The organism is Mycobacterium colombiense (assembly GCF_003284935.1).
Classification (GTDB): domain Bacteria; phylum Actinomycetota; class Actinomycetes; order Mycobacteriales; family Mycobacteriaceae; genus Mycobacterium; species Mycobacterium arosiense_A.
This window is the reverse complement of record NZ_QMEV01000039.1, coordinates 1-49,148: the sequence shown is the minus strand read 5'-3', so window position 1 is coordinate 49,148 and position 49,148 is coordinate 1. Positions and strand designations below refer to the sequence as shown.

General features: G+C 68.4%; 50 protein-coding genes and 2 tRNA genes. 23 read left to right on the top strand and 29 right to left on the bottom strand.

Features of this window, described 5'->3' with window-relative positions:
* Positions 1-532 precede the first annotated feature (532 nt).
* Entirely contained in the window at positions 533-1,390 is an 858-nt protein-coding gene (locus DQP57_RS17325) for an HAD-IB family hydrolase (protein WP_112634076.1), read from the top strand.
* Positions 1,391-1,816: 426 nt separating this feature from the next.
* Here the strand turns inward: DQP57_RS17325 and DQP57_RS17315 are convergent, their stop codons facing one another.
* From DQP57_RS17315 to DQP57_RS17295, 5 genes are read right to left on the bottom strand one after another with little or no spacing between them, the layout of a single operon-like run.
* On the bottom strand, positions 1,817-2,575 hold the full coding sequence (locus DQP57_RS17315; RefSeq protein WP_112634075.1) for an oxidoreductase: 759 nt from the start codon (positions 2,573-2,575) through the stop codon (positions 1,817-1,819).
* A gap of 26 nt (positions 2,576-2,601) precedes the next feature.
* Positions 2,602-4,197, bottom strand: a complete 1,596-nt coding sequence (locus tag DQP57_RS17310) for a dipeptide ABC transporter ATP-binding protein (protein WP_112634082.1) — start codon at positions 4,195-4,197, stop codon at positions 2,602-2,604.
* Entirely contained in the window at positions 4,194-5,057 is an 864-nt protein-coding gene (locus tag DQP57_RS17305; protein WP_112634074.1) for an ABC transporter permease, read from the bottom strand. Before DQP57_RS17305 ends, DQP57_RS17310 begins: the two co-directional genes overlap by 4 nt.
* The gene (locus tag DQP57_RS17300) at positions 5,050-5,976 is read right to left on the bottom strand and encodes an ABC transporter permease (protein WP_112634073.1); all 927 of its coding nucleotides are present in this window, start codon (positions 5,974-5,976) and stop codon (positions 5,050-5,052) included. Before DQP57_RS17300 ends, DQP57_RS17305 begins: the two co-directional genes overlap by 8 nt.
* Before the next feature lie 2 nt (positions 5,977-5,978).
* A complete protein-coding gene (locus DQP57_RS17295; protein WP_205869152.1) occupies positions 5,979-7,607 on the bottom strand; it encodes a peptide ABC transporter substrate-binding protein in 1,629 nt (542 codons plus the stop codon).
* Between the two features lie 83 nt (positions 7,608-7,690).
* On the opposite strand from DQP57_RS17295, the gene DQP57_RS17290 reads away from it, so the two are divergent.
* Entirely contained in the window at positions 7,691-8,482 is a 792-nt protein-coding gene (locus tag DQP57_RS17290; RefSeq protein WP_133259254.1) for a hypothetical protein, read from the top strand.
* Between the two features lie 7 nt (positions 8,483-8,489).
* Here the strand turns inward: DQP57_RS17290 and DQP57_RS17285 are convergent, their stop codons facing one another.
* Positions 8,490-9,032: a DUF4232 domain-containing protein gene (locus DQP57_RS17285; RefSeq protein ID WP_112634070.1), complete on the bottom strand. Its 543-nt coding sequence runs from the start codon at positions 9,030-9,032 to the stop codon at positions 8,490-8,492.
* A 152-nt stretch (positions 9,033-9,184) separates the two neighbouring features.
* Here DQP57_RS17285 and acs point away from each other — a divergent pair, with 152 nt between their 5' ends.
* A complete protein-coding gene (gene acs / locus DQP57_RS17280) occupies positions 9,185-11,137 on the top strand; it encodes an acetate--CoA ligase (RefSeq protein WP_112634069.1) in 1,953 nt (650 codons plus the stop codon).
* Between the two features lie 10 nt (positions 11,138-11,147).
* On the opposite strand, the gene DQP57_RS17275 is transcribed toward acs, so the two are convergent.
* A complete protein-coding gene (locus tag DQP57_RS17275) occupies positions 11,148-11,846 on the bottom strand; it encodes a S1 family peptidase (RefSeq protein WP_112634068.1) in 699 nt (232 codons plus the stop codon).
* Positions 11,847-12,109: 263 nt separating this feature from the next.
* Between DQP57_RS17275 and DQP57_RS17270 the strand changes: the two genes are divergently transcribed.
* Together DQP57_RS17270 and DQP57_RS17265 are read left to right on the top strand one after the other, a co-directional pair.
* A complete protein-coding gene (locus tag DQP57_RS17270; RefSeq protein WP_112634067.1) occupies positions 12,110-12,652 on the top strand; it encodes a phage holin family protein in 543 nt (180 codons plus the stop codon).
* On the top strand, positions 12,653-13,612 hold the full coding sequence (locus tag DQP57_RS17265) for an alpha/beta fold hydrolase (protein ID WP_112634066.1): 960 nt from the start codon (positions 12,653-12,655) through the stop codon (positions 13,610-13,612).
* 10 nt (positions 13,613-13,622) lie between these two features.
* On the opposite strand, the gene marP is transcribed toward DQP57_RS17265, so the two are convergent.
* Genes marP through nth form a run of 4 tightly spaced genes read right to left on the bottom strand, consistent with a single transcriptional unit; the run spans position 13,623 to position 17,046 of the window.
* The gene (gene marP / locus DQP57_RS17260) at positions 13,623-14,816 is read right to left on the bottom strand and encodes an acid resistance serine protease MarP (RefSeq protein WP_112634081.1); all 1,194 of its coding nucleotides are present in this window, start codon (positions 14,814-14,816) and stop codon (positions 13,623-13,625) included.
* A 5-nt stretch (positions 14,817-14,821) separates the two neighbouring features.
* The gene (locus DQP57_RS17255) at positions 14,822-15,637 is read right to left on the bottom strand and encodes an NUDIX hydrolase (protein WP_112634065.1); all 816 of its coding nucleotides are present in this window, start codon (positions 15,635-15,637) and stop codon (positions 14,822-14,824) included.
* A gap of 29 nt (positions 15,638-15,666) precedes the next feature.
* A complete protein-coding gene (locus DQP57_RS17250; protein WP_112634064.1) occupies positions 15,667-16,335 on the bottom strand; it encodes a TlpA family protein disulfide reductase in 669 nt (222 codons plus the stop codon).
* A 30-nt stretch (positions 16,336-16,365) separates the two neighbouring features.
* Positions 16,366-17,046, bottom strand: a complete 681-nt coding sequence (gene nth, locus DQP57_RS17245; protein ID WP_165821833.1) for an endonuclease III — start codon at positions 17,044-17,046, stop codon at positions 16,366-16,368.
* Between the two features lie 173 nt (positions 17,047-17,219).
* On the opposite strand from nth, the gene DQP57_RS17240 reads away from it, so the two are divergent.
* Positions 17,220-17,615, top strand: coding sequence for a hypothetical protein (locus DQP57_RS17240; RefSeq protein ID WP_240631797.1), 396 nt, complete (start codon positions 17,220-17,222; stop codon positions 17,613-17,615).
* Positions 17,616-17,719: 104 nt separating this feature from the next.
* Entirely contained in the window at positions 17,720-18,394 is a 675-nt protein-coding gene (gene crp, locus DQP57_RS17235; RefSeq protein ID WP_036465140.1) for a cAMP-activated global transcriptional regulator CRP, read from the top strand.
* Positions 18,395-18,620: 226 nt separating this feature from the next.
* On the opposite strand, the gene DQP57_RS17230 is transcribed toward crp, so the two are convergent.
* Genes DQP57_RS17230 through DQP57_RS17220 form a run of 3 tightly spaced genes read right to left on the bottom strand, consistent with a single transcriptional unit; the run spans position 18,621 to position 20,058 of the window.
* Positions 18,621-19,424 carry an MBL fold metallo-hydrolase gene (locus tag DQP57_RS17230; RefSeq protein WP_112634062.1) on the bottom strand — a complete coding sequence of 268 codons (804 nt, stop codon included), beginning with the start codon at positions 19,422-19,424 and terminating at the stop codon, positions 18,621-18,623.
* Positions 19,425-19,429: 5 nt separating this feature from the next.
* Entirely contained in the window at positions 19,430-19,885 is a 456-nt protein-coding gene (locus DQP57_RS17225) for a RidA family protein (RefSeq protein WP_112634060.1), read from the bottom strand.
* 11 nt (positions 19,886-19,896) lie between these two features.
* Positions 19,897-20,058, bottom strand: a complete 162-nt coding sequence (locus DQP57_RS17220; protein WP_007772224.1) for a DUF4177 domain-containing protein — start codon at positions 20,056-20,058, stop codon at positions 19,897-19,899.
* Between the two features lie 35 nt (positions 20,059-20,093).
* Between DQP57_RS17220 and DQP57_RS17215 the strand changes: the two genes are divergently transcribed.
* Both DQP57_RS17215 and DQP57_RS17210 read left to right on the top strand, forming a co-directional pair.
* The gene (locus DQP57_RS17215; protein ID WP_112634059.1) at positions 20,094-21,113 is read left to right on the top strand and encodes an ArsA family ATPase; all 1,020 of its coding nucleotides are present in this window, start codon (positions 20,094-20,096) and stop codon (positions 21,111-21,113) included.
* On the top strand, positions 21,110-22,267 hold the full coding sequence (locus tag DQP57_RS17210; RefSeq protein WP_112634057.1) for an ArsA family ATPase: 1,158 nt from the start codon (positions 21,110-21,112) through the stop codon (positions 22,265-22,267). The genes DQP57_RS17215 and DQP57_RS17210 overlap by 4 nt, the downstream gene beginning before the upstream one ends.
* A 117-nt stretch (positions 22,268-22,384) precedes the next feature.
* On the opposite strand, the gene DQP57_RS17205 is transcribed toward DQP57_RS17210, so the two are convergent.
* Positions 22,385-22,735 carry a WhiB family transcriptional regulator gene (locus tag DQP57_RS17205; RefSeq protein ID WP_065027012.1) on the bottom strand — a complete coding sequence of 117 codons (351 nt, stop codon included), beginning with the start codon at positions 22,733-22,735 and terminating at the stop codon, positions 22,385-22,387.
* Positions 22,736-23,088: 353 nt separating this feature from the next.
* Between DQP57_RS17205 and ponA2 the strand changes: the two genes are divergently transcribed.
* From ponA2 to DQP57_RS17180, 5 genes are all read left to right on the top strand, one after another.
* The gene (ponA2, locus tag DQP57_RS17200) at positions 23,089-25,515 is read left to right on the top strand and encodes a transglycosylase/D,D-transpeptidase PonA2 (RefSeq protein WP_112634056.1); all 2,427 of its coding nucleotides are present in this window, start codon (positions 23,089-23,091) and stop codon (positions 25,513-25,515) included.
* Between the two features lie 63 nt (positions 25,516-25,578).
* Entirely contained in the window at positions 25,579-26,598 is a 1,020-nt protein-coding gene (locus DQP57_RS17195; RefSeq protein ID WP_240631796.1) for a metallophosphoesterase, read from the top strand.
* Entirely contained in the window at positions 26,595-27,710 is a 1,116-nt protein-coding gene (locus DQP57_RS17190; protein WP_205869150.1) for a PLP-dependent cysteine synthase family protein, read from the top strand. Before DQP57_RS17195 ends, DQP57_RS17190 begins: the two co-directional genes overlap by 4 nt.
* A gap of 61 nt (positions 27,711-27,771) precedes the next feature.
* A tRNA-Pro gene (locus tag DQP57_RS17185) sits at positions 27,772-27,848 on the top strand.
* A 263-nt stretch (positions 27,849-28,111) separates the two neighbouring features.
* Positions 28,112-28,801 carry a GAF and ANTAR domain-containing protein gene (locus tag DQP57_RS17180; RefSeq protein ID WP_112634054.1) on the top strand — a complete coding sequence of 230 codons (690 nt, stop codon included), beginning with the start codon at positions 28,112-28,114 and terminating at the stop codon, positions 28,799-28,801.
* Between the two features lie 45 nt (positions 28,802-28,846).
* On the opposite strand, the gene DQP57_RS17175 is transcribed toward DQP57_RS17180, so the two are convergent.
* From DQP57_RS17175 to DQP57_RS17165, 3 genes are all read right to left on the bottom strand, one after another.
* On the bottom strand, positions 28,847-29,494 hold the full coding sequence (locus DQP57_RS17175; protein WP_112634053.1) for a restriction endonuclease: 648 nt from the start codon (positions 29,492-29,494) through the stop codon (positions 28,847-28,849).
* A 103-nt stretch (positions 29,495-29,597) separates the two neighbouring features.
* Positions 29,598-29,900, bottom strand: a complete 303-nt coding sequence (locus DQP57_RS17170) for a DUF4193 domain-containing protein (RefSeq protein ID WP_112634052.1) — start codon at positions 29,898-29,900, stop codon at positions 29,598-29,600.
* A 143-nt stretch (positions 29,901-30,043) separates the two neighbouring features.
* Positions 30,044-30,361: a hypothetical protein gene (locus DQP57_RS17165; RefSeq protein ID WP_112634050.1), complete on the bottom strand. Its 318-nt coding sequence runs from the start codon at positions 30,359-30,361 to the stop codon at positions 30,044-30,046.
* 240 nt (positions 30,362-30,601) lie between these two features.
* On the opposite strand from DQP57_RS17165, the gene DQP57_RS17160 reads away from it, so the two are divergent.
* A complete protein-coding gene (locus tag DQP57_RS17160) occupies positions 30,602-31,288 on the top strand; it encodes an HAD family hydrolase (protein WP_112634078.1) in 687 nt (228 codons plus the stop codon).
* Between the two features lie 14 nt (positions 31,289-31,302).
* On the opposite strand, the gene DQP57_RS17155 is transcribed toward DQP57_RS17160, so the two are convergent.
* The gene (locus DQP57_RS17155; RefSeq protein ID WP_112634048.1) at positions 31,303-31,803 is read right to left on the bottom strand and encodes a DUF6328 family protein; all 501 of its coding nucleotides are present in this window, start codon (positions 31,801-31,803) and stop codon (positions 31,303-31,305) included.
* A gap of 198 nt (positions 31,804-32,001) precedes the next feature.
* On the bottom strand, positions 32,002-32,370 hold the full coding sequence (locus DQP57_RS17150) for an STAS domain-containing protein (RefSeq protein ID WP_240631795.1): 369 nt from the start codon (positions 32,368-32,370) through the stop codon (positions 32,002-32,004).
* A 161-nt stretch (positions 32,371-32,531) separates the two neighbouring features.
* Here DQP57_RS17150 and DQP57_RS17145 point away from each other — a divergent pair, with 161 nt between their 5' ends.
* The 6 genes from DQP57_RS17145 to DQP57_RS17120 all read left to right on the top strand — a co-directional run bounded on the left by DQP57_RS17145 (position 32,532) and on the right by DQP57_RS17120 (position 38,189).
* Entirely contained in the window at positions 32,532-33,434 is a 903-nt protein-coding gene (locus DQP57_RS17145) for an STAS domain-containing protein (RefSeq protein WP_112634044.1), read from the top strand.
* A 22-nt stretch (positions 33,435-33,456) separates the two neighbouring features.
* The gene (locus DQP57_RS17140; protein ID WP_112634042.1) at positions 33,457-33,846 is read left to right on the top strand and encodes an STAS domain-containing protein; all 390 of its coding nucleotides are present in this window, start codon (positions 33,457-33,459) and stop codon (positions 33,844-33,846) included.
* Positions 33,836-34,246 carry an ATP-binding protein gene (locus DQP57_RS17135; protein WP_112634040.1) on the top strand — a complete coding sequence of 137 codons (411 nt, stop codon included), beginning with the start codon at positions 33,836-33,838 and terminating at the stop codon, positions 34,244-34,246. The genes DQP57_RS17140 and DQP57_RS17135 overlap by 11 nt, the downstream gene beginning before the upstream one ends.
* A complete protein-coding gene (locus DQP57_RS17130) occupies positions 34,239-34,865 on the top strand; it encodes a SpoIIE family protein phosphatase (protein ID WP_112634038.1) in 627 nt (208 codons plus the stop codon). The genes DQP57_RS17135 and DQP57_RS17130 overlap by 8 nt, the downstream gene beginning before the upstream one ends.
* Positions 34,862-37,078 (top strand): SpoIIE family protein phosphatase, encoded by a 2,217-nt coding sequence (locus DQP57_RS17125; RefSeq protein WP_112634037.1) that lies wholly within the window; start codon positions 34,862-34,864, stop codon positions 37,076-37,078. Before DQP57_RS17130 ends, DQP57_RS17125 begins: the two co-directional genes overlap by 4 nt.
* Before the next feature lie 88 nt (positions 37,079-37,166).
* On the top strand, positions 37,167-38,189 hold the full coding sequence (locus DQP57_RS17120; protein WP_112634035.1) for an iron-containing redox enzyme family protein: 1,023 nt from the start codon (positions 37,167-37,169) through the stop codon (positions 38,187-38,189).
* On the opposite strand, the gene DQP57_RS17115 is transcribed toward DQP57_RS17120, so the two are convergent.
* From DQP57_RS17115 to selD, 9 genes are all read right to left on the bottom strand, one after another.
* Positions 38,116-38,370, bottom strand: a complete 255-nt coding sequence (locus tag DQP57_RS17115) for a CDGSH iron-sulfur domain-containing protein (protein ID WP_112634034.1) — start codon at positions 38,368-38,370, stop codon at positions 38,116-38,118. The genes DQP57_RS17120 and DQP57_RS17115 overlap by 74 nt on opposite strands.
* Positions 38,367-39,056, bottom strand: coding sequence for a HemK2/MTQ2 family protein methyltransferase (locus tag DQP57_RS17110; RefSeq protein ID WP_112634032.1), 690 nt, complete (start codon positions 39,054-39,056; stop codon positions 38,367-38,369). Before DQP57_RS17110 ends, DQP57_RS17115 begins: the two co-directional genes overlap by 4 nt.
* 103 nt (positions 39,057-39,159) lie before the next feature.
* Positions 39,160-39,714, bottom strand: coding sequence for a type 1 glutamine amidotransferase domain-containing protein (locus DQP57_RS17105; RefSeq protein ID WP_112634031.1), 555 nt, complete (start codon positions 39,712-39,714; stop codon positions 39,160-39,162).
* A gap of 52 nt (positions 39,715-39,766) precedes the next feature.
* Entirely contained in the window at positions 39,767-40,168 is a 402-nt protein-coding gene (locus tag DQP57_RS17100; RefSeq protein WP_112634030.1) for a malate dehydrogenase, read from the bottom strand.
* A gap of 186 nt (positions 40,169-40,354) precedes the next feature.
* On the bottom strand, positions 40,355-41,341 hold the full coding sequence (locus DQP57_RS17095) for an LLM class F420-dependent oxidoreductase (protein ID WP_112634029.1): 987 nt from the start codon (positions 41,339-41,341) through the stop codon (positions 40,355-40,357).
* Positions 41,342-41,412: 71 nt separating this feature from the next.
* A complete protein-coding gene (gene nrfD, locus DQP57_RS17090) occupies positions 41,413-42,498 on the bottom strand; it encodes an NrfD/PsrC family molybdoenzyme membrane anchor subunit (protein ID WP_112634028.1) in 1,086 nt (361 codons plus the stop codon).
* Positions 42,495-43,478 (bottom strand): 4Fe-4S dicluster domain-containing protein, encoded by a 984-nt coding sequence (locus DQP57_RS17085; protein WP_112634027.1) that lies wholly within the window; start codon positions 43,476-43,478, stop codon positions 42,495-42,497. Before DQP57_RS17085 ends, nrfD begins: the two co-directional genes overlap by 4 nt.
* Complete coding sequence (gene fdh / locus DQP57_RS17080) at positions 43,453-46,764, bottom strand: formate dehydrogenase (RefSeq protein WP_240631794.1); 3,312 nt, start codon at positions 46,762-46,764, stop codon at positions 43,453-43,455. Before fdh ends, DQP57_RS17085 begins: the two co-directional genes overlap by 26 nt.
* Positions 46,765-46,956: 192 nt before the next feature.
* On the bottom strand, positions 46,957-47,958 hold the full coding sequence (gene selD, locus DQP57_RS17070; protein WP_430919527.1) for a selenide, water dikinase SelD: 1,002 nt from the start codon (positions 47,956-47,958) through the stop codon (positions 46,957-46,959).
* 45 nt (positions 47,959-48,003) lie between these two features.
* On the opposite strand from selD, the gene DQP57_RS17065 reads away from it, so the two are divergent.
* Positions 48,004-48,098: transfer RNA gene (locus DQP57_RS17065), tRNA-Sec, on the top strand.
* Between the two features lie 18 nt (positions 48,099-48,116).
* On the top strand, positions 48,117-49,148 hold a 1,032-nt coding region (gene selA, locus DQP57_RS17060), incomplete at its 3' end, for an L-seryl-tRNA(Sec) selenium transferase (protein ID WP_112634024.1).

Here is a 49,148-nt window from a genome sequence, read left to right as displayed (position 1 = left end):
ACCCGGTCCAACTCGGCGCGCAGATCGGGTTCGGCCAATGCCGCCAACACTCCCGCCGCACCCGCCGCATCGATCCCCGAGACGCTGGTCATCAGACCACTGTGCGAGGCCGTGACCTTGGCACAACAGTCCCAAATGCGGATTTGTGGATAGAGACGCGAGTGTGCACAAACGCACGGCGGAGCGACGCCGCCAGCGACGACGGGCGCGCTGTCCCGCAACGCACCGAGAGCCGGGCTCGGCGCCGCCACGCGCGGAAAACTAACCCTAGAAAAGGGACGACCCCCGCCAGGGGGGGAGGAGGCGAGGGTCGTCGTGCATCAGCCCCGGGGGGTCGGGCTGATACACCCTCGGCTCAAGGCCGAGTAATGCTTACTATACACATGACTAGCCGGAGTAACGCAAGAGATCATTTTCTGGAAAACCAGCTTGAGCCGCGTAAACGCCGCCCCGCCCGCCTCCCGAACCCCCTGAGCGGCCATTTTCGGTGCGGGATCGCGGCCTTGCCGGACCGCCGACCTATGCTGGGTCCGTGACCGTCTTCGACCCCACCGCGGAGCAGTCGGCCTCGGAACAATCGGCGTCAACCACCGCTTCCCATGCCCGCACGGCGGCGTTCTTCGACCTGGACAAGACGATCATCGCCAAGTCCAGCACCCTGGCCTTCAGCAAACCGTTTTTCAACCAGGGCCTGCTCAACCGGCGCGCCGTGCTCAAGTCCAGCTACGCCCAGTTCATCTATCTGCTCTCTGGTGCTGATCATGACCAGATGGATCGGATGCGCGCCCACATGACCAACATGTGCACCGGCTGGGACGTCGAACAGGTCAAGTCGATCGTCAACGAGACGCTGCACGACATCGTGACTCCGCTGGTGTTCGCCGAGGCCGCCGATCTGATCGCGGCCCACAAATTGTGCGGGCGCGACGTGGTGGTGGTGTCGGCCTCCGGGGAAGAAATCGTCGCCCCCATCGCTCGCGCGCTCGGCGCCACCCACGCGATGGCCACCCGGATGGTCGTCGAGGACGGTCGGTACACCGGCGAGATCGCCTTCTACTGCTACGGCGAGGGCAAGGTGCAGGCGATCCGCGAGCTGGCCGCGCGCGAGGGCTACCCGCTGGAACACTGCTACGCGTATTCCGACTCGATCACCGATCTGCCGATGCTCGAGGTCGTCGGCCATCCCAGCGTGGTCAATCCCGACCGCGGGCTGCGCAGGGAGGCCGTGGAGCGCGGTTGGCCCGTGATCTCGTTCTCCCGGCCGGTGTCGTTGCGCGACCGCATCCCCGCGCCCTCCGGCGCCGCGATCGCCACGACGGCCGCGGTCGGCATCAGCGCGCTGGCCGCCGGCGCGGTGACCTATTCGTTGTTGCGCCGCTACGCTTTCTAGCGGCTCCAGCAAAGACGCGCCTCGCGCGACGGGATTTCCTTCGCAATTGGGCCTTGCTGTGCTTGGGGTCTAGTAGTACAAAGGAACCACGGAAGCCCGGTGAGGCCAAGGTCGAGCCGGAAGAGAAGGTTCGTCCTCCCGACCCGGGCGCCCAGCACGGTGCTCGGCACCCACGCGGAGTCATAGCCGCGAAAATGGCAGAAGTGTTGCGGGCCTGCGAAATTGCGAAAATGCGGACGGTATCGACGGCCCTTTGGGTGGGGTTGCAACCATAAGTGTCGCAAGATCGCCGAGGCCAACCCACGCAGCCCCGAGATGCACGCTTGGTAACCGAGCCCCGTGCTAGCGGGCGGCGGACCGAACATTCGGAACGTCGCCCGCTCTACATTTTTGTGGCCCTTTTGCCGGTGTCGGCAACCGATTCAGCTACTTGTTAGACATCGAGTCGGCGATCGACAAAGCCTCCTGCGCACCGGCTTTCATCGCCCGGCAACACAGCACCAGCCAGGCCCCCACACCGTCGGGCGTGCCGCCGGCGAATCCTTGCGCGGCGTCGCGATACGCGGCCGGCTGACGCATCCAGCTGACCTCGGGCACCCCCAGCCCGTGCGGGTCCAGCCCGCTGGCGATGGTCACCAACCGCGACACCGCGCGGGCCACCACACCGTCAGAACTGCCGAACGGCTTCAGCGTCAGCAGTTCGCCGTGGGCGACGGCGGCCAGCACCGGTGCCGGCACCTGGGTTCGCCCGTTCACCAAGTCCGCCAACAATTCCAGTCGGGGCCCCACCCCGGCATCGGCGCGCGGGCGGCCCAGCCGCTCGTCGTCGACCTGCTCGGCCGCGGCCAGCACGTGCAGGCGGGCCAGCGCCTGCAGCGGTGCCCGGCGCCAGATGGCCACGACGGGCCCTTCGCCACCCTCGAGCGCCTGGGCCACCCGCAGCGCCCCCGCGAACACCGGGTCGCTGATCTGCCCGGCGTCGGCGAGGTCCTCCAGCCGAACTGGGCCGCCGTCCAGGACCGACGACACGCGCGCCGCCCGCAGCGCCGCCTCGGCGGCGGTCACGGGCCAACCGCGCAGGTTGGCGCGGTGCCGGTGGGCGCGGCCCAGCGCTTCGCGGGCGCGGTCACTGGCCTCGGCGACCCCGGGCAACTCCATCAGGGGGGCCAGCGGATCTGCTGTCACAACCTCACAACCTATCGTCGGCGGATTCACCGCAGGCGTGGGATGGCGTCCAGCAACTGCCGCGTGTATTCGTGTTGGGGGTCGGTGAACAGTTCCTCGGTCGGCGCGTGCTCCACCACGCGGCCGGCCCGCATCACCAGGACGTCGTCGGCGATCTGCCGGATCACCGCCAGGTCGTGGCTGATGAACAGATAGGCCAATCCCAGATCGGCCTGCAGCCCGGCCAGCAGGTCGAGTATCTGCGCCTGCACCAAGACGTCGAGCGCGGACACCGCCTCGTCGCACACCAGCACGTCGGGGCGCAGCGCCAGCGCCCGCGCGATGGCCACTCGTTGGCGTTGGCCGCCCGACAGCTCACGCGGCAACCGGCCGAGCACCGACGACGGCAGCGCCACCTGGTCGACGAGCTCGCGCACCGCCCGTTCGCGTTGCCTGCGGTCACCCACGCGGTGGATGCGCAGCGGCTCCTCGATCGCGCGAAACACCGAGTACATGGGATCCAGGCTGCTGTAAGGATTTTGGAATACCGGTTGTACGCGCCGGCGGAAGGCCAGCTCCCCGTCCCGGGACATGGCGTCGTCGATCCGGGTGCCGTCGAAATCGACGGTGCCCGAGGTGGGTTGGAGCAGGCCCAGCACCATGCGCGCCACCGTCGATTTCCCCGAGCCCGACTCACCGGCGATCGCCAGCGTCGTCGCGCGGCGCAGCCGGAACGACACCGCGTCGACCGCACGGAATTCGCCCCGCCGCCACGGGGCGCCACGGGACTCCCGGTAGACCTTGGTGAGATCGGAGGCGACGAGGATGTCGTCGGTCCGGGCGGGGGCCGGCCGGCTCCGGCGCGTCAGCGACGGCGCCGCGGCGACCAGCCGCCGGGTGTACTCGTGCTCCGGACTACGTAGGATCGATTGTGCCGCACCGGATTCCACCACGACGCCGCGGTGGACGACGACCACGGACTCGGCCCGTTCGGCGGCCAGTGCCAGGTCGTGGGTGATCAACAGCAGCGCGGTGCCCAGTTCGGCGGTGAGCCGTTGCAGATGGTCGAGGACCTGCCGCTGCACCGTGACGTCGAGCGCGGACGTCGGCTCGTCGGCGATCAGCAGCCGCGGCCGGCCCGCCAGCCCGATCGCGATCAGCGCGCGCTGGCACATGCCGCCGGACAGCTGATGGGGGTAGCGGGCCGCTTGCCGGGCCGGATCCGGCATGCCCGCCGCGGCGAGCAGGTCGATGGCCCGCTGCCGGGTCTGCCGATCGTTCGTGTTGGCGCGCAGGGCCTCCCGGATCTGGAACCCGACCTTCCACACCGGGTTGAGGTTGGTCATCGGGTCTTGCGGGATATAGCCGATGTCCCGCCCCCTGATCGAGCGAAGCGCTCGACGGTCGGCGGTCGAGATGTCCGTGCCGTCGAACATGATGTGCCCGCCCGTGATTCGACCCCCGGGAGGAAGCAGCCCGAGGATCGCCGCGGCGGTGGTGGACTTGCCCGATCCCGATTCGCCGACCACCGCGACGGTCTGACCGGCCAGCACGCTCAGGTCCAACCCGCACACGGCGGCGTGCTCACCGAACCTGACTTCCAGGCCCTCGACCGATAGCAGCGGCGACCCCGTGCCGCTCACGCCCGCCACGCCCTCGAGGCCGGATCCAGGGCGTCGCGCAGCGCGTCGCCCATCATCATGAATGCCAGCACGGTCATGGCCAGCGCGCCCGCGGGGTAGAACAGGATGGGTGAGCCCGCCCGCAGCCGGGTCTGGGCGAGGTTGATGTCGCCGCCCCAGGACACCACCGACGGCGGCAATCCGACACCGAGGTAGGACAACGTCGCCTCGGTGACGATGAACAGGCCGAGGGCGATCGTGGCCACCGCGATCACCGGCCCCAGCGCGTTGGGTAGCGCATGCCGCAGCAGGATCTGAAACCTGCTCATTCCCAACGCTTTAGCGGCGAGCACGTAGTCGCTGGCACGCACCGCGAGCACCGCACCCCGTGCGATCCTGGCCACCTGCGGCCAACCGAACAACGCGAGGATGACGATCACCGTCCACACCGTGCGATGGTGCAGGACCTGCATGAGGACGATGGCGGCCAGCAGCAGTGGCAGTCCGAAGAACACGTCGGTCAGGCGGGAGACCACCGCGTCGATCCAGCCGCCGTAGAAGCCGGCCAGCGCACCCAGCGCGCCACCGACGACGAAGACCAACAGCGTCGCGCCCAACCCGACGGTCACCGACGCCCGCGCCCCGTAGACGGTGCGCGCGTAGATGTCGTGGCCCTGCAGGTCGGTGCCGAACCAGTGCGCCGCCGACGGGCTGCGCAGACTTTGGTTCGGATCGGCATAGCTGGGGTCGGCATGAGCGAACAACGCGGGAAACAGCGCGACCAGAAGAATGAGGACGATCAGCGCGGCGGCAACGACGAACTTCGGACGCCGGTGCAGTTTGCGCCAGGTCTCGCCCCAGAAGCCGGAGTGCTCAGCCATAACGGATCCGAGGGTCCAGCGCCGCGTAGAGCAGGTCCACCATCAGGTTGGTGATCAGATAGATGAGCACCAGCACGGTGACGATCGAGACCACCGTGGGGGCCTCCTGGCGGGTGACGGCTTGATAGAGCACGCCGCCGACCCCGTGGATGTTGAAGATGCCCTCGGTCACGATGGCCCCGCCCATGAGCGCTCCCAGGTCCGCACCCAGGAAGGTCACCACCGGGATCAGCGAGTTGCGCAGGATGTGCACGGTCACCACGCGCGGCCGTGACAACCCCTTCGCGGTGGCGGTGCGGACGTGGTCGGCGTGCGCGTTGGCGGCCACCGCTGATCGGGTCAACCGCACCACGTAAGCGAATGAGACTGAGCCCAAGACGATTCCGGGTAACAACAGCCGCGCGAAGGTCGCCCGCTCCCCGACCGTCACCGGCGCGACGCCCAGCTTGACCCCGAACAGGAACTGGGCCAGAAAGCCCAGCACGAAGATGGGGACCGCGATGATGACCAGACCGGTGATCAGCACGCCCGCATCGAAAAGCCCGCCCTGGCGCAGTCCGGCGATCACGCCGAATCCGATGCCCAGCACCGCCTCGACGACCAGGGCGATCAGCGAGAGCCGCAGGGTGACCGGAAAGGCATGCGCGAGAACGTCGCTGACCGGTAGCCCGGAATAGGCGCGGCCCAGGTCGCCGTGCAGGACGCCGCCGAGGTAACGCAGGTACTGGACGATGAAAGGATCATCCAAGTGATAGCGCGCCCGCAGCGCCGCTGCCACGGCCGGCGTCAGCGGCCTGTCCCCGGCGATGGCGGCCAGCGGGTCACCGGGCAGCAGGAAGACCATGCCGTAGATCAGCAGGGTGGCGCCCAGGAAGACGGGCACCATGACGGCGATCCGGCGCGCGATGTACCAGCCCATGGTCAGGCCTTGACCAGATTCTCGTAGTCGGGCAGCCCGTTCCAGCTGACCTTGACGGCGCTGACCTGTGGCGACCATCCGAGCACGGCGATGTAGTACCACAGCGGCACGGCGGGCATGTCGTGCAACAGGATTCGCTGCGCGACGTTGACCAGCACGTCAGCCTGCCGCAGGTCGGGCGCCGCCTCGGCCGCGGCCAGTCCGGCGTCGAACTCGCGGCTGGAGTAGCCGACGTCATTGGATCCCGCGCCGGTGGCGTACAACGGGGCGAGGAACTCGATCATCGACGGGTAGTCGCCGATCCAGCCGGCCCGGAACGCAGTGTCGATCGTACGGTTGGTGATTTGGGTGCGGAAGCCGGCAAAGGTGGGCTGCGGGGCGCCGACGGCATCGATGCCCAGCACGTTCTTGATGCTGTTGGCCACCGCGTCCACCCACTCCTGATGTCCGCTGTCGGCGTTGTAGGCGATGGCGTACCGCCCGCTCCACGGCGAAATCGAATTGGCTTGGGCCCAGAGTTGGCGCGCCCGTTCGGGATTGAAGTCCAAAGCGTCGCTGCCGGGGATGTTAGGGTCGAATCCCGGCAACGAGCTGGCGGTGAAGTCGCGGGCCGGGCTGCGGGTGTTGTTGAAGATCTGCTGACAGATCTGCGGGCGGTTGATGGCCGCCGACAACGCCAACCGGCGCAGCCGTCCTTCCTCGCCGCCGAAGTGGGGCAGCCGCAACGGCGTGTCGAGCGATTGGCTGACGGCGACGGGCCCGCTGGCCGAGTTACCGCCCAGGTCGCGCTGGTAGATCGTCAACGCGCTGGACGGAATGGTGTCCAGGACATCGAGGTTGCCGGAGAGCAGGTCGGCGTAGGCGGTGTCCAGGTTGGCGTAGAACTCGAACCTCAGCCCCTTGTTGCGTGGCTTGCGGTTGCCGTGGTAATCGGGGTTGGGCCGCAAGTCAATTCGGACGTTGTGCTCCCATGCTGGCCCGTCGGCACCGTCGGCGAGTGCGTAGGGGCCGTTGCCGATCGGGTGCTGCCCGAAGGCGCTCATGTCCCGAAAGGCCGCCTGCGGCAAGGGGTAGAACGCGCTGTGTCCCAGCCGCAGCGTGAAGTCTATGGTGGGCGCCTTCAGCCGGACGGTGAACTCCCGGTCGTTGATGACCTTCAGGCCGGACATGGTGGTGACCGCCGGGTTCGGGTCACCGGCCGTCCCGGCGACGGCATCGAAGCCGTCGATGGGACTGAAAAAGCTTTGCTGCAGTTGGGCGTTGGTGCTCAACGCCCCGTAGTTCCATGCGTCGACGAACGAGTGGGCTGTGACCGGCGAGCCGTCGGTGAACGTCCAGCCGGACTTGAGGACGATGCGGTAGTTGATGTTGTCGGTGGTCTCGACGGATTGGGCGACCTCCGGCGAGGAGTTGCCGGCGGCGTCGTAGGACATCAGCCCGGCGAAGAGCCGATCGAGGATCCGGCCGCCCAGGCTGTCGTTGGTGCCGGTGGGAATCAGCGGGTTCGGCGGTTCCCCGCCGTTGACCACCACCAGCTCCGGGCTGAGCGCGCCGCCACCGCAACCGGCCAGCGAGGCGACCACGAGCATCGCGGCGACGACCGGGGCCAGCACGGCCGACGGGATCCGCATCGCACGCATGACACCCGACCCTAGGGCCTGAAGCCGCGCGACGGTGAAGTGCCCGGTGCGGCTCGCCAACTTAGAATCCCGTCGTGACTGTGCAGTATCTGGCCTCGCATGAATCGGGGGTGCGAGCAGGCTTCTTGATGTTCTCCCTCGGTTTGCCCGCAATCGGATTGGTCTGCCTGGTCATTGGACTGGTGGAACGCTCCCGCGCCCGCCGACGGGCTCCCGCCTACCCGCCGCCGCAATACCCGCCGGGCTTCCCCGTCCATCCCGGTTATCCCTACCCGCCGCCGGGCTATCCCGCTCCGCCCTATCCGGCTTATCCGGGCTACGCGCCGCGGCCACGGACGCCGAAGTCGGCCACCACCCTCATCACCATCGGCGCCGTGCTGTTGACGTTGGGAGGATTGGGCGTCCTTGGCAGGACGGCGCAAGTCCTGTCCGAGCGCCCCGAGGACGTCGCCCTGGCGGTGGGCGATTGCATTACCGAAAACGATTACGCGGCACACCATTTCGAGAAGCACCTGATCAGCGGCTGCATCGATCCAGCGAACACCTATGAACTCGCATTCAAGGGAGGCGCCTCCGAGAGCTGCCCCGACGGCAAGCGCGAACACTCGATTTACGAGCGCACCAGCAACCACTCGACGCTCCTGTGTTTCATGATCAATCTGCGGCAGGACCAGTGCTACCAGGTGACCCGCGACGGCGAGGCCGTAAGCATGAAACCGGACGACTGCAACCAATCAAGCCCGCTGCACGTGAGAGTCAGTCAGCGCATCGACGGCAGCGCGGACAAGACTCAATGCCCGCCCGACAGCAAGGGCATCGCCTACCCCGTTCCCGCACGGGTCTATTGCCTGGTCAGAGCAGACTGACGCCGCTTCAGACCGCGGTGATCGGATGCACCTGCAATTCGCAGGCGTCGATGGTGGCCGCGACCGTCAGCACCATTTCGGTGTCGGGCGGGTTGACGCGCAGGTCGGTGTAGGTGGGGCAGGCGGCACCACTGCCGTCGACGGCCATTCCCTCGACGACGGCCTGCCCCTGCGCCGAGATCGACAGCAGCACGGTGGGTGGCACGTCCGTGCCGGCGGGCAGCCCACCCAGGTAGCCGCGCAGCGTGGGTTGCGCGTGAATCGCTGGCCCGCCCGCGCCCGAATCCACCCAGGCGTACCCGGTGAGCGTGCACGGTTCGGCGCCCCCAGCGAGGGTGAACACCAACGTCACCGCGCGATGCCCCACCGCGCCTTCCGTCGGCGAGGCGGTCACGGCGATCTGCTCCGACCGGCACGGCGTGGCCTGGTCGCCGCTCTCCAGCGGCACGGCCGATGCGGGCCAACCCGGCACGGCGGCCGCCGCGTAAACCGTTGCGGCCGCGGCAAAGCGGGGGATTAGTCGGCGGATGCCCCGCCCATGACCCGGCACAGGAGGTGATTATCCGGCATGGGCCGCACTTTGACCGGCGAATTCGCGCACCGCTACCACTCGCACAGCTACGCCTCGCCCGGATAGGCTCGCAGGCGGCCACCAGCGCACGGCCGCCGAACGGCGCAGTCTCGACTACAGGAGAGAACTTAGTGACCGCCACCCATTCCGCAGGCCCGTCCTCCTATCCGCCGCCGGCGCAGTTCGCCGAGCAGGCCAACGCGGGCGAGGAACTGTACCGCGAAGCCGAGCAGGACCGGCTGGCCTTTTGGGCCAAGCAGGCCAACCGGCTGTCGTGGGCGACGCCGTTCACCGAGGTGCTGGACTGGTCGCAGGCGCCCTTCGCCAAGTGGTTCGCCGACGGCCAGCTCAACGTCGCCTACAACTGCGTGGATCGCCACGTCGAGGCCGGCAACGGTGATCGGGTCGCGATCCACTGGGAGGGCGAACCCGTCGGCGATCACCGCAGCCTGACCTACGCCGATCTGCAAACCAAGGTGTGCAAGGCCGCCAACGCGCTCACCGACCTCGGTCTGGTCGCCGGCGACCGGGTCGCGATCTACCTGCCGCTGATCCCCGAAGCGGTGATCGCGATGCTGGCCTGCGCGCGCCTGGGTTTGATGCACAGCGTGGTGTTCGCCGGCTTCACCGCCAAGGCGCTGCAGGCCCGGATCGCCGACGCGTCGGCCAAGCTGCTGATCACGAGCGACGGCCAGTTCCGCCGCGGCAAGCCGGCGCCGCTGAAGGACGCTGCCGACGAGGCCGTCAGCGGCGGCGACAGTCCCGTCGAGCACGTACTTGTGGTGCGGCGCACCGGAATTGACGTGTCCTGGAACGACGACCGCGACCTGTGGTGGCACGACGTCGTCGACTCCGCGTCCGCCGAGCACACCCCGGAGCCCTTCGACGCCGAGCAGCCCTTGTTCCTGCTGTACACCTCCGGAACCACCGGCAAGCCCAAGGGCATCGTGCACACCAGCGGCGGCTACCTGACCCACGCCGCCTACACGCACTACTACGTCTTCGACATCAAGGCCGACACCGACGTGTTCTGGTGTACCGCCGACATCGGCTGGGTCACCGGCCACACCTACGGCGTGTACGGCCCGCTGGCCAACGGAGTCACCGAGGTCCTGTACGAGGGGACGCCCGACTCGCCCAGCCAGCACCGGCATTTCGAGATCATCGAAAAGTACGGTGTCACAATCTATTACACCGCTCCCACGCTGATCCGCACGTTCATGAAGTGGGGACGCGAGATCCCCGACGCGCACGACCTGTCCAGCCTGCGGCTGCTGGGCTCGGTCGGCGAACCGATCAACCCCGAAGCGTGGCGCTGGTATCGCAAGGTGATCGGCGCCGACCGCCTTCCCATCGTCGACACCTGGTGGCAGACCGAGACCGGCGCCACGATGATCTCCCCGCTGCCCGGAGTCGCTGCGGCCAAACCGGGTTCGGCGATGAGGGCGCTGCCGGGCATCTCGGCCAAGATCGTCGACGACCACGGCGAGCAACTGGTCCCCGGCATCCACCAGGGTGAGCACGTCACCGGCTACCTGGTGCTGGACCAGCCGTGGCCATCCATGCTGCGCGGCATCTGGGGAGACCCCGAGCGGTACGTGGAGACCTACTGGTCCCGGTTCGGCGAGCAGGGCTGGTATTTCGCCGGTGACAGCGCCTATTACGACCGCGACGGCGCCATCTGGGTGGTGGGCCGCATCGACGACGTCATGAACGTCTCGGGGCACCGGCTGTCCACCGCGGAGGTGGAGTCGGCGCTGGTCGGTCACGCCTCGGTGGCCGAGGCTGCGGTGGTCGGGGCGACCGACGCCACCACCGGCCAGGCCATCTGCGCGTTCGTCGTCCTGCGCTCCGATCACCAGGTGCACGACGGGATCGTCGACGAATTGCGCGTCGAGGTGGCCCGGGAGATCTCACCGATCGCCCGCCCGCGCGAGGTCCACGTGGTGCCCGAGCTACCCAAGACGCGCAGCGGCAAGATCATGCGCAGGCTGTTGCGAGACATCGCCGAGAACCGCGAACTGGGCGACACCTCGACGTTGCTCGATCCCGGCGTGTTCGACGCGATCAGGGCGGCGAAGTAGTCGCCGCGGTTTAGCCGGGCAGCGGGCTGAACCCCGCGCCGGGCCGGTGCTTGGAGTTGATGTCGGCCAGGATCGCGTTGAACGACTGCACCACGGCCGGCGTGTGCAGCGGAATGTATTTGATGACGCAGGTCGGCAGGTTGTCGCTGAACGCCCCGTGGATCATGCCGACCAGCTGATTGTTGACGGTGACCGGCGCGCCGGAGTCGCCCGGCTGGCCGCAGACCTGCATGACGATGGTGCCTGGCGCCTGACCCATGCCCCAGGTGACGCCGCACGAATTGCCGGTCGTGCGGCCCTGTTTGCAGGCGATCTCACCGAAGGCGGGGTCCGGGCCGATGCCACTGATCAGGAAGCCGTTGAAGTTGGCCACCGGCGTCACCTTGGCCGGGTCGAACTTGATCACCGCGTAGTCGAGGTTGTCGTTACCGGCGACCATGGTGCCCAGCACGCCGGCGTTTTCCGCACCCTCGGCGGTGACTTGGGCCCCCGGGCCGCCGCAGTGCGCGGAGGTGAAACCGATCAGCTCGCCGGCGGCGTCGCCGCCGATGGTGGTCAGGGTGCACATGGTGTCGCCGTTGATGACGATGCCCGCCCCACCGCCGATCGGGATCCGGACGTCAGCGGCCGCGGCGCGGGCGTGCGAACCCATCACGGTCACGAGCAGGGCGACCATCGCCAGTAAGAAGCATCGGTGCGCCCTCCGCACGGCCCCACTCCCATCGGTCAGCCGGACATCGCGACCGGCTTGGCCGAGTGTAATCGGCCTCGATGTGATGTTCGCTCTGGAAAGCGCGTCGGCCGCGCGCGGCGTCGCCGACCGCCTTCTGTCCGAACCGAACTGGCCCAGGCGCGCTCCAACCCCGGCCGGCGGCGCCCAGCCGGCCTCGTGCGGCTTCGTCTATCCGGGCGCCACGTGGCAACATAAACCGCGACGACAGCGAGCCGGGCAACGACGAAAGAGGACCGTCTGTGAGCAAAGCCGATGGCAAGAACGGTGTGCCCAGCACCCTGACCACGATTCCGTTGACCGACCCGCATGCCAAATCCGCCGAGCCGTCGATCGGTGACCTGATCAAAGACGCGACGGCCCAGGTGTCCACGCTGGTGCGCGCCGAAGTCGAGCTGGCGCGCGCCGAAATTACCCGGGACGTCAAAAAGGGTTTGACCGGGAGCGTCTTCTTCATCGCCGCGCTGGTGGTGCTGTTCTATTCCACCTTCTTTTTCTTCTTCTTCATCGCCGAGCTGCTCGACACCTGGCTGTGGCGCTGGGCGGCATACCTGATCGTGTTCGGGGTCATGGTGGTCGTCGGCGCCTTCCTGGCGTTGCTGGGCTTCCTCAAGGTCCGCAGGATCCGGGGACCGCGCCAGACGATCGAATCGGTCAAGGAGACGCGCACGGCGCTCACGCCGGGCCACGACAAGGCCCCGGCCGGCGCCAGGGAGCTGCCCGAGTCGCGCGGCAAGCACGCGAAGCCCGCCAACGGCGCCACCGCCGATCCATCGGGTTGGTAAATGGCGCCGCCGGATCCGTCGGTAACCCGCATCGACGGGCCGTGGCGCCATCTCGATGTGCACGCCAACGGCATCCGCTTCCACGTCGTCGAGGCCTTAGGCGACGCCGACGGCCGGCCGGCGACGTCGCGCCCGCTGGTGATGCTGCTGCACGGGTTCGGGTCGTTCTGGTGGTCGTGGCGCCATCAGCTGCGCGGACTGCGCGGGGCGCGCGTGGTGGCCGTCGACCTGCGCGGCTACGGGGGCAGCGATAAGCCACCCCGCGGCTACGACGGCTGGACCATGGCCGGCGACGCGGCCGGACTCATCCGGGCGCTGGGGCACTCCTCGGCGACGTTGGTCGGCCACGCCGACGGCGGGCTGGGCTGCTGGGCCACCGCCTTGCTGCATCCGCGGCTGGTGACGGCGATCGCGCTGATCAGTTCGCCGCATCCGGCGGCGTTGCGGCGATCGACGTTGACGCGACGCGACCAGGGTTACGCCCTGCTGCCGACCCTGCTGCAATACCAAATACCGTTGTGGCCCGAGCGCCTGTTGACCCGGGACGACGCCGCCGAGATCGAGCGTCTGGTCCGCAGCCGCAGTTGTGGCAAATGGCTTGCCTCCGAAGACTTTTCCGAAACCATCGGCCATCTGCGCACGGCGATCCAGATCCCGGCCGCGGCGCACAGTGCACTGGAATACCAGCGCTGGGCCGCCCGCAGCCAGCTGCGCGACGAAGGCCGGCGCTTCATGAGGTCGATGAGCCAGCAGCTCAGCGTCCCGCTGTTACACCTGCGCGGCGACGCCGATCCCTACGTGCTGGCCGACCCCGTCGACCGAACGCAGCGCTACGCACCGCAGGGACGCTACGTATCCATTTCCGGCGCAGGGCATTTCAGCCACGAAGAGGCGCCCGAGGAAGTCAACAGGCACCTGACGAAGTTTCTCGACCAGGTGCACCTGACCCGGGCCAGGTGAGCGCTGCGGTTCAGCCGACGCAGGACCCGGTGCCCACCAGTTGGGTGTCACCGATCCTGGCCAGCTGACCGGCCACCTCGTCGGCGGTCAGCACGAAGCCGGTGTCGGGATCGTCGACCGCCGCGCCGAACACCACCCCGAGCACGTGGCCGTCGAGATCGATCAACGGCCCACCCGAATTGCCTTGCTCCACACTGGCTCTGATCGTGTAGACGTCACGGGTGACCGGCGCCGGATCGCGGTAGATGTCGGGACCGCTCAGCTTGATCAGCTCGCGGATCCTGGCCGGGGTCGCGGTGAAGTTGCCACCACCCGGATACCCCAGGACGACGACGCTGGCACCAGTTTTCGCGTCGGCCTGGGCAAAAGCCAGTGGCGGCGGGGGCAGGTTGGGCACGGCCAGGATCGCGATGTCGACCGCCGGATCGTAGGACACCACGGTGGCGTCCAGCGGATTGCCGCTGGCGTAGATCTGCACGCTGTTGGAGCCGGCCACCACGTGCGCATTGGTCATCACCCTGTCGGGTGCGATGACAAATCCGCTGCCCTCCAACACTTTCTGGCAGCTGGGCGCCAGGCTGCGCACCTTGACCACGCTGGGCGCGGTGGCCTGCACCACCGGGTTGCCGGCCAGCTCGGGATCGGGCGAGGCGACCGGGATGACGGGGGTGCGGCTGAACGGCTCCAGCACCGCGGGCAGGCCGGAGGTGTTCAGCAGCGCCGAAAGCCGCTTGGGCACCGTCTTGAGCCAGGGCGGCGCAACGTCGTTGACCTGAGCCAACACTCGCGAGCCGCGGACCGCCGCGGCCAGTTCCGGCTGATCCTTGGACTGGGTCAGCGGCGTGGCCAGCAACCACGCCGCGGTCAGCACCACGACCAGCTGGACCGCCACCCCGATGACCGAGTCGACCGTGCGGATGGAACGGCTGCGGATCGCGCTGCGAACGGCCCGCCCCAGCACCACACCGGCGACCTCACCGATGACCACCAGCGCAAGGATCAAGAACAGTGCGGCAAACAATTTGGCGCGCGGCGCCGCGATGTGGCTGACCAGATGGGGCGCCAGCAGTACCCCCGCGATGGCGCCCAGCAACACCCCCACAAACGACAGCAACGAGCCCAACGCGCCCGAGCGCCAGCCCGAGACCGCCGCGATGAACGCGACCGCCAGGACGGCGACATCCAGCCATTGCGACGGGGTCATCGAATTCATCGCAACCCGCCCCCCTCGCCGACCAGCGCCATCGCCGCGTCCAGCTCGCGCTCGTCGCCGATGTCCCAGGGCTGGGCCCAGCCCGCGACGTCGAGCAGCGCAGAGATCACCTGGCCAGTGAATCCCCAGACCAGCATCTCGTTGAGCAGAAACGCCGGGCCGGCCCACCGACGGCCGAGATCACCGCGGTACACCATCAGCCGGTTGGCCGGATTGATGAAGGCGCGCAACGGAACTCGCGCCACGATCGCCGTTTCGGCCTCGTTGACCACGGCCACCGGACCCGGATCCGGCGAGTACGCCAGCACCGGGACGACGTGGAATTGCGACGGCGCGATGAACATCTTCTCCATCGTCGCCAGGGGATAGAGCCTGCTGACGTCGATCCCGGTTTCCTCGCGGGCCTCGCGCAGCGCGGTGTCCACGGGGCCGTCGTCGGTGGGATCGGACGCGCCGCCGGGAAACGCGGCCTGGCCGGCGTGGTGACGCAGGGTCGACGCCCGCACGGTGACCAGCAGGTCGGCGTCGTCGGGAAAACCACCGTCGGGCGCCCCGGATTCCGAGCCGGAGAACAACACCAGCACGGCGGCTTCGCGGCCGCCGCCGCGCAGGGTCGCCACCGCCGACGCGGCCTTGCTGGTGATCATCGCCAGCACGTCTTCCGGCAAGCGGCGCCGGGCCGCATCGGGAACGTCATCGACGTGGTCGACCAGCGGACGCAGCCAGGACGGGCAGGCGTCAGGCCGCAGCGGAACGGCCCCGCGCGCGGGGGCGGGGTCCCCATTCCGCAGGGGCGAACCCCCAGCACTCACGGCCCCTCCAGTCGGTTCAATTTTTCCGCTTATCCCCTGTCATCACCGATCGCGGCCGCGATCTCATCGGCAGTGGTGAATGCTCGTGGCAGCGTCTGGGCAACGCTACCGTCCGCTCGCAGCACCACCGTCGCGGGCATCACATTTACCACGCGGAGTGCGGCCGCGACCCGGCGACGACCGTCCTGCAGCGCCGGCAGGCGCACCCCGAGCTCGGCCAGCCGCAGCAGGGCGGCCGTCTCGTTCTCGTCTTGATGCACCGTCACCACCGTCACGTCCGAACCGGCCCGACGTTGATACTCGGCCATCGCGGGCAGTTCGGCGGCGCACGGCGCGCACCAATACGCCCACAAGTTGAGGACCACGCGCCGCCCGGCCACCGCGCGTGCGACGTCGACAACCGAACCGTCGGCGGCGCACTCCGCCGTCACGCCGCGCAGCAACTCGGGGCCGGGACCGTTTCCGGCGCCGGGGCACGGCGGCAGGTCGGCGCGCTGCCGCGGTCCCGACAACGCCGCCGGCGTATCGGCGTCGCGATGTTCCCGGTCGGCCACGGTCCGGCCGCTCGCGGGGGTGGCGGTCGTGTCGGCGTCATCGCGCAGCTGGGCGACCAGCGCCGCGATCAGCGCCACCACCACCGCCAGGATGGCGATGTGCCAGCGGGCCTTCCGGGTCAAGGTCGGCTTGGGAAGAGGCATGCTGTGCCCGTGCGTCGGTCGCGAACCGGCTTACAGCCCGGCCAGGGCGAGCAGGTGCTCGGTTTCGGGGCCCTTCACCAAGGGGGCGGCCAGCGCCGCTTCGGTTGGTCCCAGGCCGAAGGAGGGGCAGTCCTTGGCGATCAGGCAGACGCCGCACGCCGGTTTGCGTGCGTGGCACACCCGACGACCGTGGAAGATCACCCGGTGGCTCAGCAGGGTCCACTCGCCGCGTTCGATGAGCTCACCCGCGGCGTGCTCGATCTTGACGGGGTCCTTCTCGGTGGTCCATCGCCACCGGTGCACCAGCCGCGCGAAGTGGGTGTCGACGGTGATGCCGGGGATCCCGAAGGCGTTGCCCAGGATGACGTTGGCGGTCTTGCGTCCCACCCCCGGCAGGGTGACCAGTTCGGCCATGGTCGACGGCACCTCACCGTCGAATCGTTCGACCAGGGCCTGCCCCAGACCGATCAGCGAGGAGGCCTTGTTGCGGAAGAAACCGGTCGGGCGGATCAGGTTTTCCAGTTCCGCCCGGTCGGCTTGCGCATAGTCCAGCGCCGAGGGGTACCGCTTGAACAGCGCCGGCGTCGTCAGGTTGACCCGCTTGTCGGTGCTCTGCGCCGATAGGATGGTCGCGACGGTCAGTTCCAGCGGCGTCGTGAAATCCAGCTCGCAGTGTGCGTCCGGAAAGGCTTGTGCCAGAGCGCGATTCATCCGGCGGGCCCGTCGCACCAGGGCGACCCGGGTTTCCTGCGACCACCGTCCGGCATCGGCGGCGCCGGACGGGGCCGGAGCCGATTTCGAACGCCCGGACGACTTTGCCGCTGTCACCTACGACAGAGTACTGATTTCGTGATCTGGCCGAGACCCCGTGTTGATTCAAGGCCATGTTTACTCTTCGTGTGTCGTGGTTGCTGGTGGCCGGCGTTCCGGTGCTGCTGATGCTGGCGGCGCTGGGTCTTGGACGGCTCGAATCGGAGCTCGCCCCCGCCGCCACGGCTGTGGCCGACGTCGACGAATTCCTCGAACTTGCCGGCGCCGTGGACATGCGCACGCTGGCGTCCGAAGGCATGCCGGAGGCGCTGGAATACCTGCATCGGCGCGAGCTTGCGCAGCTGCCCACGGCGGCGACGAACGGGCTGGGCGGCGGGCCGCGTCATGCCGCGCCGTCGTTTGCCGTCGGCTTCGTCGACCGCGACGAGATGACGTTACCCACGCGGATCCACGGTCAATCGCACGTCAATCCGCAGTTTAGGGCACCTCGACACGCCAATCGTGTGTAGCGTTGGCACGTTGGACACAACGGCCTACCTCTAGACTCGTCACGCGAGCAAGGGGTTAGCCTGCCCGTATCACATTAATTTTCTGGGAAAGTTGAAGAGGCAACGTGGACGAGATCCTGGCAAGGGCAGGAATCTTCCAAGGGGTTGAACCCGGCGCAGTCACAGCACTGACCAAGCAGCTGCAACCCGTCGACTTCCCCCGCGGACACACGGTCTTCGCCGAGGGGGAACCCGGCGATCGGCTGTACATCATCGTCTCGGGGAAGGTGAAGATCGGTCGCCGTTCGCCCGATGGACGCGAGAACCTGCTGACGATCATGGGCCCGTCGGACATGTTCGGCGAATTGTCGATCTTCGACCCGGGTCCCCGGACATCCAGCGCCACCACCATCACCGAGGTGCGGGCGGTGTCGATGGACCGCGACGCGCTGCGGGCCTGGATCGCCGACCGCCCCGAGATCGCCGAGCAGCTGCTGCGGGTGCTGGCCCGACGCCTGCGCCGCACCAACAACAACCTGGCCGACCTCATCTTCACCGACGTGCCCGGCCGGGTGGCCAAGCAGCTGCTGCAGCTGGCCCAGCGGTTCGGCACCCAGGAGGGCGGCGCGATGCGGGTCACCCACGACCTGACGCAGGAAGAGATCGCGCAGCTGGTCGGGGCCTCCCGCGAGACGGTGAACAAGGCGCTGGCCGACTTCGCCCACCGCGGCTGGATCCGCCTGGAGGGCAAGAGCGTGCTGATCTCGGACTCCGAGCGATTGGCCCGCCGAGCGAGGTAAGCGCGGGCGTAGCCCGGGCGCAACCGAGCGAGCATCAAACCCCGAGCGAGGTAAGCGCGGGCGGGAGGCGGCGCTGCGCCGTCATTAGGCACACCGGCCCCACGGGCACCTTCTCGGCACCATGAGGCGACTTCACAACGTGCTAGCGCCGGTGCTAGCGCTTTTCAGAAGAACTTTGTGCTCCCAGAGCCGAGACCGAGGGGCGGTAGTGTCTCGCTGGGTCGCCCTACGCCGTGGGCTCGGAGCGCAGATAGTTCAGCTGCACCTGCACGGACCACTCGGCGGCATCCCAGAGCTTCTCGTCGACATCGACATAGACGTGTTCGACGATCTGGCGGGCGCCGGCGTCCTCCCCCAGCTCCCGCAATGCCGCACGCACCTGGTCCAATCGCTCCCGTCGGTGCGCGAGATAGCCCTGGGTGACGCTCGCCAGGTCGGTGAGCTCAGGGCCGTGCCCGGGCAGCACCGCCCGTCGTCCCAGGCCGCGCAGGCGCCGCAGCGATTCCAGGTAGTCCGTCAGGCTGCCGTCCTCCTTGTCGAGGACGGCGGTGCCGCGGCCCAGCACGGTATCGGCGGTCAACACGGCATCGTCGAGCAGGAAGGACAGCGAATCGGCGGTGTGGCCGGGGGTCGCCATGACCTTGATTTTCAGCCCGGCGGCGTCGATCACCTCGCCGTCGGTCAGCTCGCCGCCGAGGCCGCGCAGAAAACCGCTGCCCGCCGAGCGCACGGTGGCGCCGGTCAGCTCGACCAGCTTGTCGATGCCGTCGGTGTGATCGCTGTGCCGGTGGCTGATCAGGACCAGGGCGATACGGCCCAGCGCGGCGACCCGCGCGATGTGGTCAGCGTCGTCGGGCCCGGGGTCCACGATGACGAGCTCGTCGCTGCGCGGGCCGCGCAACACCCAGGTGTTGGTGCCCTCGAGCGTCAGCAGACCGGGGTTGTCGGCCAGCAGGACCGACGCGGTCTCGGTGACCGCCCGCAACGTGGCGTAGGCGGGATGGGTGAGCGACTCGGCGGCCTTGGTCACGGACGTCAGCCGACCTCGACGATCAGCTCCACTTCCACCGGCGCGTCCAGTGGCAGCTCGGAGACGCCGACCGCGGAACGCGCGTGCGCGCCCCGCTCGCCGAACACCTCGCCGAGCAGCTCGGAGGCCCCGTTGATGACGCCGGGCTGGCCGTTGAACCCCGGCGCCGACGCGACGAACCCGACGACCTTGACCACCCGGGTCACCGCGTCGATGTCCACCAGCGAGTTGACGGCCGCCAGCGCGTTGAGCGCACAGATCCGCGCCAGCGCCTTGCCCTCGTCGGGGCTGACGCCGGCGCCGACCTTGCCGGTGCCCAACAGCTTTCCGGCCTGCATCGGCAGCTGGCCCGCCGTGTAGATCAGGTTGCCCGTGCGCACCGCCGGTACATAGGCGGCCAGCGGCGCAACCACCTCCGGAAGCTCGAGGCCGAGCTGCCCGAGCCTGGCCGAAGCACTCATCGCACCGACCTCTATTTGGGGCGCTTCAGGTACGCGACGTGCTGCTCGCCGGTCGGCCCTTGCAGCACCGACACCAACTCCCAGCCGTCGGCACCCCACTGGTCGAGGATCTGTTTGGTGGCATGCGTCAGCAGCGGGACCGTGACGTACTCCCATGCGGTCGGTTGGCTCATGCCGCGAGCTTATCGGGTCGGGCTAGCATGCGAAGGTGGCAACCACATCGAGCGGCGGAGCTGCCGTCGGCTGGCCTGCGCGCTTGACGAAGGCCCGTTTACATTTCGTCACCGGCAAAGGCGGCACGGGTAAGTCGACCATCGCGGCCGCGCTGGCTCTGACGCTGGCCGCCGGGGGCCGCAAGGTCTTGCTCGTGGAAGTCGAGGGGCGCCAAGGGATTGCGCAACTCTTCGACGTCCCGCCGCTGCCCTACCAGGAGGTGAAGATCGCGACCGCCGAGCGCGGCGGTCAGGTCAACGCCCTGGCGATCGACATCGAGGCCGCCTTCCTCGAATACCTCGAGATGTTCTACAACCTGGGCATTGCGGGTCGCGCGATGCGCCGCATCGGCGCCATCGAGTTCGCGACCACGATCGCGCCCGGACTGCGCGACGTGCTGCTGACCGGCAAGATCAAAGAGACCGTGATCCGCGTCGACAAGAATCGGCTGCCGGTTTACGACGCGATCGTCGTCGACGCCCCGCCGACCGGACGGATCGCGCGGTTCCTGGACGTCACCAAAGCCGTGTCCGATCTGGCCAAGGGCGGCCCCGTGCATTCGCAGGCCGACGGCGTGGTGAAGCTGCTGCACTCCGAGCAGACGGCCATTCACTTAGTCACCCTGCTGGAGGCGTTGCCGGTCCAGGAGACGCTGGAAGCCATCGAAGAACTCGCCGAGATGCAGCTGCCGATCGGCAGCGTGATCGTGAACCGCAACATCCCGTCTTATCTGCAGCCGGCCGATCTGGCGAAGGCCGCCGAGGGGCACGTCGATGCGGACTCGGTGCGGGCCGGATTGGAAAAATCCGGAATCAGCTTGAACGACAAGGACTTCGCGGGCCTGCTCACCGAGACCATCGAACATGCGACGGTCGTCGCTACGCGCGCCGAGATCGCCCAACAGCTCGATGAGTTGAAGGTGGCGCGACTGGAACTACCGGCCATTTCCGACGGGGTCGACCTCGGTAGCCTCTACGAGCTGTCGGAATCACTTGCGCAGCAGGGGGTTCGATGAGCGTCACGCCCAAACAACTTGATATGGCCGCCATCCTGGCCGACACCACCAACCGCGTGGTGGTGTGCTGCGGCGCGGGCGGGGTGGGCAAGACCACCACCGCGGCCGCCATCGCGCTGCGCGCCGCCGAATACGGGCGCAACGTCTGCGTTTTGACGATCGATCCGGCCAAGCGGCTGGCACAGGCTTTGGGGGTCAGCGACCTCGGCAACACGCCGCAACGCGTTCCGCTGGCGGCGGAGGTCCCCGGCGAGCTGCACGCGATGATGCTCGACATGCGCCGCACCTTCGACGAAATGGTGGTGCAGTACTCGGGACCCGGTCGCGCGCAGGCGATTTTGGACAACCAGTTCTATCAGACCGTCGCCAGTTCGCTTGCCGGCACGCAGGAATACATGGCGATGGAGAAGCTGGGACAGCTCCTGGCCGAGGATCGCTGGGACCTGGTGGTGGTCGATACCCCGCCGTCGCGCAACGCCTTGGACTTCCTAGACGCGCCGAAACGACTGGGCAGCTTCATGGACAGCCGGTTGTGGCGGCTGCTGCTGGCGCCGGGGCGTGGCATCGGGCGATTGGTCACCGGCGCAATGGGTTTGGCGATGAAGGCGATGTCGACGATCCTGGGTTCACAGATGCTCGGCGACGCGGCGGCATTCGTGCAGTCTCTGGACGCCACCTTTGGCGGCTTCCGCGAAAAGGCCGATCGCACCTACGCGCTGCTGAAGAGGCGGGGGACGCAGTTCGTGGTGGTGTCGGCCGCCGAGCCCGACGCGCTGCGCGAGGCCGCGTTCTTCGTCGACCGCCTGTCGCAGGAGGGCATGCCGCTCGCCGGGCTGGTGTTGAACCGGACCCATCCGCCGCTGTGTGCGCTGCCGGCCGAGCGGGCGATCGACGGCAGCGAAATGCTGGACCAGGACAGCGATTCCGAATCGGCGGCGCTGGCCTCGGCGGTGTTGAAGATTCATGCCGAGCGTGCGCAGATGGCCAAGCGAGAGATCAGACTGCTTTCCCGGTTCACGGGGGCCAACCCGCACGTGCCGGTGATCGGGGTTCCGTCGCTGCCGTTCGACGTTTCGGATTTGGAGGCGCTGCGGGCGCTCGCGGACCAGATCACTTCGGTCGGTGACGATGCGGGCCGGGCAACGCCCCGCTGAGGAACCGGCCGGCTGAAGATCCGGGCCCGCCCGTCGTAACAGAAACGTAATGACGAACGGCGGGGCGGTCGGCCCTACCCGCAGCGATGGACCGCCGGCGGGTCGGGCTCGCGAAGGTCAGCCGACGCTGCGGGTCCGCCGCTTGTCGAAGAAGTCCGCCCAGGAAACCACCTCGGGGTGCTGCTTGAGCAGGGCGCGGCGCTGCCGCTCGGTCATGCCGCCCCAAACCCCGAACTCGACCTTATTGTCCAGCGCGTCTGCTCCACACTCCTGCATCACCGGGCAATGACGGCAGATCACCGCCGCTTTACGCTGGGCCGCTCCCCGGACAAACAGTTCGTCGGGATCGGTGGTCCGGCATAGCGCCCTCGAGACCCATGCGATCCGTTCTTCAGCATCGACGCTGCGGAGTACTCCTTGTGCGGCTGCAATGTTTGTCCTACGCGCCGCCGGCCGTATTGGTGACACGAACTGTTCCCTTTCCCTACCGGCCGCCCGTCACGGCCGCCCTCCTCGGGTGCAGATCCTGACCTAGCGATCTACGCCACACTATGTACATCGGTGTTACCTGAATCTCACCGTGTGTCTAAGTTAGGTGGTCAGGTGCCAATTGCGCAACAGTCCGATAACGCTTTTTTTGGGACGGGCGTCCCGTCTCGTCCCAAACGATAGGCGAAGAAGTGATCTTGCACACTCTGTTGCACCTCTGACCTGTAACGCAACTGCAAATTCGCGGCCGCCGGCCCGCGCCCCAAGAGGACCCAAATTTTGGAAGAACGTGCAGCGTGGCGGCGTGACTGGGGGCCGCTACTGTAGTAGCCATGTCAGACCGCCCCCCGGCCGCGCTCACGATCCTTAAGCTCGCGGGGCTCTGTTTGTTGGCCAGCGTCGTCGCCACGGCCCTGCTGTTCCCGTTCGCCGGCGGAATAGGACTGGTGTCCAATCGCGCCTCGGAAGTGGTGGCCAATGGCTCGGCCCAGCTGCTCGAGGGCGAGGTGCCCGCCGTGTCGACGATGGTCGATGCCAAGGGCAACACCATCGCCTGGCTGTATTCGCAGCGCCGGTTCGAGGTGCCCAGCGACAAGATCGCCAACACGATGAAGCTGGCGATCGTCTCCATCGAGGACAAGCGGTTCGCCGACCACAACGGCGTGGACTGGAAAGGCACCCTGACCGGGCTGGCCGGCTACGCCCGCGGCGACGTCGACACCCGCGGCGGCTCGACCATCGAGCAGCAGTACATCAAGAACTACCAACTGCTGGTGACCGCGAAAACCGACGCCGAGAAGCGCGCGGCCGTGGAAACCACTCCGGCCCGCAAGCTGCGCGAGATCCGCATGGCCCTGACGCTGGACAAGACCTTCACCAAGCCCGAGATCCTGACCCGCTATCTGAACCTGGTCTCGTTCGGCAACGGCTCGTTCGGCGTACAGGACGCCGCCCAGACCTACTTCGGCATCAACGCGTCCGACCTGAACTGGCAGCAGGCGGCGCTGCTGGCGGGCATGGTGCAGTCGACCAGCGCCCTCAACCCGTACATCAATCCCGAAGGCGCACTGGCGCGGCGAAACCTGGTGCTGGACACCATGATCCAGAACATCCCGCAGGAGGAGGAAGCGCTGCGCGCGGCCAAGGCCGCGCCGCTGGGGATCCTGCCGCAGCCCAACGAACTGCCCCGCGGCTGCATCGCGGCGGGCGATCGCGCCTTCTTCTGCGACTACGTCCAGGAGTACCTGTCGCGGGCCGGGATCAGCAAGGAACAGGTGGCCCGGGGCGGCTACCTGATCAAGACCACGCTGGACCCGGACGTGCAGATCCCGGTCAAGGCGGCCATCGACAAATTCGCCAGCCCGACCCTGCCGGGGATCTCGAGCGTGATGAGCGTGATCCAGCCCGGCAAGACGTCGCACAAGGTGATGGCCATGGCCAGCAACCGCACCTACGGGCTCGACGTCGACGCCGGTCAGACAATGCGCCCCCAGCCCTTCTCGCTGGTCGGCGACGGCGCGGGATCCGTCTTCAAGATCTTCACCACGGCCGCGGCCCTGGACATGGGCATGGGCATCAACGCCACCCTCGAGGTGCCGGGCCGGTTCCAGGCGAAGGGCATGGGGAGCGGCGGGGCCAAGGGCTGCCCGAAGGACAACTGGTGCGTGGTCAACGCCGGTAACTACCGCGGGTCGATGAACGTCACCGACGCGTTGGCCACCTCGCCCAACACCGCTTTCGCCAAGCTGATCCAGCAGGTCGGCGTGACGCGCACGGTCGACATGGCGATCAAGCTCGGGCTGCGGTCCTACGCCGACCCGGGCACGGCCCGCGACTACAACCCCGACAGCAACGAGAGCCTGGCCGACTTCGTCAAACGGCAGAACATCGGCTCGTTCACGCTGGGCCCCATCGAGGTGAACGCGCTGGAACTGTCCAACGTCGCGGCCACGCTGGCCTCCGGCGGCACTTGGTGCCCGCCCAACCCGATCGACAAGCTGGTCGACCGCAAGGGCAACGAGGTCGCCGTCACCACCGAGACCTGCGACCAGGTGGTGCCCGAGGGCCTGGCGAACACGCTGGCCAACGCAATGAGCAAGGACGCCCTGGGCGGCGGCACGGCCGCCGGGTCGGCCAGCGCGGCGGGCTGGGACCTGCCGGTGTCCGGGAAGACGGGCACCACCGAGGCGCACCGCTCGTCGGGCTTCGTGGGCTTCACCAACCACTACGCGGCGGCCAACTACATCTACGACGACTCCACCAACCCCACCGATCTGTGTTCCGCCCCGCTGCGCCACTGCGGCGAGGGCGACCTGTACGGCGGAAACGAGCCGGCCCGCACGTGGTTCACCGCCATGAAGCCGATCGCCACCAATTTCGGGCCGGTGCAGTTGCCGCCCACCGATCCGCGCTACGTCGACGGGGCACCCGGGTCACGGGTGCCCAGCGTCGCCGGCCTGGATATCGACGCGGCCCGCCAGCGCATCAAGGAGGCGGGCTTCCAGGTCGCCGACCAGAACAACTTCGTCAACAGCAGCGCCAAGCAGGGCGAAGTGGTCGGCACGACGCCGAGCGGCGCGACGATTCCGGGCTCGATCATCACCATCCAGGTCAGCAACGGCATCCCGCCCGCCCCGCCGCCGCCACCGGAAGGCGCGCCGCCGGTCGGTTCGCAGGTCGTCGAGATCCCGGGCCTGCCGCCGATCACCATTCCGCTGCTGGCGCCGCCGCCACCGGCGCCCGGCCAACCGCCGCCATAGGCGGGATTGCGCCGTGACGCAAGAGATACGCTGCCAGTCCGCGACCGGCAGTAGGCTGCCAGCATGGCTGATGCTCAAGTCCCGATTGCCCGGCTCCTCCCCGGGCCGCCTCGCGGCCCGCATCGTCGCCGAGCTGTGCCCGTCCTGATCCGTGCCGGCGCCGCCACCCTTGCTTCGAGCGTCGCCGGCCTCGGTTATGCCGCGGTCATCGAGCGCAACGCGTTCGTCCTGCGCGAGATCACCATGCCCGTGTTGAGCCCGGGCTCGACGCCGCTGCGGGTGCTGCATGTCAGCGACCTCCACATGACGCCCGGCCAGCGCCGCAAACAGGAGTGGCTGCGCGAGCTGGCCGGCTGGGAGCCGGACCTGGTGGTCAACACCGGCGACAACCTGGCCCACCCCAAGGCGGTGCCGTCGGTCATCCAGGCCCTGGGCGACCTGCTGTCGCGGCCGGGTGTCTTCGTGTTCGGCAGCAACGACTACTTCGCGCCCACGTTGAAGAATCCGCTGAACTACGTGACCAACCCGTCCCACCGGGTCCGCGGCGAGCCGCTGCCCTGGCAGGACCTGCGGGCGGCCTTCACCGAGCGCGGCTGGCTCGACCTCACCCACACCCGACGCGAATTCGAAGTGGCCGGCCTGCACGTCGCCGCGGCGGGTGTGGACGACCCCCATCTCGACCGGGACCGCTACGAAACCATCGCCGGCCCGGCCAGCCCGGCGGCGAATCTGCGGTTGGGGCTGACGCATTCGCCCGAGCCCAGGGTGCTGGACCGCTTCGCCGCCGACGGCTATCAGCTGGTGATGGCCGGACATACGCACGGCGGGCAGGTGTGCCTGCCGTTCTACGGCGCGCTGGTGACCAACTGCGGTCTGGACCGCTCGCGCGCCAAGGGTCCGTCGCGCTGGGGCGCGAACATGCAGCTGCATGTGTCCGCCGGGATGGGCACCTCACCGTTCGCGCCGGTGCGATTCTGCTGCCGTCCGGAGGCCACCCTGCTGACGTTGATCGCCGCTCCGATGGGCGACCGCGACGCGGCCAGCGACCTGACCCGCTCGCAGCCCACAGCATCGGTGCGTTGACCGGCCAGACCCGGATCGCGGTCCGCAGCCGCTCACGTTGCTGGACCGACAACGCGATCCGGCTGATCCAGGCCGACGCCCGGCGTAGCGCCGACACCCATCTGCTGCGCTATCCCCTGCCATCGGCGTGGAGCACCGGCGGCCCCGGGGCTCAGGTCGCGCTATACCTCAAAGACGAGACCACGCACATCACCGGCAGCCTCAAGCACCGGTTGGCACGCTCGTTGTTCCTCTACGCGCTGTGCAACGGCTGGATCGACGAGGGCACCACGGTGGTCGAGGCGTCGTCGGGCTCGACGGCGGTGTCGGAGGCCTATTTCGCGGCCCTGCTGGGGCTGCCGTTCGTCGCCGTGATGCCCGCGGCGACGAGCACCTCAAAGGTGGCGCTCATCGAAGCCCAAGGCGGCCGTTGCCATTTCGTGCAGAGCTCCAGCGAGGTCTACGCCGAGGCCCAGCGGGTCGCCGGCGAGACCGGAGGGCATTACCTGGACCAGTTCACCAACGCCGAACGCGCCACCGACTGGCGGGGCAACAACAACATCGCCGAATCGATCTTCGAGCAGATGCGCGAGGAGGAATACCCGGTCCCGGAATGGATCGTGGTCGGTGCGGGCACCGGCGGAACCAGTGCCACCATCGGGCGCTACATCCGCTACCGGCGCCACGCGACCCGGTTGTGCGTCGTCGATCCGGAGAACTCCGCGTTCTTCCCCGCCTTCGCCGAGGACCGCGACGACGTCGTGCTGCCCACCTCGTCGCGCATCGAGGGCATCGGCCGGCCGCGGGTGGAGCCGTCGTTCCTGCCCGGCGTGGTCGACCGGATGTTGGCCGTCCCGGACGCGGCGTCGATCGCGGCCGCGCGGCACGTCAGCGCGGTGCTGGGGCGCCGGGTGGGGCCGTCTACGGGCACCAACCTGTGGGGTGCGTTTGGCCTGCTCGCCGAGATGGTCGCCGAGGGCCGCAGCGGTTCGGTGGTCACGCTGCTCGCCGACAGCGGCGACCGCTACCGCGACACGTATTTCAGCGACGAGTGGGTGACCGCGCAGGGACTGGACCCCGCGGGCCCGGCCGAGGCGCTGGTCGAGTTCGAGCGATCGTGCTCCTGGGCGTGACCCGGCGCACGGCGGTTTGGCCAGCCGATGGGCCGGTGCGATAGGCTGTCGGAGCTTCAAGCGGGGTGTGGCGCAGCTTGGTAGCGCGCTTCGTTCGGGACGAAGAGGCCGTGGGTTCAAATCCCGCCACCCCGACCAGTCTGACATCGATCGGTCGTCAGCCGTTCCGGCCGGTCGTCGACCGCCGTGTGGCGGTCGTCAACGGGCGTTCGCCCGGAGCAGGTGTGGTGCGCAATCACCCAAAACCGGGCCGATATACTGCATCTCGCGTAATGCTAAGCAGACAGCATTGACGTTCGTCGCCGTCATAACTCATCAGTGATCGCCTCGCGAGACCGCAGGCTGCAGAAAACGGCGCGGAAATGCCTGTAACCGGTCTCGAAGCATGAGGGCGACATTCAGTGACCAATCTTGACGATCTGACCCTGCTCACCGACGTTCTGCGCGCCATCTATTCCGCGGACGCTTCGGACTTCCCGCAGGTGCTCGACGACCTGACCGGCGCGGCGGCGCGCTGGGTGCCGGGGGCTCAGGAGGCGGGGATCACCGTCACCAGCCGGCAGAACGAGGTCAGCACCCCGTCGGTCACCCACGACAGCGCCCGTCTGCTCGACGAGTTCCAGCAGCGCCACCTGGAGGGGCCGTGCGTGCACGCCGCGTGGACCCGCAAGGTCGTCGTCGTCGACGACCTCGAGACGGACGAACGCTGGCCGAAGTATCAGGCCGACGCGCTCGCCCACACGCCGATTCGCAGTGTCCTGTCGCTGCCCATGTTCGCCGACGAGCTGAGCATGGGCGCCCTGAACTTCTACGCGGATCGCCCCCGGGCGTTCTCCGAAGACTCCCGCCGGATTGCCGCCATCTTCGCCACGCTGGGCGCCCTGGCATGGAGCAACGTCGTGCGCACCCAACAGTTCAAGGAAGCCCTGAGCACCCGCGACATGATCGGACAGGCCAAGGGCATCCTCATCGAGCGCTACGACCTCGACGATCAGACCGCGTTCAACACGCTGATCAAACTGTCGCAGAGCATGAACACCCCGCTGCGCGACATCGCGCGCCGGGTGATCGAGGACGCGACCCGGCGCTGACACCACTTGCCTGGCCCGAACATCGTTGTGGCGCGGGCCGTTTCGCTACCCTTCCCACTCCGGTTCCAGCCGCTGCGGCCTGGCGTGGGCAGCGACCCCGGGGGTGCGGCGCGGTCCCCGCACGGAAACGGTCGGGATTCGCGTCCAGCTCTGCAACTGGGTGCGCCCCACCAGGCGGCACTGATGCGTGATGGCCAGGCGGCGAGCCGCCTTGGTGAACGTCTGGTTGGTCACCACGACCGTCCGGTTACAGCCATGGTGCAGCGCCCCGGCCACGACCTGCTGGACCGCGGCGACCCCCACCGCCTTCGCCAGCCTTTTGCATTGAACGGCCATGCGGGCACCGTCCTTCTTGGCGATCAGGTCCACGCCGTAGTCGCCGGTGGTTGCCGTGGGCGTGACGCTGTAGCCCGCGATGCGAAGCTGCGCCGCAACGAATTCCTCGAACTCGGTGCCCGTCATCCGATCGATGGTCCGCAGCCCGGCTTTCGCGCACTTGAGGTCGCGCCGCCGCTGCGCGCCGGCCTGGTGTCGATCCCGCTGCACCGAAAGCCACCACAGGATCGCCACCGCGGCGGCCAGGCCAACCAGGCCGGCCGCGCACCCCGCCGGCAAACTACCGGTGGCCCGCTGCGTGAAATACCAAGGGAGCGCTAACCCCAGCGGGAGCAGCGACCCGAGCACCTTGTCCATCGTGGGCTGAACCTAGCGGATGCCACCGACAATCCGGCGCAGCTCCGCGATCGCGCCGCAGCGCGCGGCTCACCCCGCCCGGGGAGCTTTCGGCCGGGCGGCGTCAGGCGCAGTCGGCGCACACCGGAAGGCCGGAGCTGGTGGCCCGCATCCGGCTACGGTGCTGCACCAAAAAGCAGTTCGAGCAGGTGAACTCGTCGGCCCGCTGGGGAATCACGGTCACCGACAGCTCTTCCCCGGACAGGTCGGCGCCCGGCAGCTCGAAGAAGTGCACATCGTTGGGGTCCTCGTCCACGACGGTGGTGGCGGCTTCCTGCAGGGTCGGCGCCAATTCGCGCAGCGAGGACTTGTCCTGGGTGTCCGCGTCGGATATACGGCGTGCGTCGTAGTCAGTGGTGGTCGCCATAGGGGTTCCTTCCTGCTCTGGAACGGGTTGACGCACTTTCCTGTACTCCCCCGTGGCGCAGGCAGTACCCCGTTCGGGGGTGTGCTACACCAATGCGACCAAAAAAGATGCCGGCGTCTCCCCGACGGGCAAACCGCGACCGCTCAGCTGCTGGGCGGTGGCGCCGGCTGGTCGGAATGCTCGGAGTGCCAGCGCAGTTCGGCCTCACGGACCTTGCGGTGGGTGCGCAGCAGCCAGACCGCGCTCAGCGCGCCCAATATGACGGCCACGATCAGGGCGACCGCGCCGGTCACCAGATGGCCGGCAGCCACGGCGAACAGGCCTACGGTCAGGGCAATCACCGCGACGGCCGAACCCGCGAGGCCGGGCGCATTGGCACCATTCTGGAGGGATTCGCCGGCGTGCTGACGGGTGGTACGGGCATGGTCCACTGGGGCGTTCTTGCGGTAATCCAACGTCATCCCTCGTCGAAAACTATTGCGTGCCAATGTTATTCACAAGCCGTCCGGCTTTGGCCGGTTCAGCCGGCAGGCGCGGCAAAGCCGCTCCGGCGTAGCGGATCATCACCCCCGGATACCCTTTGGCCCCAGGACCAAACGAGAGTCGGGCCGTGTCAGTCACGCCCGGCCTGGGTATGCCGGGCACATGACTTCACGATCGCACGCGGGCGGGTGCCCGGGAGCCGGTGTAGGGAGCCTGCCCTGACGGCGCACGGCGGCCGCCCCGCCGTCTTGTTCGACGTCGACGGAACCCTGGTCGATTCCAACTATCTGCACGTGTACGCCTGGCAGCGCGCGTTCGACGCCGAGGGCATGGTGGTGGCGTCCTGGAAAATCCATCGCTGCATCGGGATGGACGGTTCCAGGCTGGTGCGCAAACTCTCCGACGACGCCCCGGAAGACGTGCGGGAGCGCCTCAGCGACAAGCACAGCGAGTACTACCGGAAGATCACGCCGCTGCTGCAGCCGTTGCCCGGCGCCCGCGACCTGGTGCGCCGCGTGGCCGAGCTGGGCTTGCAGGTGGTGCTGGCCAGCTCGGCGCCCGAAGACGAACTGGAGATTCTGCGCAAGGTGCTCGATTGCGACGACGTCATCTCTGAGACCACCTCGTCGCGCGACGTCGACACCGCCAAGCCCGAACCCGGCATCGTGCGGGTGGCCCTGGACCGCGCCGGCGTGGATGCCGACCACGCGGTGTTCGTCGGCGACGCCGTGTGGGACGCGCACGCCGCGGCCGGCGCGAGACTACCGTGCATCGGGCTGACGAGCGGTGGCATCTCCCGTGCGGAGCTGCGGGAGGCAGGGGCCGACCCCGTTTTCGCCGATCCACGCGACCTGCTCGAACACCTGGAGTCCACCCGGATCGCGGCGCTGGCGCCCGGGCGCTGATCGGGCGGTTCGCGTCAGTCGCCGTGCGTCCGCAACAGCAGCGGCAGCACCCACCAGAAGACGGTGAACAGCGGCAGCGCACACGCTCCGGCGATCAAGCCGACGGTCCGTCCAGCCACCGCGGCGAAAATGATCGTGGTCAGGCCGATCACCGCCAGACCGAGCAGGGCCAGCCCGGCATAGGCACACCGGTGCGCGGCCGAGACCAGGACTTGGAGCCGATGACGCCGGAACAGCATCCGGTGCATCGCCACCGGGGCGATCAGCAGGACCGTCGCGCACACCGCACACACCACGGTGGCCAGGTAGATTACGCGCATCGGCGGCCCCAACACGTCGAAGCGCTGCTGGAACGGCAGGGTCAGCAGGAAGCCGGTCAGCAGCTGCACCCCGGTCTGGACCACCCTTAGCTCCTGCAGCAGGCTGTTCCAATTCCGGTCCAGCCGTTGAACTTCGGTCTCGCCTCGCTCACGGTGATCCCACCGCTGGTCGGATTGCGGATCATCGACGTCCATAGCCTGATCATCGCACTTGGAGTGGGGCGCACAGACCCCTTCGGGGCCTCCGTGTGCACGGGAAAACCGGGAACAGGTCACGAGATCGATGAGATGCGAATGCGGGACGCGCCGCGATCGCGCCAAAGCTGTTGTCAGGCAAGCGATCGGTGCGCCCGGTTGGGCGTGGCGCGGACCGGACGCCGCCGGGGTGGATTGCTAGCCGTTGAGATTGCCGTCCCGCACCCCGGTCAGCGCGTCGTCGAGCGTCGGGTACAGCGGGAAGGTCTTGTCCAGACCGGTCAGGTGGATCGGTCTGCGGGTGGCCGGGCCGCGTGCGACCACGCCGAACCCGGTCTGCTTGCCCAGCTTCTCGTAGGTCGCGGCCAGGATCTTCAGCCCGACCGAGCCGAGGAACTCCACCGCCGAGAGATCGATGACCAGCGCCGTCGGGCTATCCGCGACGACCGCGCTAATGGCTTGTTCGAGGGCGGGCGCCGTGACCAAATCGATTTCGCCGCTGACACTGACCACGGACACCCCGTCGTGGTCCTCAACCAACGTGGTAATCGAATCAGGAGCTGACAATGGCAATCCTTTGTCCTGGGCCGTGGCGTGGATTCAACCCTAGCCTGCCGTTACGAACTGCGAGAAGAATATGCCCTCTACACGTGCCCCGCGACAACCCAGGCTAGTCTCGCAAAAGGAACTGCAGACCGCAGGGCGCGACGTGGCACTCGGGAGGCCAGATGTCAGATTCGCCGTCGGATTTCAACAGTACCGGCACGGTCGCGCAGACTGTCGGCATCTCCAGCGAGGGCCTGTTGCCGCAGCTCGTTCAGCATCTGCGGCAGAATCGGACCGTTCTGCGCGAGGAGTGGGCCCGCCGCATCACCGAGGCCGAGCTGCTCACCGCGATGACCCCGGAGGAACTCTTCTCCGAGGCGACGGCCGTCTACGACAACTACGTCGAGGTGCTCGAGACCGGTAGCGTCGAGGCGCTGCAGGCCTACGCGCGTGACCTGTCGGAACGCATCATCCCGCGAGGGGTGGAGACCGACGAGGTGCTCGGCATCGTCCTGCTGCTGCGCGACGTGCTCGCCCGCTCGCTGTTCGAGAAGTACCAGACCGAGTTCGAGATGCTCAACCGGGTGCTGGACGCCTACGAGCCCGCGGCCAACCGCATCGCCAACACCGTGGGCGTGTCGTTCGTGCAGGAACGCGAGCGCATCATCCGCCAGCAGCAGGAGGCCATCCGCGAACTGTCGACGCCGGTGCTGCAGGTGCGCGAGCAGCTGCTGATCCTGCCGATCATCGGCGTGCTGGACAGCCAGCGCGCCCGCCAGGTTACCGAACAGCTGCTGCGGGCCATCCGCGCCAACCGCGCCAAGGTGGTGGTCATCGACATCACCGGTGTGCCGACCATCGACTCGACGGTGGCCAACCACCTGGTGCAGACGGTCGACGCGTCGGGATTGATGGGCGCCAGCGTGATCATCACCGGCCTGTCCTCGGAGATCGCGCTGACGCTGGTGACCATCGGGCTGGACCTGTCCAAGATGAACGCCGTCGGCGACCTGCAAGGCGGCATCGAGGAAGCCGAACGCCTCCTGGGCTACGAGGTCACCCGCACCGGCGAACAGACCGGATAACCACAATCGACACGAGCATCCCATGCCAGTACCGATCCTGAAACAGGGCTCGATCCTCATCGCGTCGGTACAGGCCGCCCTCACCGACTCCGACGCCGAACGTCTGCGTTACGACCTGATGGAACGGGTCAGCCAGTTCCGCGCCCAGGGCATCATCGTCGACGTCACCGCAATAGATGTGATGGATTCCTTCGCCGCCCGGTCGCTGCGCACGATCGCGCATATGACCCGGCTACGCGGGGCGGACACCGTGATCGTGGGTCTGCAGCCCGAGGTGGCCTTCGCGATGGTCCAGCTGGGGCTTGCGTTCGACGACATGAACACCGCGCTGGACCTCGAGGAGGGCCTGGCACTGCTGAATCGCCAAGGCGGAGTTGGGAAGTCAACGATCGGGCTCGACGGTGGCGGCTGATATCGTCGTCGCCATCGACCACCCCGACGACATCGTCGAAGCCCGCAAAGCCGGCCACCAACTTGCCCTCGATCTGGGATTCTCGCTCACCGACGTCACGATGATCGCCACCGCGATCTCGGAGATCGCGCGGAACATCACCAGCTACGCCGGCCGCGGCGCCGTCCGGGTCGCCATCGCCGATCGCGAGGGCCACAAGGCCCTCGTGGTGCGCGCCGAAGATCAGGGTCCCGGAATCGCCGACATCGAGCGGGCGTTGGAAGACGGCTACACGACCGGACGGGGCCTGGGCTTGGGCCTGCCGGGCGCCCGCCGCCTGATGGACCGGTTGGTCGTCGAGTCCACCCTCGGCCAGGGGACCGTCATCGAAATGTGGAAATGGGTTCCCCCTCGTGCATGAGAACGGGCGATTCGGCCCCATCGAATGGGCAAGGGCGGGTAGGCCTTTGCCCAGCGAGTACACCTGTGGTGACCGCGGCATCGCGGTCGACATCGACGGTGCGGCCGCGCTGTTCGGGGTGGTGGACGGGCTCGGCCACGGGCCGCCCGCCGCGGAAGCCGCGCTGCGCGCCGTCGACGCGGTCACCCGCGCCAGGTCCGAGCGCATCGAGGTCTTGATCCAGCTGTGCCATCGCGTGCTGGCCGGCACCAGAGGGGTCGCAATGACGTTGGCACGGGTGGATTTCGCGGACAGCACGCTTACCTGGGCCGGCGTCGGCAATGTCACCGCCGATGTGGTGGCCAAAGCACCGACCGGTATCCAGGTTCGGTCCAGTGCACGACTCGCCGCCGGTATCGTCGGCTACCGGATACCGGAAATCAGGCCGGCGCAAGTAGTTTCGATTCGCCCGGGTGACCTGATCGTGATGAGCACCGACGGGATCGCCGAAGACTACCTGGACCACATCGACTTTTCGGCCTCGGCCGTCGCCATCGCCGAAGGACTCCTCGGCAAGGACGCGAAGGAGACCGACGATGCGATGGTTTTGGCGGCACGTCATAGGGGAGTAACGATTTGAGCGGCCACAACGACTTCTACGACCAGTACGAGGCCGCGCTACGCACCTATCTGGACTCGCGTGACGAGGTCACCCTGGCGATCGGCAACGAGCTCGGGCGCAGAGCACTACAGGAGCAGATCAGCCTGCTCGACATCGTCGAGCACCACGTGCGGCTGATCTTCGAAATCTCCGACGACGTGCGCGTCGATGCGCCGATCGCGCTGGAATTCCTGCTGCAGCTGCTGGTCCCGCTTGACGTCGCGACGCGCGGCTTCATCGACGGCAACAGACGCTACGCCGAGCAGCGGGCCCGCGCCGAGGGGCTGGCCGACCGCGACAAATTCCGTACCGCGCTGGTGAATTCCCTGCAGGAAGGCTTCTTCGTCGCCGATCACAAGGGCTCGGTGGTCGAGATCAACAGCGCCTTCATCGAGATTCTCGGATTCCCCAACGAAGGCCTGCCGTACAAGTGGCCGCACCCCTGGCTGGTCGACACGAAGACGGCCGCCGAACAGATGACCCGGGTGCTGAGCCACGGTAGGGCCGACTACGAAACACCGATTCGCCATGCCGACGGCCATCTGGCGTGGGTGAAGGTGAGCATCAACGCGGTGAAGGAAACCGGCAGCGATCGAGACGCCTACGTGGGAACGATCCGTGACGTCACCGCCGAGCGTGCGTTCGCGGCCCGGGAAAGCGCGGTGCTGCGCCTGGCGACCGCGGTGGCGGTGGCCAAGAGCGTGGACGAACTGCTGTCGATCACCCTCGACGAGTGCAGCACGGCGATCGACGTGCAGCGGGTGATCGCGGTCTCGTGGCCCAACGGTGAAGGCGACCCGACCGTCCAAGTGGCGGGCCAGCCCTCGGCCTCGTCCTGGCGCACGCTGGATCCGTGGTTGCGCAACACCTTTCAAGACGCACGTCACCAACTGCCGCTGACGGCGAAAACGATTGAGGCGCCCGAGAATCCGGGTAAGGCGCTGGGACTGGTCGCGGTGCTCTCCGGCACCGGGGACCTGGCGCTGTGGCTGGAGCTGCGGACACCCCGGTGGGTCAGCGGGGAGGATCGGCTACTGGTCACCGTGCTGATCAGCCACCTGAGTCTGGCGATGCAGCATGTGCGCCAGTTCGAGAGCGCGCGTGAGACGTCGCTGACCTTGCAGCGCGCCATGCTGCCACCGGTCCAGCCGCCGCCGGGCTTCGCCGTTCGCTACGAACCCGCGGTCCCGCCCTTGGAGATCGGCGGCGACTGGTATGACGTGCTCCCGATCGGCGAGCACCACATCGGCATCGTCGTCGGCGACTGCGTGGGCCGCGGCCTGCCCGCCGCCGCGATCATGGGGCAGCTGCGCAGCTCTGCGCGGGCGTTGCTGATCAACGGCGCCGAACCCGCGGTGCTGCTCGATCAACTCGATTCGGCGGCATCGCTCATCCCGAATGCGTACTGCACCACGGTGTTCCTTGCGATTCTGGACACCGAGACCGGGGTGCTGCAGTACAGCAACGCCGGCCACATGCCGGCCGTCCTGGTCGGGCCGGAGCCCGGCGCGGTCACGCTGTTGACCGAGGGCGCGTCGGTGCCGCTCGCGGTGCGCCGGACCGAGCCGCGCCCGCAAACCATCCAGGTGCTGCCGCCCGGCTCGACGCTCATGCTGTTCACCGACGGGCTTGTCGAACGCAAGCACGAATCGATTGACGACGGAATCGCCCGCGCCGCAGACGTTCTGGCGCAGACTATGACGTCACCGCTGGACACCGTCGCCGATGAGGTGCTTCGTAAGCTGGCTCCCGCGGCGGGGTACGACGACGACGTCGCGATGGTGATCTACCGACATCTGCACAACCCGCTGCGGATCGAAACCGTCGCGACCGCAGACCAATTGGTCCGCATCCGGCATCGGCTGGCCGACTGGCTGCACGCCGGAGGCGTCACCGAAGAGCTGGCTGCGGACATCGTGCTGGTGGTCAACGAGGCGTGCACCAACTGCGTCGAACACGCTTACCGTGGCTTCGCCGCCGGAACGATGTTGCTCGAAGTCACCCTCACCGGCGACGAAGTGCGCACCCGGATCACCGATTACGGATCGTGGAAGACGCCGGCCGCCAATCCGGGTACCGGTGGCCGCGGCTTGCCGCTGATGCGGGTGCTCAGCGATTCCATGGAGCTGGACACCACCGCCGCCGGCACCACCGCCGACATCACCTTCCGGCTGCCGTCAGCGGCCGTCTGAGGCGGGTCAGGAACCCTATGGCGGCCCCGCCGCACCGTTTGCCCACCCCGCGTAGCGGGTAGACATCGGCGTGACCCACGCATCGACCATGACCGAACCCGTCCTGCCTGCAGCGCACGGGCCGTTGTCAACAGCCGTGCGTTGCGCGCTGGCCGGCCCACCCTCTGGCGATCACCTGGCGCGCATCGGCGCGTCCGCGCGCGATTCCGATCCCTATGGGCTGGATCTGCAGCTGGCGTTGTCCATGTGCTACGAATTGCACTACCAGGGCCTCAACGGTGTGGATCCCGCCTGGGAATGGAACCCCGCGTTGCTGGGGCTGCGCGCCGAACTGGAACGCGCGTTTTTGGCCGGTGTGCGCCGCGACGTCGGACACATCGACCCCGACCAGACGGCGGCGGCCGAGATGGAAGCGCTGACGGTCGAACCCGTGGACGGCACCGGCCCGTCTTACTACCTGCGCGACACCGGGACGTGGCAGCAGATGTGCGAATACTTCGTGCACCGCTCGCTGTATCACCTCAAGGAGGGCGATCCGCACGCGTGGGCCATTCCGCGTCTGCGTGGAGTCGCCAAAGCGGCGTTCGTGGCAGTCGAATTCGACGAGTACGGCGCCGGACAGGGCGCGCGGCTGCACCAGCAGTTGTTCGCCGATCTGCTGTCGGCGGCGGGACTGGATCCGACGTATTGGGGCTACATCGACGCGGTGCCCGCCGAATCCCTGGCGGTGGTCAACCTGATGTCGCTGTTCGGGCTGCACCGCGCGATGCGCGGCGCCGCGATCGGGCACTTCGCCTCGACGGAGATCACCTCACCGCCGGGGTCACAGCGCATGGTGAAGGCGTTGCGCCGCCTGCAGGCGCCGGCGGCCTGCGTCGAGTTCTACAGCGAGCACGTCGAGGCCGACGCGGTGCACGAGCATGTCGTCCGCATCGATGTGGTGGGCGATCTCGTCGCCCAGGAGCCGCACCTCGAGCGCGACGTCATCTTTGGGATCCGGGCGCACGCCGCGGTGGAAGACCGTCTGGCGGAACGGATTATGACGTCGTGGCGGCAGAATCAGACGTCGCTGCGGAGGCCGCTGGAGCAGCCGAGCGTTCCGGCGTTTTGAGGCGACGGCACCGGCGATGGCTGGTGTCGCACAGCGGGTAGCGGTCGCTGCGCCGACAGGTACAGATCGCCACCATGAACCGGTCGGACTCGACGACATCGCCATTGGGCATCTCGATGCGCACCGGGCCCGAGACCAGCACGGGCCCGTTGGGCACCACCTGTACCCGGGTAGCGGTCATCGCTTCTCCGCGCGGATGACGATCAGCTCTTCTTCGCGCCGGCCGCGCGGGATCAGGCCGATGTCCTCGAGCCATTCGGCCCGCGACGACATCACCGGACCGAACGGTATCCATTTGGACGCAATCACTTTCGCGTCCATCCCGGCCCACTTCAGGGCGTCCAGCGACTGCTGCACGCCGGACAGCGCCGAATGGACCAGCAGCAGCGATCCACCGTCGCGCAACAACTTTGGCGCGGTCTCGCACAGCGGATCGAGGATCATCCGGCCATCCGCGCCCGCATTCCAGGCCCAGGACGGTCCCGCGGCCGGGCAGATCTCGTCCGCCTCGGCGCCGGGCGGAGTGGGCACATAGGGCGGGTTGGACACCACGACGTCGAACGGCGCGTCATCCACCGCCGCGCTCCAGGAGCCCTCGCGAACGTCGACCTGCACGCCCGCCACCGCCGCGTTTTCCCTGGCACAACGCACCGCCTGCGGGCAGATGTCGAAGGCGGTGGCGCTGGCGCATCCCATTGCCGCAGCCGCGATCGCGACGAACCCGCTGCCGGTGCACAGATCGAGCACACGACGTCCCGGGATCAGGCCGGAGTCGTGCATCACATCCACCAGCAAACGGGAGTCCTCCTGCGGCTGGTACACGTTGGGCACCGGTGAAACAGCGGGCTCGGGATACGTGGTTGTCACTGTTGGCCTTTCAAGATCCCTACGAGGATTGCCGCTGATCACGGCTTGGCGGGATAATGCCCGCAAACCGGCGGATTCAAACGGACCGGCCGAAAAGTCGCGGTCAGCCGGTGGTCGTTTGCGCGAATTGCTTGAGGATCGTCGCGCAGAAGGCCGGAAGATCCGAGGGGGAGCGGCTGGTAATCAGGTTGCCGTCCACCACGACCTCTTCGTCGACGACGTGGGCGCCCGCATTGCGCAGATCGGTGCGGATGCTGGCGTACGAGGTCAGCGTCCGGCCCACTGCCACACCGGCTTCCACCAGCGTCCAGGGGCCATGACAGATGGCCGCCACCGGCTTGCCCGATTCGGCGAAATCACGGACGAAGGACACCGCGGTACTGTCCATGCGCAGTTTGTCCGGGTTCACCGTGCCGCCCGGCAGCACCAGGCCGTCGAAGTCGTCCACGGAGGCCTCGGATACTTTGCGGTCGACGGCAAACGTTCCCGCCGGTTCCAGATCGTGGTTACGCGCCTGGATTTCGCCGTCCTTCAGGGACAGCAACTCGACCCGGGCGCCGGCTTCCTGCAGCGCCGCACGCGGCTGTTCGAGCTCCACTTTTTCCACTCCGTCGGCCGCCAAAATCGCAATTTTCTTGCCTTGCAACTCATTTGACATTCGTCGATCTCCTTTCTTGCGATCACCGATTTCTTCCCGCTCACCGCGCTCGTCACGCTGGAGCGCCTCGCCGATCCCCGTTGCCGCTCGTGCGTAATGCCGTGTAGAGGTCCAGTCCGCCGATACCGCAGAGCAGTGCCGCCGAAATGGCGCCCCGACGCCGCCGCCCCGGGCCGCGAGCCGCCACGCCCGCAATCAGCAGGGACAGGTCAAGGACGTCTCCGGCCACCCTGGTCCACACCAACGTGGCGGGTCCGCCCAGCAGCGCGGCGCCATGCCCGCATTCGCGAACCCCGAGCGCGCGGATCACCCGCCGCGACCGGCCGGTGTCATCCACGCCCGCAAGTGCGGCGACTTTCCCCGGGGCGACCAGTTCACCGATGCCCAGCCCGAAACTGGCGCCGCTGAGGGCCTTGACGAGCGTGTTCGTCGTGCCGTCGGTCCGATCGCTCACCTTCCACTCCCCCTAGCTTTGCCGCCGCGCCGACATCCGCGCCACGGCGGTGTTACAGCGATTTGCGGGGCCAACACCGCCCGAACGCGGTGCTCACTCCCGCCGCACCGCCGTCCCGACGGGCGTTGGCCGGCTGCCGCACGACTGCGACGCGGGTACCCGAGCGGAAAGCGGTCAAACCTGCGGTCAGTTCGCTGCGTCGCGCAGCGCCGCGAGCAACGGCTCGGCGGCTTCGGCGAGGAACCGCTCCTGGGCGTCGCCGCCGATCTGCACGAGCGCGATATCGGTGAACCCGGCCTCCCAGTACGGCCGCACACCCTCGACGATGGCATCGAGGTCGGGACCGCAGGGAATGGTCTCGGCGACGTCTTCGGGCCGCACGTACTGGGTCGCACCCGCAAAGCCGGCCGGCGTCGGCAGATCGGCGTTGACCTTCCAGCCGCCGGCAAACCAGCGGAACTGGTCGTGCGCTCGCTTCACCGCCGTGTCGCGGTCGGGATCCCAGGACACCGGAATCTGGCCGACCACGCGTCCGCCGCCGGCCAGGTTGGCGGCCTGGCGGGCGCCGTGCCAGGCGTCGACCAGCTCCTTCTTGGGCTCCGTGGCGATCAGGTGGTCGGCCAACTTGGCGAACTTGTCGACGGCCTTGGTGCCGCCGATCGCGACCCCGATGCCGACTGGGACGTCGGGCACGTCCCAGAGCCGGGCCGAATCGACCTGGAAGTAGTCGCCGGTGAAGTCCACCAGTTGACCGCCGAACAGCTCGCGGATGATCTTGATGGCCTCGCGCAGCATGTCCTGCCGCCGCGTGACGGTGGGCCAGCCCTTGCCGACGACGTGTTCGTTGAGGTTTTCACCGCTGCCCAGACCCAGGGTGAACCGTCCGTCGGACAGGATCTGCACCGTGGCCGCCTGCTGGGCGACGACGGCGGGGTGATAGCGCATGGTCGGGCACGTCACATAGGTGTAGAGGTCGACCCGCTCGGTGGCCTGTGCCACCGCACCCAGCACCGCCCAGGCGTTCGGCGCATGCCCCTGCGTGGTCAGCCACGGCGAGAAATGATCACTACACACCTGGAAGTCGAAGCCACGCTCTTCCGCCGAAACCGCATACCGGACAAGGTCTTTGGGTCCACTCTGCTCGGTCATCAAAGTGTAGCCAAAATTCGTCATGCGTGACGGAGTACCCGACTACGCAGGGCGCAAACGACGCCGTCGTGCCACCCCGCGCCGCGTCCGCATCCTCAGTCCGCGGTGGTGATCGCGTCCCCGGTCACGCCGGCGGCCCTGCGCGCGGCGAGCCGGCGCTTCTGCGGCTCGATGGTGTAGCGGGGGTCGGCGGCCGATTCCCTGCCCGCCTCGAAGAATCCGAACCTCAGCATGGCCGATGCCGCCAGCAGCGCCAGGCCGGACACGGCGGCGACGCCCCGGTGCCGGCCGCCCAACAGCGCGCCCAAACCGCCTGCGGCGGCGAGCAATTCGCTCCCCTGTAGCAACCGGCCCGGCGTGCCGTGGTGCAGCGGCTCCCTGGTCACCGGGTCCATCCGGAACTCGGTGAATCTGGCGGAGATCAGATCGCTGACCGCGCCGATGACGGCCAGCTTGCGCGCGGGCCCGGCCTCGGCCACCGGCGTGGTGATCATCGCCAACCCCGACGCGGCCAAGCTCGCCGAGCTGACGAACACGAACGGCAGGTCTCGATATGCCGCGTTCCACGTCGGGGTCGCCGTGTCGGTGAGCAGCACCGCGGTGTAGACCGCCAGCGGCGCCGAGAACACGGCGGCCTCCAATCCGGCCGGCCCCTCCACAGCGCGCAGCACGGGCCGCAACGGGCCCAACGGGATTCGCTCGCCGGTCATCCGGTCGACCTCGGCGGCCGCGGCCACCCCGATGCCCGCCGAGAACAAGCTCAGAATCCACGAGCCGATGCTCATCGGCGAGGTCAACTTGACCGTCCGCAGCATGTTGACGAAGCGCTCGGGGCGGCCGAGATCTTTCACCAGGGCGACGGCGCCCAGGGCCACTGCGATCAGGGCGGACAGCCTTGTGTTGCGGCGCAACGTGTTTCGACCGGTGAGCTGGGCACCGGCCGCCAGCAGACCCGACCCACCGGCGACGCCCCCCAGGAACAGGTACGCCGCCACTTCGTGTCCCCACGGCGCGGGCTTGACCACCGGCCGCCCGTAGTACGAGGTGAACTCGGCGTCGGGAACCATCGGCATCTCGCGTGAGCCGTCCGCGGCGCCGCGGCGCCCGGCGCGCCTGCCTTTGCGGCGCTTGCCGCCCTTGGGCTCGGGCGGACGGAAGCTGTCGAATTCCGAGGTGCTCATCGACTCCTCCAGAATGCCAGCGCGGCCGCGCCGACCATGCCGGCCGCGGCCAGGCCGGCTCGCTTGACCATGGTCGGCAGGTCGGCCGTGCACACCCGCGGGTCGGGCGGCAGCCCGTAGACCTCCGGCTCGTCGAGCAGCAGGAATACCGACCCGGTGCCGCCGACGCCGTCGTTCTCGTTGGCGCCGTAAAGCCTTGCCTCGGTGCGTCCCTCGGCGTGCAGCTGGGCGACGCGCTCGCGCGCCTGGGCCACCAGCTCGTCGTGATCGCCGAACTTGATCGACGTTGTCGGGCAGGTCTGGGCGCACGCCGGTATCTGGTCCTCGACCAGCCGGTCGTAGCAGAGCGTGCACTTCTGGGCGACGCCGGTGACGTACTCCTCCTTCGGCCGACCCGGACGTTCCGCCGGCGTCGCGTAGGTGCCGTCGCTGCGCCGTTCGACCACGCCGAAGGGGCAGCCCGCCACGCACGTGCCACAGCCGTTGCAGACGTCGTGCTGCACCACCACCGTGCCGAACTCGGTGCGGAACAGCGCTCCCGTCGGGCAGACGTCCAGGCAGCCGGCGTGGGTGCAATGCTTGCACACGTCCGACGACATCAACCAGCGGAACTCCGGGGTGTGCGGGGGCTGCGAAACCAGTTCGGCCTCAGCGGTTTTCGCGGCGCCAGGCAGGGCGGGCATGCCGAGATTGATCAGCGCACGGCCGGATTCGCGGGCCTCTTCGATGCGGTCGCGGCCCTGCTCGATGAAGGCGACGTGCCGCCACGTGCTGGCGCCCAGCGCGCCGGTGTTGTCGTACGACGACCCGAGCAGCTCCAGGTCGCCGTCGCGCGGGTTGCGGTTCCACTCCTTGCACGCGACCTCGCAGGCCTTGCAGCCGATGCAGATCGAGGTATCGGTGAAAAAACCCTTGCGCGGCTTGGCATCCGGCCACCCGGCGGCCGCGGCCGGGTCAGTCGGTCCGGTCAGCTGGCCCATCGGCTCCCCCTTCCCAGACGGAATCGCTCACCCGTTCATTACCGGTCTCGGTGGTGACGCCCGAGCGTGACTGGTAGTCGGCGATCAGCCGCAACAGCTCCTCGCCCTGCGGGCGGCGGCCCGGACGGATGTCACACGCCCCCGCCTTGGATTCCTGGATCTGCACGTTGGGGTCCAGCGTCACACCGAGCAGGTCGTTGGCCGCGTCCCCGCTGACCACCGCGTCGCTGCCGACCCCCCAGTGGTAGGGCAGGCCGATCTGGTGCACGGTGTGGCCGTTGATGAGGAGCGGGCTGACCCGTTGGGTGACCAGCACGCGGGCCTCGATCGCGGCCCGCGGCGAGATGATGGTGGCCCACCCGTAGGGCTCCAGGCCGCGTTCGGCCGCCAGTTCCGGGGACACCTCGCAGAACATCTCCGGTTGCAGCTCGGACAGGTAGGGCAGCCACCGGCTCATGCCGCCCGCGGTGTGATGCTCGGTGAGCCGGTAGGTGGTGAAGACGTACGGGTAAACGTCAGCGCCCGGGTCGCCGGCGCTGGGTGCGCTCAGATTGTCCTTGCGCGGGAACACGATTCGCGCCGGGCTGCGCTGCTGGGGGTACAGCGCGTTGGCCACCGGTGACTCCTGCGGCTCGTAATGAGTGGGCAGCGGCCCATCGACCACACCCTTCGGCGCGAACAGCCAGCCCTTGCCGTCGGCCTGCATGATGAACGGGTCGTCGCCGGCCAGCGCGTCCGGTCCACCGAGATCGGGGTCGGGGCGGCTGCCGGGGGCCCGGTCGACCACGAAGTCGGGCACGTCGTAGCCGACCCAGCGGCCCTGCCCCTCGTCCCACCAGACGTAACGTTTGCGCTCGCTCCACGGCCTGCCGGCCGGGTCGGCCGACGCGCGGTTGTAGAGCACCCGCCGGTCGGCGGGCCACGCCCAGCCCCATTCCGATTGGCTCGGCGACGCACCGCCGTGCGGCACCCGGCGCGCGGCCTGGTTGGTGGCGTTCGCGTACACCCCGGTGTAGATCCAGCACCCGGCGGCGGTCGACCCGTCGGCGCGCAGCTCGGTGTAGGACGTCAGCGGTCCGGCGCCGTCGACGCGGTATCCGTTGACCTCGGCCAGCACCGCCTCCCCGTCGGGTTCGCCGTGCTCGTCGGTCGGGTAGTCCCACGTCAGGTCCAGCAGCGGCCGGTCGCGCTCGTCGGTCGATCCGGCCAGCCGTTGCCGGATCCGCTTGCCGAGCTCGTAGAAGAACTGCAGTTCGCTCTGGCACTGGCCCGGCGGCTCGACGGCCTTGTGCCGCCACTGCACCAGCCGCTGCGTCTGGGTGAACGATCCAGCCTTCTCCACGTGCGTGGCGGCGGGCAGGAAGAACACCTCGGTCTCGATCTCCGAGGTCTTCAGCTCGCCCGAGGCGATCTCGGGTCCGTCCTTCCACCAGGTGGCCGATTCGATCAGGTTGAGATCGCGGACCACCAGCCACTTGAGATGCGACATGCCCATGCGCTGCATGCGGCCGTGGGCCGAACCGACAGCGGGGTTCTGCCCGAGCAGGAAGTAGCCCTCGACCTCGTCGTCGAGCATCCCCATCACGGTCTGATAGGTGCCGTGCGGGCCGGACAACCGCGGCAGATAGTCATACGCCCAGTCGTTGTCGGCGGTCGCCGCGTCCCCCCACCACGCCTTGAGCAGGCTGACGGTGTAGGCGTCGGCGTTGGCCCAGAATCCCTTCTGCTTCTTGGATCCGACCGCGTCGAGGTAGTCGGCGAGGGTGTCGTGCATGCCCGCCTTGGGCATCGGCAGGTAGCCGGGCAGCAGGTTGAACAGCGTGGGGATGTCGGTGGAGCCCTGGATGGTGGCGTGACCGCGCAGCGCCATGATGCCGCTGCCCGGGCGGCCGACGTTGCCCATCAGCAGCTGCAAAATCGTTGCGGTGCGGATGAATTGGGCGCCCAGGGTGTGCTGGGTCCAGCCGACGGCGTAGGCGAAGCAGGTGGTGCGCTCGCGCCCGGAGTTCTCCACGATGGACCGGGCCAGGTAGTCGAAATCTTCGCGGCCGATACCGCAGACGTCCTTGACCATCTCCGGGGTGTAGCGGGCGTAGTGGCGCTTGAGGATCTGGAACACCGTCCGCGGGTGCTGCAGGGTTTCGTCGCGCTGCACCCGGGCGTGCGCCAGCGGTGGGCCGCCGCTGCCGTGCTCGTCACCCGCCGCGCTCTGCGATGCGGTGGCGCCGTGCGGGTGGCCGGTGGCGGGCGAGTCGAGATCGCTGTCATCCCGCTCTTCGTAGGCCCAGCTCGAGGTGTCGTACTGACCGGTCTCGGGATCGAAGCCGGAGAACAGGCCACCGAGATCCTCGGCGTCCCTGAAGCTTTCGTTGATCAGGGTGGCGGCGTTGGTGTACGCGACGACGTACTCCTTGAACCACAGGTCGTTGGACAGGACGTGGTTGATCAGCGCGCCGAGCAGCACCACGTCCGAACCGGCGCGGATCGGGATGTGCCGGTCGGCGACCGCCGAGGTGCGGGTGAAGCGCGGGTCGACGTGGATCAGCCGGGCGCCGCGCGCCCTGGCCTCTTCCACCCACTGGAAGCCCACCGGGTGACACTCGGCCATGTTGGAGCCCTGGATGACGATGCAGTCGGCATTGGCCATGTCTTGCAGTGATTGGGTGGCGCCGCCGCGCCCGAAGGAGGCTCCCAGACCGGGAACCGTGGCGCTGTGTCAAATACGAGCTTGGTTCTCGATCTGAATGGCGCCCGCGGCGGTGAAGAGCTTCTTGATGAGGTAGTTCTCTTCGTTGTCCAGGGTGGCGCCGCCGAGCGCGGCGATACCCATAGTGCGGCGCAGCAGGTTGCCCTTCTTGTCGATGTCCTGCCAACTGTTGCGGCGTGATTCCACGAAGCGGTCGGCGATCATGTCGATCGCGGTGTCCAGCTCCAGCGGTTGCCACTCGGTGGCCCGGGGCGGCCGGTAAAGCACCTGCAGCTGACGTCCCGGCGAATTCACCAGCTGCTCGCTGGCAGAACCCTTGGGGCACAACCGGCCTCGCGAGATCGGCGAGTCGGGATCGCCCTCGATCTGCACGACGCGCTCGTCCTTCACGTACACCCGCTGCCCGCAGCCGACGGCGCAGTACGGGCACACGCTTTGCACGACACGGTCAGCCGTGGTGGTGCGCGGGGCCAGCGCGCGGGTGTGTTTGGAGGTCACCGCCGAGCCGCGGCCGAGTTTGTCCGTCGACCGCAACTGGCGCAGGACGGGCCATTCCAGGAACACTTTGCGCAGGGCCATGTTGTCACCCTAGTGGCGATCGCAAGCGCGGCGAAGCCGAGCGCGGCGGGTCGCCACGTTGTCACCTAGTGGCGATCGCAAGCGCGGCGAAGCCGAGCGCGGCGGGTCGCCACGTTGTCACCTAGTGGCGATCGCAAGCGCGGCGAAGCCGAGCGCGGCGGGTCGCCATGCGACCTAGTGCCGTGGGTCCGATCAGCGCACCACGATGGTGTGCTCGCCGCGCGGTATCAATTCGCCGATGACGGGCGCTCCCGGAATCTCCCCGGCGATCAGCAGCCCACCGGAGGTCTGCGCGTCGGCGAGCAACAGGGCGTCGTCCTGCGCGACGGCGGACAGGTCGACGTGCGGCGCCACCCAGTCGAGGTTTCGCCGGGTGCCGCCGGACAAGTAGCCGGCGGCCAGCGCCGCACGCGCGCCGTCCAGGTAGGGCACCGCCGCCGAATCGATCACGGCCGTCACGCCGCTGGCCCGCGCCAGCTTGTGCAGATGCCCAAGCAACCCGAAACCGGTGACGTCGGTGGCACATTCGACCCCGGCCGCCAGCGCCGCGGCGGCCGCGTCGGCGTTGAGCGTGGTCATCACGGCGACCGCCTCTTCGAAGCGCTCCCCGGTGGCCTTGTGCCGGTTGTTCAGTACGCCGACACCGAGCGGCTTGGTCAGCGACAGCGGCGTGCCGGGCTTGCCGGAATCGTTGCGCAGCAAGCACTTTGGGTCGGCGATCCCGGTGACCGCCAGCCCGTACTTGGGTTCGGGGTCGTCGACGCTGTGCCCGCCGGCCAGGTGGCAGCCGGCCACTGCGCACACATCCAGCCCGCCGCGCAGCGTCTCGGTGGCCAGCTCGAACGGCAGCACCTCGCGCGGCCAACCCAGCAGGTTCACCGCGACGACCGGACGCCCGCCCATCGCGTAGACATCGGACAGCGCGTTGGTGGCGGCGATGCGGCCCCAGTCGTAGGCGTCGTCCACCACCGGGGTGAAGAAGTCGGTGGTCGCGATCAGCGCCGTGCCGTCCTGAATGCGCACCACGGCCGCGTCGTCGCCGTGATCCAGGCCCACCAGCAGCTCCCCGACCGGGTCGCGCGGCGGGTGCCAGCCCAGACCGCGGACGACGTCTTCGAGCTCACCGGGCGGGATCTTGCAGGCGCAGCCGCCGCCGTGGGCGTATTGAGTCAATCGGTACGTCACGGCGTCCATGGTGCCCGCGCGCCGAAGGCTGCGACAATTGGCGCCATGGCTCAAGGAGGCGTGTCCGGTCTGGTGACCGGCGCGGTCTTCAAAACCGTCGAACGGCAGTCGCTGTCGTTGGCGGGTTCAATTCCCGTCCGCCTCCGCCATGTTCTTCCGGATCCGCGATGACCGATCCGCGCCGGCGGGTGCCCGGCACCGACACGCTGCTCGCGGATCCGCGGCTGGCCGCGGCGCAGCGGGTCCTGGGCCGCGCGCTGGTGAAGTCGGTGATCACCGCGGCGCAGCGACGGGCGCGTGCGGGAGAGATCTCACCCGAGCAGGTCGCCGAACACGCGATCGCCGCGCTTCCCGCCACCGCCTCGAGCCTGCGGCCGGTGATCAACGCCACCGGCGTGGTGGTGCACACCAATCTGGGCCGCGCCCCGCTGTCGCGGGCGGCGCTGGACGCGGTGGTCGCCGCGGGCGGGGCCACCGACGTCGAGTTCGACCTGGCGACGGGCCGGCGCGCGCGCCGGGGCCGGGGTGCGCTGGCCGCGTTAGCCGGCGCGGTCCCCACCGCCGGCGGCGTGCACGTCGTCAACAACAACGCCGCCGCGCTGCTGCTGACCGCCATGACGCTGGCCCCAGGCAAGGAGATCGTGCTCAGCCGCGGCGAACTGGTGGAAATCGGCGACGGCTTCCGCATCCCCGAACTGCTCGAATCCACCGGGTCGCGGCTGCGCGAGGTCGGCACCACCAACCGCACCAGCCTGCGCGACTACGCCGACGCGCTGGGGCCGCAGACCGGTTTCGTGCTCAAGGTGCATCCGTCCAACTTCCACGTCACCGGGTTCACCTCGGCCGTGGACGTCGCGACGCTGGCACCCGAACTGCGCAAGCTCGACGTCCCCCTGGTGGTCGACATCGGCTCGGGCCTGCTGTCGCCGCACCCGGTGCTGCCCGACGAGCCGGACGCGACGTCCATGCTGGCCGACGGCGCCGACCTGGTGACCGCGAGCGGGGACAAGCTGCTCGGCGGGCCGCAGGCGGGGTTGCTCTTCGGCCGTTCCGAGCTGATCGTGCGGATCCGGCGCCACCCGGCCGCGCGCGCCCTGCGGGTCGACAAGCTGACGCTGGCCGCGCTGGAAGCGACGCTGCTCGGGCCTCCTCCGCCGGTGGCCCAGGCGCTGGTCGCCGACGTCGGGCGGCTTCGTTAT

Excerpts from the sequence above, each read along its gene's own strand:
- DQP57_RS17220 (WP_007772224.1), bottom strand. The coding sequence starts at position 20,058 with ATGAGCCAACCGACCGCATGGGAGTACGTCACGGTCCCGCTGCTGACG.
- DQP57_RS17165 (WP_112634050.1), bottom strand. The coding sequence starts at position 30,361 with ATGACGTTGGATTACCGCAAGAACGCCCCAGTGGACCATGCCCGTACC.
- DQP57_RS17115 (WP_112634034.1), bottom strand. The coding sequence starts at position 38,370 with ATGACCGCTACCCGGGTACAGGTGGTGCCCAACGGGCCCGTGCTGGTC.
- ponA2 (WP_112634056.1), top strand. The coding sequence starts at position 23,089 with ATGTCAGACCGCCCCCCGGCCGCGCTCACGATCCTTAAGCTCGCGGGG.
- DQP57_RS17155 (WP_112634048.1), bottom strand. The coding sequence starts at position 31,803 with ATGGACGTCGATGATCCGCAATCCGACCAGCGGTGGGATCACCGTGAG.
- nth (WP_165821833.1), bottom strand. The coding sequence starts at position 17,046 with ATGAATCGCGCTCTGGCACAAGCCTTTCCGGACGCACACTGCGAGCTG.
- DQP57_RS17305 (WP_112634074.1), bottom strand. The coding sequence starts at position 5,057 with ATGGCTGAGCACTCCGGCTTCTGGGGCGAGACCTGGCGCAAACTGCAC.
- DQP57_RS17250 (WP_112634064.1), bottom strand. The coding sequence starts at position 16,335 with ATGCCTCTTCCCAAGCCGACCTTGACCCGGAAGGCCCGCTGGCACATC.
- DQP57_RS17240 (WP_240631797.1), top strand. The coding sequence starts at position 17,220 with ATGTTTACTCTTCGTGTGTCGTGGTTGCTGGTGGCCGGCGTTCCGGTG.
- DQP57_RS17175 (WP_112634053.1), bottom strand. The coding sequence starts at position 29,494 with ATGGACAAGGTGCTCGGGTCGCTGCTCCCGCTGGGGTTAGCGCTCCCT.
- DQP57_RS17265 (WP_112634066.1), top strand. The coding sequence starts at position 12,653 with ATGGCGCCGCCGGATCCGTCGGTAACCCGCATCGACGGGCCGTGGCGC.
- DQP57_RS17095 (WP_112634029.1), bottom strand. The coding sequence starts at position 41,341 with ATGACGAATTTTGGCTACACTTTGATGACCGAGCAGAGTGGACCCAAA.
- DQP57_RS17145 (WP_112634044.1), top strand. The coding sequence starts at position 32,532 with ATGTCAGATTCGCCGTCGGATTTCAACAGTACCGGCACGGTCGCGCAG.
- DQP57_RS17085 (WP_112634027.1), bottom strand. The coding sequence starts at position 43,478 with ATGGGCCAGCTGACCGGACCGACTGACCCGGCCGCGGCCGCCGGGTGG.
- DQP57_RS17225 (WP_112634060.1), bottom strand. The coding sequence starts at position 19,885 with ATGAGTGCTTCGGCCAGGCTCGGGCAGCTCGGCCTCGAGCTTCCGGAG.
- DQP57_RS17170 (WP_112634052.1), bottom strand. The coding sequence starts at position 29,900 with ATGGCGACCACCACTGACTACGACGCACGCCGTATATCCGACGCGGAC.
- DQP57_RS17195 (WP_240631796.1), top strand. The coding sequence starts at position 25,579 with ATGGCTGATGCTCAAGTCCCGATTGCCCGGCTCCTCCCCGGGCCGCCT.
- DQP57_RS17140 (WP_112634042.1), top strand. The coding sequence starts at position 33,457 with ATGCCAGTACCGATCCTGAAACAGGGCTCGATCCTCATCGCGTCGGTA.
- selD (WP_430919527.1), bottom strand. The coding sequence starts at position 47,958 with ATGGACGCCGTGACGTACCGATTGACTCAATACGCCCACGGCGGCGGC.
- DQP57_RS17295 (WP_205869152.1), bottom strand. The coding sequence starts at position 7,607 with ATGCGGATCCCGTCGGCCGTGCTGGCCCCGGTCGTCGCCGCGATGCTC.
- marP (WP_112634081.1), bottom strand. The coding sequence starts at position 14,816 with ATGACCCCGTCGCAATGGCTGGATGTCGCCGTCCTGGCGGTCGCGTTC.
- DQP57_RS17300 (WP_112634073.1), bottom strand. The coding sequence starts at position 5,976 with ATGGGCTGGTACATCGCGCGCCGGATCGCCGTCATGGTGCCCGTCTTC.
- DQP57_RS17210 (WP_112634057.1), top strand. The coding sequence starts at position 21,110 with ATGAGCGTCACGCCCAAACAACTTGATATGGCCGCCATCCTGGCCGAC.
- DQP57_RS17105 (WP_112634031.1), bottom strand. The coding sequence starts at position 39,714 with ATGTCAAATGAGTTGCAAGGCAAGAAAATTGCGATTTTGGCGGCCGAC.
- nrfD (WP_112634028.1), bottom strand. The coding sequence starts at position 42,498 with ATGAGCACCTCGGAATTCGACAGCTTCCGTCCGCCCGAGCCCAAGGGC.
- DQP57_RS17120 (WP_112634035.1), top strand. The coding sequence starts at position 37,167 with ATGACCGAACCCGTCCTGCCTGCAGCGCACGGGCCGTTGTCAACAGCC.